Source organism: Parvularcula bermudensis HTCC2503, from assembly GCF_000152825.2.
Classification (GTDB): domain Bacteria; phylum Pseudomonadota; class Alphaproteobacteria; order Caulobacterales; family Parvularculaceae; genus Parvularcula; species Parvularcula bermudensis.
Window position 1 is genome coordinate 2582501 of the sequence record NC_014414.1, and the last position, 56089, is coordinate 2638589.

Here is a 56089-nt window from a genome sequence, read left to right on the forward strand (position 1 = left end):
CACCACGGGGGGAATCGACAGGATCGGCTCCCGGGATGAAATACGCGGTCCGGCCATAAACGCCCCCTCTCATACTTATTGATATGGCGGCTGGGGGGGCGAAGGACAATCGGCCCGCCAGCCGCCCCTCCAGACGTATGACCCGCGCCCCACAACCTCAGGAAAGATTTACCCTCTTTCGGTAAGCTAAACCGATGTGTGACCAGAAGATCTCGTCCCCTCGCCCCCCTCGGCATGCCCTGCCGACCCCAAAGGCGTGTGGTGGGGCGAGGCGCGTCTTGCATTGCGACACCCCCGCCGCGCGCCGTCGGCACGTTGATTGCATAGTGGATCGACGAGGAGCCTAGGACGTGAACATGTTCGCTACTGAGAACTGGTGCATCAAGGTCGACGAAAAAACGTACGGCCCTTACAGCAATGATCAGATGACCGAATTCGCGAAGCAAGGTCGGCTGTCCTCGCGCTCCTTGGTCGCCCCCGCCGGCGGCAAGAACTGGCGCGAAGCCCGTCACTATCCCATGCTCGCGACGATTCTCGCCAGCGATCCCCAAGACCGTCGCCAGTTCGGCAAGGCCGCCGCCGGCATGCGGCAGGCCAAGCAACCGGCCGACGGGGAAGCAGCCAATTTCGTCGTTATTTTCGACGTAACGCCGGGCACGGCGGGGCGCCTGTCTCACATTGTCAAAGGGCTGGGTGAGACTATCCGCCTGACCGACAATGTCTGGCATCTTCAGACGACGCTCTCCGCCACGGGCATCAAAAATGCGATCATGCCCCACCTACAGATCCGGGAGATTGTCTATATCGCCGACACGAGCCGAGGTCGGACGACATGGCACAATATGACCCCTGAACTCCATTCCCGCCTGACCAAATCGATCGTCACGACCAAACACCACTGATCGGCATAGGGAGGTGACGTCTCGCACCGGGGCTGATAGGCCAACCCTGTGTCGAGCGATGGAACCCCCTCCCACATTCTCGTTGTCGATGATGACGACAGGCTAAGGTCGTTGACGGCCCGATATCTGCGGGAAAATGCCTTTCTCACCTCCTCCGCGGCTTCGGCTGAGGCCGCTGATCGATTGATGACGTTATTTCACGTCGATGCCCTGGTTCTCGATGTCATGATGCCCGGCGAAGATGGGATCGCGATGACCACGCGCCTGCGTCGTCACACCAACACGCCCATATTGCTGCTGACCGCCCGCGGTCAGCCCGAGGATCGCATTGCCGGGCTCGAAGCCGGCGCGGACGATTACCTCCCCAAGCCCTTCGAGCCGCGGGAATTGGTGTTGCGACTGCGGCGTCTGGTCGACCGAAAGGATGCCCCGCCAAAGGATCAACCGCTACGATTCGGCGATCATGAATTTCACCCTCGGCGGGGGGAACTCAAACGCGGAAACGAGACAATCAAGCTCACCGGGGCGGAACTATCCTTACTTCGGGTGCTCGCCAATCGTCCGGGGGCGCCCTTTGACCGGCAAACCCTGGCTGAGCAAACGGGGAGCGGCGTGGATCGCTCCATCGACGTTCAGGTCAACCGCCTCCGTCGCAAAATCGAAGATGACCCACGGACCCCCTTTTATCTTCAGACCGTCCGCGGGGTCGGCTATATGTTGGTGGTGGACTGACTGACCCATGCTCAAGCGCTTCACGCCGAAGAGCCTTTACGGCCGGACAATTCTGATCGTCGTTCTCCCAATCTTCATGATGCAGACCATCGTGACTTGGGTATTTTTCAATCGCCATTGGGAAGAAGTCACATCGAGCCTGGCAAAGGGAACAGCGAGTGATTTCGGCTTTTTGACCGGCGAATGGCAGCGCAGGACGACGGATGAGGAACGCGCAACCCTCATCGAAACGGCCGGTCGTGTCCTCGAAATTGAGATGCGATTTGTTCCCGGTGGGGAGATCCCCAGCGAAGATCAACGCTCGATCTTCAACGCGCTTAATCGCACATTGGACAGGGAGCTCGATTGGTCCCTCGACCGTCCCTACTGGTATAATACGACCGGCTTCGACGATGAGGTGGAGACCCGGGTCCAGCTCGACGACGGCTATCTCGTTTATCGTGTTGAACGCAGCCGGGTCGTCGCGCGAAATGGGCATTTTTTCGTCTTGTGGCTGATCGGGGCAACGGTCCTGCTTGGATATATCGCCCTTGTCTTCCTGCGGAACCAGGTTCGCTCGATCACCCGTTTGGCAGAAGCCGCCGAAGCCTTTGGGCGCGGACACGATCAGGTGGCGTTCAAACCCACAGGAGCGCGGGAGGTCCGCCAGGCGGGGCACGCCTTTTTGGCCATGCGGGCCAGGATCAAACGGTTTCTCGAGCAGCGAACCGAAATGCTCGCCGGGGTCAGTCATGATCTGAAGACCCCCCTCACCCGCTTACGGCTCAATCTCGCCCTCCAGCGCGAGCTTGAGGGCGCAGAAGAGATGACGGCCGATATCGCCGAGATGGAGCGCCTCTTAGAGGACTACCTGACATTCGCGCGGGAAGATGCGGCGGGCACCCCCGAACCCACCGACATCGGCGATCTGATTAAGGAAATTGAGCAGGACACCGGGCGGTTAGGCCATCGAATAGCGACAAAGGTCGAGGACGATCTGTGGGCGCTGGCCCAACGCGGCAATCTGAAACGCGCGATCGCCAATCTCATCGACAATGCCCTGAAATTCGGCACACAGGTTCATTTGGGGGCGGAAAAAGATCGAGATTGGGTCCGAATTTCGGTCGAGGATGATGGGCCGGGCATTCCTGCCGACCAGAGGGAGGATGCTGTGCGGGCCTTTACGCGCCTCGATTCTGCGCGTTCCGCGACGGCCGGCTCGGGGCTCGGCCTCGCGATCGTCCTGGATGTTGCCCGGGCCCATGGGGGGAGCCTGAAGCTCGACACCTCATCCCTCGGCGGGTTGAAAGCGACCATCGCCGTCCCGACCGCCGATGGGCATGCCCCCTACCTCCAGGCTGACACCGCGCCTTTGGACCCAAGGACGTAGACGACCCGATCCGCGACCACTGGCGGCACGGTGGCGCCGTCTCGCATTTCATAGCGGCCGACAACGGCCCCGTCCTCGGGATCGACCTGGACGAGATCCCCGACGGAGGAGGCAAGGACGAGGCTGCCCCCGGCCAGGATCGGCCCCGCCCAAACGATCGCGCTATTCTTCCGGCCCCGCCCTTCATACGCCGTCAGGTCTTCGCGCCAAGCGACCGCGCCATCGCTGCGATGAACCGCCACGAGGAGACCGTCAGTGGTCACCACATAAATGAAATTGCCCGATACCCACGGCATATTCCGGCTCGCGATCGGCTGCTCCCAGACAACGCGTCCGGTCCGCGCATCGATCGCGGAGAGCTGGCCTGAATGACTGATCGCATAGACGGCCCCGCGATCGATCACGGGGCTGCCGGCGATATCGTTGAGGCTGGAATAGGCCGTCAGCCGCGAATTCCGCGCCACAAAGGCCGACCATAATTGCCGACCCGAGGAAGCGCTGACCGCAACGACCTCCCCCGAGGAGAACGGCGCGACCAACAGATCGCCATCGACGGCGGGAGACCCGGAGGAAATGACTCGCGCGGTCTCCTCATAGCTTTGGTAGGTCCACAAGGTCTCGCCATCTTCCTGGCTGAGAGCGATCAATTCATTCGTGGCCGTCACAAAATAGAGGCGATTATTGGCGGCGGTGGGGGGATTACGCACCGGCGCGGGGAGCGCCACTTCCCAGTAGACATCGCCGGTGGCCGCATCGAGGGAGGCCGCTCGCCCGAAGCCATTGACGACGAAAATGCGTCCCGCTTCGTAAGCCAGTCCGCCACCAAAGCCGAGTTCCGCCGGATCGACGCGGCCGAATTGCCAAATGCGCTTTGCCTCCTCCCGCAGATCGGGGGTGAGTGACCGCGACCAGACTTGCTGGCCGGTCGCCGCATCAAAGGCCGTAATGCGGCTTTCAGGGTCCACCGTGAAGATGCGCCCCTCCGCGACGATAGGCGGCGCCGTCAGGGGGGCCTTTCGGGCGGCATTCCCCGGCAGGGCACTGCGCCAATCAGGCGTCAGGGCAGAGGGGCCGCTTAAATGGTGCATGGCGTGATCCGCCTCTCCCCCCGGCTGCGACCATGACGCATTCGAGAAGGGGGGCGGGATCACGATCCGTTCGGTCAGAAAACGCGGATCGACCTCAAGCGGCTCATCCAGGGCGAGGACGGGTTTGCGCTCAAAGGATTCCTTGACGCCATAGATTTCCAAGGTGGTGTCGACGTCTTCTTCCTCCCCTCCACGACCGAAGGTTTCGCATCCGGTCGTCAGGCTCAAGAGACCGACACAGGAACCAAGCAGGAGAATCGAGCGGCGTATCGATAGGGTCAAAACAGTCTTTCTCACGATTGATGATCCTTCATAGCCGCCACCTCGCGGGAAGCGACTTAGGGGAGCGTAATGTTTGGCCGATCACTCGGCCCTATCGGCCGCATCGGGGCCGACACCGCCCTCGGGATCGGCGGAAGCGGGAAGGCTCGGCAGGGAGAGTTGATCGAGAAGGCTTTGCTCCGGCGACGCCGCTAAGGACAAGGATACCCCCTGTCGGCCCGCATCGGCCACGGGCGCAAGAAGCCTCGCTCGCGCCGCCAGTCCCGCTGTCACCCCAGCGCCCTGTCCCTCAGCCAGGTCCGTTAGGGCCGCATAGGCGTCACCGTATTTTTCCTGCTCAAGGAGGATCAGCGCTTCGAGTTCTCTCGCCAATCCCTTCATCGCAGGGGTTTCCACATCCGCTGCCAGACGGGCGGCAACGTCCTGATCGAGGTCCGCCATGATGTATCCGGCCTTGAGGCGCGCAACATCGCGCAACCGCATGGGCAAGCTGCCATCGGCGGCAATCGCCTGTAATTCGGTCGCGGCCTCAGCCCCGAGCCCTTCGCGGGCCAGATAGGCGGCCGCCTGCATCTCAGCCATCCGTTGATAAAGGCCATCGAGACGATCAGCGGCGGCCAACATGATGGCAGCCCCGGCGCTTTCGTCCTGTTCCGCCGCCGCCACGGCCTCGGAAAAGAGCGTGGCGCGCTCAACCGCCGCCCGGTCGCCTCGGCTCTGCGTGATAGAGAAGGCCCCCACAGCCACGGTCACAATCGCCGCCGCGCCGAGCGCGAGGGGACCATAGCGTCGCGCGGTCGCCATCACCTTATCCTGGAGAAGGTCGTCGTCGACCTCGCGTAAAAGTGCGTCTTCTTGCGCCATGATCTTTCGCCTTCCGAACGAGGCCCCGTCCCTAACGAAAGCCGGTCGGATTGAGAAGCCATCGCTCTGCGGCACCAGGCTTTGCAGCACCGGGCTCAGCAGCCCCGGGGTCCGGCCTCTCCCCCCCAAAGCGCCGTACAGTCAAGTTATCACGGGGGTGGCAGCGCGACGCTGCAGTGCACAACAAAAAAACCTACACTCTTGCCCCAAAGATGCGTAATGGAGGGACAACAAAAAGAATAATAATAGGGAGGGGGAAGCGATGGCGTTATTCGACCATGGCGACCTTACGGGTGACGAAGCCGTCAACGAGGTGCTGTTAGCTTATCACCTCGGCAACGCGGCGGAGTACAATGCTACTTTACCGGTCATTGACCCCTTCCCCTTGCCAACAGGCTGGCGCTCCTTGTCCGACACAGAAGTTGCCGATCATTTCGACACGCGTTTTACGGTGAGCCGCGCTTTTGCCCTGGAAAGCCCCCTTTTGGGGGTTAAGGATCGAGGTCTTGAGGTCGTGCTCTACATTGAAGAGGATGACCAGGGTCTCCCCACCCGTCTTTCCGTGACTTGGGTCGGCACAAACGCCATCGTCGACATCTTCGATTATTTGGTCCTCAATGAAGGGAGCAAACTCGCGGCGAGTATGGAGCCCTTTTTGGTCGAGGTGATGGCGTTCGCCGATCATCTTGGACTGACGAATGAAGACATTCTCGTCACCGGCTACAGTCTTGGTGCCGCCATGACGAATATCATGGCCCGTTACAAGGATACGTTGGCTGACGGATTTTTTGTCGATGCGGACTATATCGGCCACGCCGTCCCCTTCGTACACGATGATCCGGACGTCTACAATTTCGGCTATGAGAACGATTTGGTCCATCGCATTGCCGGACAGGAACTCGGTCTCCTGCGCCTGCTTAAAGAGGTGGGCGTGAAGGTACAAGGACGAGACCTTGATTACGACAACACCACCGACAACGTTGTCATGTTTAATGAACGGTATGCTGACGATAGCTTTGCAGCACCGACATTCGGCCTCTTTAATCTAAGGGCATGGAGCGCCCACATCAGTGGACTGAATTTTTCGCATCTCCCCACGATTGCAGGGTCGGCTTTCTACGATCTGACCAATCGCGACAGCCTGGTGATTGTCAGCAATCTGAATAGAGGGAAAAGCGAGACCTACTGGGTTGAGGACAAAGCGAGCGCCGCCACTCGTGCTGATGATTATTCGGGGTTTGTGATTGGCACGGGGCTGGCCAATAAGCTTGCCGATGGCAAGGGGAACGATTTCCTCGATGCCGGGGAAGGCAAGGACCATATCCGCCTTACCCTCGGCTATGACGAAGTCGAAGGCGGAAAAGGGATCGACACGGTCCATCTCAGCGATAGCGACATCACCGCCTATCGGCTCAGCGATGGCGACCTCATGATCCATGGCGACAGCGGCCTGAAACGACTCCATGATGTCGAATTCATCAGCCTCGGCAGCAATGGCGATAATTTGACCGAAAACCGTCAAGCCGTCTTTGCCCTGAAGACAGAGCGGGCCAAAGAAGGCACCGACGGCGACGACACCCTCAAAGGCGCCGTCCTCTTCGGCGGCGATGGCAATGATATCCTCAAAGCCGGGGCAAAAGGTGCCCTCCTCCATGGTGGCGACGGGCAGGACCGGCTCGAAGACGGACGCGGCGACGACCAGCTCTACGGCGCCGCCCATGATGACATCCTCATCCATTCCCGCGGCAATGACCTCCTCAATGGCGGCCATGGCAACGACATCTTCGCCTTCGCCGCCAATGCCAGTGGCGAGGTCAGAATCGAGGATTTCGGCCGCGCTTTCGGAGAAACCGACTTCCTGCTCTTCGCACCGGACATCTTCTCAAGCTTGGGGAACGTCCTCGATAATACCAGCATGACCGAGGATGGCCTGCTCATCCAATCACAAGACCTCACCATCATCCTCGACCACGCCGATATCGACGCCATCAACGCACAAACAATCCTCTTCGGTGAAGCGTAAGGTGTATGATGCCAATTAAGATCCGTAGGCTTTCTTTCAACTCGTAAAGATTTAACCTTTGCGGCCAAAGCGCTCTCTTGGTCACGTCCAAGTGAACCAGCTCAATAGTTTCTCTATTGTTTGTGCAACGCACAAATACACTGAAAATTTTCCTCATATGTACTGACATATATGTAGATCTTTCCCCAAAACGTCGCTAAAATTCCATCAATAACGATAAAATATCGGGAGGAACTCATGACGATTAATGATCGGTTGGGCCTGCATGGAGAGGCCAATCTTCTTCTCTTTTCTCTTCCTCAACTCGTCATGGACGCAGGACATCCTGACCGGTCACAGCCCAGCGGCGGAACCGGATGTGAGGGGCGCGACGCTCAGCAGCAGCCTAATGGCGACCGCAAGGCTGACTGACGCCGTCTTGGGGATCGGTCTCTCTTTACACTGATCCCCTTCCCATCATTTAATCAGATAACGGATATTATTCCTCTATGGGGGGGTCACCATATCCTGCTTCAGGAAGATCCGCCTCCCCTCACCAGAATTCGTCCGTTCAGCGGCGCCCAAAAAGGCGCCGAACAATAAAACATGCAATAATCATGACTATTTATTCTATCTATTTAAGCTAACAACAGTAGAGGCCTGATAATTTTTGCGCTTTTAATTGACATATTTGTAGAGTAGGAAGATAAAGAAATAATAGGCTCTAGAAAAACAAAAATATGGGAGGGTCCTATGGCATTGTTTGATCATAATGGTCTCGTCGGAGAGGAAGCAGTTAACGAAGTCATTCTGGCCCATGCCTTAGGTGTTGCGAGTGTTCTCAATTCACGCGCGCCATGGGCTAGCCCGCTAACTCTTCCCGAAGGTTGGCGAGAACTTACGACCGAGGAGGTGGATGATTATTTCCTTACGGAGTTTACCCGCCTAGGAATGTTCAATCTCGAGAGTCCTTTTCGTGGCGTGCACGAGAAAGCTTTTGAGGTTGCGGTCTATGTTGAAGAAGACGACAATGGACAGCCGATAAGGTTATCTGTTTCATTTTCCGCCACCAATAGCTTCATCGACATTCCCGACTTTCTCTTCCTCAATGACGGTCATCACCTCGCGGCGTCGATGGAGCCGTTTTTGACAGAAGTGGCAGGCCTTGCCGAAAGCTATGGTCTGTCTGGGGAGGATGTGCTCGTCACCGGCTATAGTCTCGGGGCGGGCATGGCCAATGTGATGGCGCGATTCAAAGGTGAGCTCGCTGACGGATTTTTTGTCGATTCTGACTATATCGGCCATGCAACGCCATTGGTATTTGACGATAGCGATATCTATAATTTCGGCTATGAGAATGATATTGTCCATAGAATCGCGGGCGCGGAGCAAGGCGTCATCCGTTTAGTGAATGAAGTTGGCCTGAAAATTCGAGGTCGAGACCTTTATTACGAGAATTCTTCAGACAACGTCGTGATTTTCGACGACAAATATGGAAACAATTCCTTTGCTTCCCCTGAATTCGCGCTCCTCAACTTAAAAGGGTTGAGTGCCCATCTGAGTGGTGTCAAATGGAACCATATCCCAAATATCGCCAACTCACCGTTTTATGACCTGACCAATCGCGACAGCCTGGTGATTGTCAGCAATCTGAATAGAGGGAAAAGCGAGACCTACTGGGTTGAGGACAAAGCGAGCGCCGCCACTCGTGCTGATGATTATTCGGGGTTTGTGATTGGCACGGGGCTGGCCAATAAGCTTGCCGATGGCAAGGGGAACGATTTCCTCGATGCCGGGGAGGGCAAGGACCATATCCGCCTTACCCTCGGCTATGACGAAGTCGAAGGCGGAAAAGGAATCGACACGGTCCATCTCAGCGATAGCGACATCACCGCCTATCGGCTCAGCGATGGCGACCTCATGATCCATGGCGACAGCGGCCTGAAACGACTCCATGATGTCGAATTCATCAGCCTCGGCAGCAATGGCGATAATTTGACCGAAAACCGTCAAGCCGTCTTTGCCCTGAAGACAGAGCGGGCCAAAGAAGGCACCGACGGCGACGACACCCTCAAAGGCGCCGTCCTCTTCGGCGGCGATGGCAATGATATCCTCAAAGCCGGGGCAAAAGGTGCCCTCCTCCATGGTGGCGACGGGCAGGACCGGCTCGAAGACGGACGCGGCGACGACCAGCTCTACGGCGCCGCCCATGATGACATCCTCATCCATTCCCGCGGCAATGACCTCCTCAATGGCGGCCATGGCAACGACATCTTCGCCTTCGCCGCCAATGCCAGTGGCGAGGTCAGAATCGAGGATTTCGGCCGCGCTTTCGGAGAAACCGACTTCCTGCTCTTCGCACCGGACATCTTCTCAAGCTTGGGGGACGTCCTCGACAATACCAGCGTGACCGAGGATGGCCTCCTCATCCAATCACAAGACCTCACCATCATCCTCGACCACGCCGATATCGACGCCATCAACGCACAAACAATCCTCTTCGGTGAAGCGTGAGATCTCGGCGCTCCCTCAATAGGGGGATGGCGAAAAACGGCATGGCAGGGGCAGCAGGATTCGAACCCGCGACCCTCGGTTTTGGAGACCGATGCTCTACCAGCTGAGCTATACCCCTAGGGCCGAAATGCGGTCCTAGGGGATCCCTCCTTCCCAATCAATAAAGAAGACAGGAGAGGAGATGAGACGGCCCGCCCTCCGGCGCTGACCTCACGAGCGATCTGGCGTAAGGGATGTCGACCCCGCCCGGATCGCTGACAGGAGGCAACGATGTCCGATGCATTCTACTCTGAGGTCGATGCGACCCTCGCAACCCTCAAGGAAGAGGGCCTCTTTAAGAACGAACGGGAGATTCAAGGGCCGCAGGCAGGGCAAATTCGCGTTGCCGGACGCCCTGTCCTGAATTTCTGTGCCAACAATTATCTAGGGCTCGCCAATCATCCAGCCCTCGCCGAGGCGGCGAAAGAGGCCATGGAAAGCCACGGCTTCGGCCTGGCCTCGGTCCGCTTCATCTGCGGAACGCAGGATCTGCACCGCCACCTCGAGCGTCGCTTGGCCGACTGGCTCGGCTATGACGACGCCATCACCTTCGCGGCCTGCTTCGATGCCAATGGCGGGGTGTTCGAGCCCCTTTTTGGGCCGGAGGATGCCATTATTTCCGACGCCCTCAACCACGCTTCGATTATCGACGGAATCCGTCTGTGTAAGGCGCAGCGCTATCGCTATGCCAATAACGATATCGAAGATCTCGAACGCCAGCTCCAGGCGGCCGATCAGGCTGGCGCCCGGACCAAATTGGTGGTCACCGACGGTGTGTTCTCAATGGACGGCGTGATCTGCGCCCTCGACCGTCTTTGCGAGACGGCCAAGCGCTATGATGCGCTCGTAATGGTCGATGACTGCCATGCGACAGGGGTCCTTGGGAAAGAAGGCCGGGGGACACCAGCCCATCATGGGGTCGCCGATCACGTCGATATCCTGACCGGTACGCTGGGAAAGGCCCTTGGCGGCGGCATGGGCGGCTATATTTGTGCCCGGCAGAATGTCGTCGATTTGCTCCGCCAGCGTGCCCGCCCCTATCTATTCTCTAATGCCCTGACCCCCGCCCTTGTCGGGGCGAGCCTGAAAGCGGTGGATCTCGTCAGCAAGGGAGACGACCTCAGGGCACAACTTCGGGACAATGCCTCATTATTCCGAGAGCGGATGACGTCAGCGGGTTTCGATCTATTGCCCGGTGAGCATCCAATCATACCTGTCATGCTATATGATGCACCAACCGCACAGGAAATGGCCACGCGCCTGATGGAAGAAGGGGTCTATGTCACAGGCTTTTTCTATCCAGTCGTTCCGAAAGGAAAAGCCAGAATCCGTACACAGATGAATGCAGCCCACTCGACGACCGAAGTAGAGAGCGCCGTCGAGGCCTTTATCCGTGTCGGAAAGGCAATGGGGGTTATTTGAGTCCATGACCGACATTGCTCCGTTGACACCGGCCCATCTCTCTACTGTCCTTGATCTGAATAATCGTTATTCGGTCGAAATGTCATCGCTCGATGAGGCGGCGCTGCAATCGCTTGTGGCGCAGTCATGGCTTGCGCTCCAAGCGGATGAGGGGCGGGCGGGGTTCCTGATCACCCTCGATCACCAAGCTTCCTATGACAGTCCAAATTTTGCCTGGTTCGCCGAACGCTATGACAATTTCGCCTATATCGACCGGATCGCCATCGCCCCAGGGGCGCAAGGACAGGGCCTTGCCCGCCGTTTCTATGGAATAGCGGAGGCAAAGGCGCGCGCCGCACAATTGCCCGTATTGGTCTGCGAAGTGAATATCGTGCCCCCCAACATTGACTCTCAGGCGTTTCATAAAGCGCTTGGATTTACCGAAATCGGGCAAGGGCTTCTGGCCGGTCGTGGGAAGACAGTCCAATATCTGTCCAAATCCCTCGCCTGACGCCGGAGAGATCTTTTTCCGACCGCAATTTTGTCAGCATTCCTTCACGACAACGCGCTATAGGCCCCAATCATACGCAAGGGTCTGCCCATGAAAGCATTGGTCAAAGCGCACGCAGAGCCGGGAATTTGGCTGCAAACCGTTCCCGAGCCTGAGATCGGCGCGACCGATGTGCTGATCAAGGTCAAAAAGACCGCCATTTGCGGCACTGACATCCACATCTACGAATGGGATGACTGGGCTCAGTCGACAATCCCCGTGCCGTTGACCATCGGCCATGAATTTATGGGGGAGGTGGTCGCCGTCGGATCAGATGTGACGAATGTCGCCCTTGGCGACCGGGTCTCGGCCGAGGGGCACATCACCTGCGGTGTCTGCCGCAACTGTCGGGCGGGAAAGCGCCATTTATGCCGCAACGCGCTTGGCCTTGGGGTCAGTCGAGCCGGTGCCTTTGCCGAGTTCGTCGCCGTCCCGGCGTTCAATATCTATCACCTGCCCGATGCGGTGTCGGACGAATTAGGGGCGATTTTCGACCCGTTCGGCAACGCCGTACACACCGCCCTGTCATACGATCTTGTCGGCGAAGATGTCCTCATCACCGGCGCCGGGCCGATCGGCGCAATGGCCGCCGCGATCGCGCGGTTCGTTGGTGCCCGTCATATTGTTGTAACGGATATCAACGACTTCCGACTGGATCTGGCTGCGCAAATGGGGGCAACACGAACGGTTAATATCGGCCGCGAGGCACTGCCCGACGTGATGGCCGAGCTTGGCATGACAGAAGGGTTCGATGTGGGGCTTGAGATGTCAGGCGCCGCAGCAGGCTTTCGCGACATGCTGGACACCATGAACCATGGGGGCAAGATCGCCCTATTGGGTCTTTTGCCGAAGGGCACGGGGATCGACTGGTCAAAGGTCATCTTCAAGGGGCTCGACCTCAAGGGGATCTATGGCCGCCGCCTATTCGAGACCTGGTACAAGATGGGGGCGCTCACCCAATCCGGCCTCGATCTCTCCCCCATCATCACCCATCGCCTGCCGATTGAGGATTTCGAGAATGGCTTTGAGATTATGCGCTCTGGCCGCTCGGGGAAAATCGTCCTCGAATGGCCATGAGGGTCAGCGCCGCTTAAGGCGCTGAGGCCAGGGCTCAATCAGCCGGCCCTTCGGGGCGCTCATAGAAGAACTCTTCCCGCACCACCTGGCCATCGGCGATCGTATAGATCCCGATCTCGCGCAGTTGACTGCGCGTCCCCCCCTCGCCGAAGGTCACGTCCATGGCATAGATCACGGCGATTTTGTCATCGCCGCAATGAAACGGCCCTTCGACCAACAGATCGTGCACCACAGCCATTTGCTCCCATTGATCATGTTTGGCAAGAATGGCCGCCTTTCCAGCGGTCTCGCGCCCCTTGCCATTGGGATCTGCGGCTTCGATGGAGAGACAATCGTCAGCATAGATCTCTTCGACAAGCTGCCGTGCCCACCCCTCCCGGTTGGCGCGAACCACTTTGTCAGCGAGGGAGGCGATCTGGGGGTCGAACATGGGATGTCTCCTCTAGGGTTGCGATCACTATGCCCCGAAGAGGTATCAATAGACCAGCAGCCCCTACAGTCGGTCGTCACGGACCAAACGATCCCGCGCCGCATTGATCTTCGCGGCAAGGTAACTCGATCCCCCCCGGTCAGGGTGCGCCGCTGCGATCAACCGCCGATGCGCCGCGAGAATGTCGCCCCGATCGGCACCGGGGCTGAGCCCGAGTATTGAAAGGGCCTCTCCCTCGCTCAGCTCGCCGGCCCGAGGCGCTGGTGGACGTGCGCGCGCGCCAGGGGCCCTGCCCTCGTCGAGATCCTGAAACCCCTCGCGGGTCATCCGGTCCTTCAGCCACCCAATACCAAAGAGAACCACGCCAACGGCCAACGCACCGACCCCCAGGGGCTTAAGACCGATGGCAGCCAGCGCAGCGCCAGCGGCCACGATTGCGATCAACTGAGAAAGACGACGGTCCGCCCCGCTACGGCGACCACCGGGAAGAGCGAAGACGGCTGCAATCATCGCCATGAGGAGAAAAAGGAACGCCATCTTGGCGTCCTAGCGCATTTTGTCGGCGGGGAGGAACCGGCCAAAGCCGCGTCTCCGAAGGCTTCAGGCGGCTTCCTGTTGGGCCACGTTCATCGGCAAATTGAGGGCCGCCAAGACGGTCCTGATCTCCGACTTCGCAGCCAAATGGCTCATTGAGCCGAATTTCCGTGGAGCCCCGCGTTTGCCGAGATCGAAAAGGGTCATCCCGTGCGTGAACAATTCCCGATAGATCACGCGTTCACCGAACCCTTTGACCGTCCTGAATTGCAGGCGCTCGGCCAATTCACCCAGGCGCTCGCCCACGGCAATTTTGTTCAGGGCACGGGTCGATGACAACCGGTTACGCATCACCACCCAATCAATCGAGCCCTGGATACCGGCCTGCGCGCGATGCTGGCGGGCGGACCAGACAAGTTCCGCATAGAGGCTGGGGGCCAGAATGGTGCCACTTTCCGGGTCGATCTGCGCCAGCATGTCAAAATCGACGAAGCTATCATTGAGAGGCGTCAGGATCGTATCGGCATGGGTATGGGCCAGCCGGGAGAGATGGGTGTCCGCCCCCGGCGTATCGATTACCAGAAAGTCGCAATCCGTGAATTCGAGGAGGGTCCGGGTCAGCTCATCGCCCTCAAGGTTGCGGGCGGTCATCCGGCTATCGTGCTGACTGCCCATCACCGGAAGGAATTTCGGCATGGGCAGTTCTTCTGTGGAAAGATCGTGGGCGACCCCCCACTTTGCGCGGTTCTCAAGGTACCGCCACAGGCTTTTTTGTCGAAGGTCGAGGTCGATGCAGCCGACCTTGCACCCTGCTCTCATCAGCATAACGACGAGATGCATGGCGACGGTTGTTTTTCCTGACCCACCTTTTTCGTTACCGACAACGATAACGTGGGTGCCCGGATCATGCGAGGTCATCAAGGACATCCTTTTGCCAGGGACGAGCGGCTACGACAGAGAGGATCGCGGAGTTTGCATGACGCGGCAATAGGTGTTTCGCGCCTCGAACTGGGAACACAGAGAATCGGCGGCCGCCTTATCGGCAAAGGGGCCCACGAACAGGCGAATATAGTCGCCCTTCTCCGGCAGCGTGACCCGCGCCAGAAACGGCGATACCTGCCCCAGAATGTCGCCATGCGCAGTCCGGAGTGTATCCCACCCGGCGACGGCGTTCGCCTGCTGACGATAGGAGGCCAGATGGACGGCATAGGCGCCGCCACGCGGGGAGGGGCGTGACGGTGCGGCGCTTTGCGGCGCAGAGGGCCCCGGCGGGGTCGCCTCGGCCATACGCGCGGGCGCGGACCGAACGCCCTGCCGCCCCGGCGAATAGGGAGAGACTTGGGGATCTTCATCGGCGGGATCTTCATCGGCGCGCGGCGCCGACTGTTGAGCAGAAGCCGTCCGGGGCGTCGCCTTCGCCATGACGGAGGTGGTGGCCCGACGATCGGGCGCGGGACGCGACACGATGTCGCCCGGAAGAACGGCGGTGGAAAGAGGCGCCTCGTCCTTCGTCGTCACCGCATCATTCATCCCCGTCTCGGGGGCCCCGCGCCTGGGCGGCGTCGTGGTCGTTGAGGGGCTGACAGCGGCGGATGTTGGGGGGGGAGAAGACGATAGGGTCGGCAGCGTCCGGACATTCGCCGCCGCCGTCCGCTCCAGACCGGCGAGGCGATTAACCGGCTGCCGGGGAATGGCGCTGCCGGGTTTGGGAATTCGCAACGCCCCGGCCTCACCGCTGGACGCCGCATAAAGCTCGGTGGGCAGCTCTCCTTCGGCGCCGCGATCATCGGCGATCGCCCGCGCGGGCGGCGCGGCGGGAGGCGCCGAGCAGGCGGTCATCAACAGCGCAGAAAGGGCAGCGCCCGAAAAGACTTTCATGGACACAGTCGTTAACCTTTTTGGTTAGCAAAATGTTAACTCGACCCATCGGAGGGCGGACTATGCCATCAAATCAGGACCTTGCCGTCGCCAACGATTGCGTAGAACTTGAGGCGATTCTCCGCCCATGTCGGCAGGGGAATCGTAAAGTCGCCCTGGTGCCGACCATGGGCGCCCTCCATGAGGGCCACTTATCCCTCGTGAGGTTAGCGAAAGAGCATGCCGACACTGTCGTTGTGAGCATCTTCGTCAATCCCAAACAATTCGGCCCGAACGAGGATCTCGGTCGTTACCCCCGTTCCCTCGAAAGCGACCTTGAGGCGTTGAGATCCGTGGACGCCGATATCGCCTATGTGCCCGCCGCCGAGGAGATCTATCCACCGGGATTCGCGACCGCCGTCACCGTTGACCACCTCACCGACTGCCTCGATGGCGCCTCACGCGGGCCCGGCTATTTCACCGGCATCGCGACCGTGGTCCTCAAACTCCTGAACCGTGTACGTCCGACCATCGCGATCTTCGGCGAGAAGGACTATCAGCAGCTTCTCGTCATCAGCCGGATGGTCGAGGATCTCGACTTGGGCATCGATATTCTGGGAGCTCCCATCGCCCGGGCATCGGATGGCCTCGCCCTCTCATCGCGCAATCGCTACCTATCGCCCCAAGAGCGCGACCTGGCGGCCCTCTTGCCGCAGGTCATGCAGGAGACGATCGTCGCCCTTTGCCAAGGCGCCGACGCCGAGACTGCGCTCAGCGCCGCGATCGAGCGCTTGACCGCGGCGGGGCTGGCCCCGGTGGACTATCTTGAATGCCGCCATGTCCCCGACCTTGCGCCCCTCACGGGCCCGATCGAGCAATTCCCCCCGGGCAAGGTGCGCCTGTTCGCCGCCGTCATGCTATCGGGCACCCGGCTTATCGATAATATGCCCGTGATTCTCCGCTGATCTCGTCTCGAATTGCCGCCCCCACGCGCAGCTGATGCGGTCAGTAGCCGAGCGCGTGCCAAAAATCACAGCGGTGCCGGAGCGCGAATTGCTGGGCGTCGCCCGTCACCTCCGGGGAAAGCCATTGCGGATCGCCGCCGTCAAATGCCGGCCATTCCGTCCCCGGCGCCCCCGTATAGGCGAACCGGCCCCAATGGGCCTGCATCCGATCCGCCAACGCCCATTGCTCATCCGTAAAGGAGGCAGGAGAGGCCAACGCCCAGGGACGTTGGAACACATAGGCAATCTCCGCGGCGTGATAGCTGCCGATGGGCGGGGCAAACGGGGCCCGCGGAATGCGCGAGGGCGCATTGGGGTCGTTGAATTCGTAGGCATAAAATGCGGCCTGCGCCCCGATCAATCGGTGGAGGGTCAACACCGGGCAGGCAAAATGGGAGTCGGTCAAAATCGCCGCATAGGCTTCGGCATAGGAGCGCTCGGCCAGATCTTCATAGGCGGCCAAGACCTGATCGCCGAATTGCGAGGGCATCATCCGTCGCACACGGCGCTCATATCCGCCACGGGTTTTGAGCGCCCAGCTATAGCTGAGAATGTTCGAGAACAGACGCCCTTCGTTCAAATTGTTGCCCATCAGGATCGGGAGATCGGGCTTCTGCTCGGCAAAAAGCACCTCGGGCGGCGCGGGCAGGACATCTCCCCCCGTCATTGGCGCATATGCATCCTGGCCTACATGGCCGCGGCGCCAGCTTTGGGCGCGAACCAGGCGCCCGGGCGATAACGCGCGCAGACAATCGGCGGCCGTTGCCGGCGCCCCGCAGCCTAGATCCGCCGCCATTTGGAGGCCCCCTGCCTCCGCATCGGCCTGGGGCACGGTCGTATCGGGATGGGTGCAACTGCCGCTTTGGATAATCGCCGCATCGAACAGGGCACGGCTTTCCGGCACCGCCACATGGCTGCACACGCTGAGGGCCCCTGCTGACTCACCGAATAATGTCACCCGCCCGGGATCACCGCCGAAAGCGGCAATATTTTCCTGCACCCACGCCAGCGCCGCCTGCTGATCGAGGAGACCATACGCCCCCTCCCCCGGGCCGCGCAGAGCGGGATGCGCCAGGAACCCAAGGGCCCCAAGGCGATAATTCGGCGCCACGACCACGACATTCTGCTCCCGCGCCAAGTCGCTAGGATCATATTGGCTGGCCGTCCCCCGCAAGAGCCCGCCGCCATGAATCCACACCATGACCGGCAGGGAGGTGCCCGCAACGGCGCCGTTCGGCGCATAGACGTTGAGATTGAGGCAATCTTCCGATGTCGGCCCCGGGCTTGGCATATTGGAGAAACAGGCGGGGCCGATCGCCGTCGCATCCCGCACGCCCTCCCATGGCGGGGGCGGCTGCGGTGGGCGGAACCGCGCATCGCCCACAGGAGGCGCCGCATAGGGGATGCCCAGAAACGCGATGGAGTCGGGGGTCTTTAGCCCCCGCAGGCGCCCGTCCTTTATCGTAACCAGGATCGGTTCCGCCGACTTCGCGGTGACCAGATGCGGCACCCGTCCCGGCAGGGTGTCACAGCCTGCTCCGATGAGGCCCATCAAGGCCAAGAGAGCACCGGCCCCCCAATTCCGTACACCCATTACTCAACTCCACTCGGATCGTCGCCGTCCCGCCACCCGGCCTCCAGTCATCATTCAGATCGCCCCCCGCGCCAGCGACGGTCCGCCCCACCCGTTAGATGCCAAAGCCCGATTGCCGCGCCGGGCAGGATGGCTTACCACAACCGGGTGGGTTGGGAAATTGTGAATGGTGGGTCGACGTCAACATCTGTGGGTCGCTTCGCTGATCGCGGGCATAGTCTCTTTGTTGCTCGGCATCGCGGTCGATGCGGTCGGCCAGCCCCCCTCTCGTCAAGCGACCTTGCTGACCTTGAAGGGGCCTGTGACCCCCGCCGTCGCCGGGTATTTGGTGCGGGAAATGGAAGAAGCGTCCGACCGCGCCGACCCGCTGACCATCATCGAAATCGACACCCCTGGCGGGTTGGTGACGTCGATGAAATCAATCATCAAAGGGATCCTTGCCTCGGAAACCCCGGTCGTGACCTTCGTGTCGCCTCAAGGGGCCCAGTCGGCGAGTGCAGGCCTCTACATTATGTATGCGGCGCATCTCTCCGCCATGGCCCCGGCCACCAATACAGGATCCGCCACCCCCATCGACTTTGGCGGGGGCAGTCCCCTCGATCCCGGCATGGAGGATCCGGCCGCCCCGCTGCCCGGCTCAGGTGACGAGACTGCCGAAGGGGCGGATCCGGCCAAGGACACAGCCCCCCCCGATCTCTCCAATGAGGCCTCCTTGCGCGGCAAAATCATCGAGGACTCCGTGGCGTATATCCGCTCGCTTGCCGAGCTGCGGGGCCGCAATGCCGACTGGGCGGAGAAAGCCGTTCGCCCCCCCTCGACCAGTGCCACCGCCCAGGAGGCTCTGGCCCTTGGCGTTATCGATCTTGTGGCGGACGATCTCGACGATCTACTGCGTCAGCTTGATGGGCGCACGGTCGAGACGGTGGCGGGACCGACCACACTCGACACCGGCACCCTGGCCCTTAGCCGTAAGGAGCCGACGGTCTTTGAACGTATTCTCTCCTTTGTCGCCGACCCGAATGTTGCCGCCATTTTACTGAGTATCGGGACGGCGGGGATAATCGCCGAGATATGGAATCCCGGCGCAATCTTCCCCGGAACGCTCGGCTTTTTGTCCCTTTTGCTCGCCCTCTATGCGTTTCAGATCCTGCCCTATAACGAACTCTTCGCGGTGATCATGGCCCTGGGGGCGTTCCTCGTCGTCGTGGAAATGTTCACCCCCACCTTTGGCTTGGCGGGGGCTGCCGGTATCACCCTCTTTGCGGTGGGTCTGTGGTTCCTTTTCCCCGAAGAGCTTCGGATCGCCCCCGGCATTTTGGTCGGCGCCGTAGGGGGCGTCGTACTCATCCTCGGCGCTGCCTTTTTCGCGATCACCGCGTCCCGCAGCCATGGCCCGCTCATCGGGGGTGAAGCCATCCGAAAGCGGTCTGGCCGAGTCGACGAATGGGACATCGAAAGCGGTGAGGGCTTCGTCATCGTCGACGGCGAGCGTTGGCGCGCCCGATCAAAGGATCCTCTCGCCGAAGGCGATGCCATCAAAGTGGCTGAAATCGATGGGATCGTTCTGGTCGTCCGTCGCGCCGTGAGCCCGAAGGATCGCCAAACCAGCCGGCTCGGTGGGCGACGCCGTCGCGGGTCCCCCCCCTCCTCCCCCCCGTCGCCCTCTGATCTTGTCCAAAGGTAAGTCTATGGCCTCTCTCTCTTTTATCATTCCGATCATTGTCGTGGCCTTTATCGTTCTTCAGGCCACGATCAAAATCCTGCAGGAATATGAGCGGGGGGTGGTCTTCACCCTCGGCCGGGTCAGCCGAAAAGGCGCGGGTCCTGGCCTGATCTTCCTGATCCCCGGCATCCAAACCCTGCGCAAAGTCGATATGCGGACCCTAGTTGCCGATGTGCCGCCCCAGGACGTGATCTCCCGTGACAACGTCTCCGTGAATGTGAACGCCGTGATCTATTATCGGGTGATCGATGCCGTTCGCGCGATGGTCCAGGTCGAGAACTTTAAGGAAGCCACGAGCCAGTTGGCGCAAACGACCCTCCGCTCCGTTCTCGGGAAGCACGATCTCGACGAGATGCTGCAGGAGCGCGACCAGCTCAACAAAGACATTCAGAAGATTCTGGATGAGCAAACCGAAGCCTGGGGCATCAAGGTCGCGAATGTTGAGATCAAGCGCGTGGATGTCGACGGCTCGATGATCCGCGCGATTGCGCGCCAGGCCGAGGCCGAACGGGAACGGCGTGCCAAGGTCATCCTTGCCGAAGGGGAATTGCAAGCCGCGGCCAAATTACGAGAAGCCGCCGCCGTGCTGTCGGCCGAGCCGCAATCCATGCAGCTTCGCTACCTCAATACGCTCCAGGAAATCGCCTCGGACAAAACCAATACGATCGTCTTCCCCTTCTCCCCCGAAGACATCGGCAAAATGCTCGGAAAGAGCTAGAGCCGGTTCCCGCTTCGCGTCAAAAAGGCTCTAGGCCTCCTCCTGCAGGGGGAGGCTAGGCTGCTGGGGTCGGCATCAGCGCCTTCTCCCCCTTCAGCGTTTGACAGGCAGGACAACGCCTTGGGTTACAGCCCACTCACGCAGGGCCGTGCGCAGATCGCCGTCCTGCTCTTCGGCGAGGAGCCTTTGCATCTCTGCTTGGAGCGCGGCGAATTCGACCGACCGGATTGTTGCGCGCAAAGGGCCGATCGCCGTTGCCGCAACGGAAAGCCGTGCCACACCGATCGCGATCAGCGCCAATGCCATCAGGGGATCCGTGGCCTGCTCCCCGCAAAATCCGACGGTTTTCCCGGCCCGCTTCGCCTCGTCGATAGTCCGGGCCAGGAATGAAATAAATCCGTGGGACAAGGGGTCGTAGCGCAGGCTGACGCGATCATTCTCCCGATCCGCGGCGAAGAAGAATTGCGCAAGATCGTTCCCGCCAATCGATAGAAAATCGCACACCTCGGCCAAACTGCGGATGTTCCACGCCGCCGATGGGATCTCGATCATCGCCCCAACGGCGATCGGCGGGGGGGGACCGACATGTTTCCGGTGACGATCGACTTCTTTCTCGATCAACCCCTTAGCCTCGAGGAATTCTTCCTTGGTGGTGACCAGGGGCAACAGCATATTGAGCTTCCGCCCCCGCGCCGCCGCGAGGAGAGCTCTGATCTGCGTTCTGAGGAACCCGTTCCGATCAAGGGCAACCCTCAGACCGCGCCACCCCATAGCGGGGTTCGGCTCCCGCGGGCCCGACATATAGCCCGCCCGCTTATCCGACCCGATATCGGCGGTACGGAAGATCACTTCCCGCTTTCCGACCGTCTCCAGAACCTGACGGTAAAAGGCTTCCTGGGCCGCCGCGGTGGGCAAGGCCCCGCCCAGGAGGAACTGAAATTCGGTTCTGAACAACCCCACGGCCGAGGCGCCGGTTTGGGAAAGATGCCCAAGGTCGAACAACAGTCCCGCATTCATTTGCAGTTCGACCGTCACACCATCCTTGGTGACAACCGGCGCATCGCGATCTTCCCAATACTGAGCCAATGTTCGGCTACGTAATTGGTCTTTTTCCGCAAACGCATCGAGAACATCCTCCCCCGGACGAAGATGAACCTCTCCTGACTCACCATCGATAAGGACAAGATCCCCCGACACCGCCTGGTCGACGAGATCGGGCACCGACGACACCATGGGCACTTGGAGAGATCGGGCGATGATCGCAGCATGGCTCGATGTCGCACCGTCCGCCAGGACCACCCCCCTCAGATGGGGAGAGTTCAGTTCAAGCAGTTCCGCCGGACCGAGAGAAGTCGCGACCAGGATCGAATCGACTTCGAGCTTTTGCGGCCCTTTCTCCCCGGACAATTGACGCAAAAGACGTCGGGCCAGGTCATCAAGGTCGTGAACCCGTTCCCGCAAATAGGGGTCGGACAATTGCCGCAGTCTTTGACCGTTTTCGGCCCGCACCTGCTCGACGGCAGACTCGGCAGTGATGCCGGCCGTCACTTTTTCCATCATCTTCTGTACCCAGCCTTTATCATAGGCAAGAAGACGAAAGACTTCGAGGATTTCTCTAGAACTGGTGGCAAGATCCCCACCGCCGTCACGAACCATATCGTCGACGGTCTTTCGCACCGCCGCGATCGCATCTTCTAAACGCTCGGTTTCCGAAGCGACGTCGACCGCAAAGGTCGCATGGGGAGCGATCTCCGGCTCTTGCCGGAAAACAACCCCCTTGCCGATCCCCGGTACAATGGGATGACCGATTTCATGCGCCGGGCGGGTCAGAACCGCTTCGACATCCTCGCGATCCTGCTCATCCAGCAATTCCCCCGTCGCCACCACTTCGGCAAGGATGGTCGCCACGGTCTGGGCCACCTCAAGCTCCTCTTCCGCAAAGACTCGCTTCGAGCGGTTCTGAATAACCAGAACCCCCAATACCTGACCGGAGCGGGTAATCGGCACACCGAGAAAGGCGTTGAGGCCGTCCTCACCGGTCTCCGCCCGATAGGCAAAGGCGTGGTGAGAACGGGCGTCGCTGGTCTGCACGGGGGTCTTGCTGTTGGCGACATAGCCGACAAGCCCCTCGTCCACGGCCAGACGGGTATGGTGGATTGCGTCGGATCGCAGCCCCTCGGTGGCGAATAATTCAAGGGTATCGTCACTACGCCGGACATAGATGGAGCAGACATCCCCCACCATATTCGCCGCGATCGCCGTCGCCAGCCTATCAAGCCTGGCTTGGGCGGATGTCTCCGTCGCCATGATATCCCGAATACGCCGCAGTAAGGCGCGCGGGGCCGAGCGCGGTCGCGGAATATATCCGGTTTCTGGCGGTGATCCGCTCACATTACATCCTTAGGCGCTAGATTGTCTCAGTCCGAATGAATCGTGGAGCGCCCGAACGGCCAGCTCCGTATATTCAGAAGAGACCAAGACGCTGATCTTGATCTCGGAGGTTGAGATGTTGAGGATATTGATCCCTCGCGAACTCAAGGTCTCGAACATCTGGGCGGCAACGCCCGATCGATCGTTCATCCCGACACCAATGATCGACACTTTTGCCACATTCTGGTCGGCCAGGATCTCCGTATATCCAATATCGCTCTTTCGTTCTGCGAGAACGGATTGCGCAATGGAGAGGTCTTGCTCCTTCAGGGTGAAGGACAAGTTGACCGAGGCGCTGTCGCGCGACTGGCTCTGGATGATCATGTCGATATTGACCTTCGCCGCCGCAAGCGCGGTAAAGATCATCGCGGACACGCCCGGCTTATCGGGAACGCCAAGAAGGTCGACACGGGCTTCGGAGCGGCTCGGGACCACGGCGGAGACGACCCGCCGTTCCATAATTTCCTGTTCAGACATAATCTGTGTAAAAACCTTACTTTCTCCGGGTTCACCCAGACTCGACAAGACGCGAAGGGGGACCCCGTACCGCATGGCCAAGCCGACACTGCGCGTTTGCAGCACCTTTGCGCCAAGGGACGCCATTTCGAGCATTTCCTCATACGAAATTTGATCGAGACGGCGTGCGGAAGGGACGATCCGAGGATCGGAGGTGTAGACCCCATCGACATCGGTATAGATGTCGCACCTGCCGGCATTCAGTGCAATGGCAAGGGCCACTGCGCTGGTATCCGATCCCCCGCGGCCGAGGGTCGTAATCCGCCCCTCCTCATCGATCCCTTGAAACCCCGCGACGACGGCCACCTCCCCCGCCTCCAGGCTGTCGCCAAGGCTGGACGTGTCGATCTCGTGGATCGTCGCCGCGCCGTGACGGGCATCTGTTTGGAAGGGAAGTTGCCACCCCAGCCAACTGCGGGCCGCAATGCCGTGGCGCTGGAGCACGAGCGAGAGGAGCCCGGCGGTCACCTGCTCCCCCGTCGACACCACGGTATCGTACTCGGCCATTCGGGCGGCCTTGTTCCCAAAGGCACTCGTCGCAAGATCGACAAGTCGGTCGGTCTCCCCCGCCATGGCCGAGACATTGACGCAGACCTTATACCCCGCAGCGCGGCCCGCCATCACGTGACGGGCCACCCGCTCGATCCGGTCGATCGACTTCACGGATGTTCCCCCGAACTTCATGACAAGCCGGTCGTCCCGGCGGGTGGTCAGGGCCGCAGCAGCGGAGGCCTCCTCGCGCAAATCGTCGCTCCCATCCTCGGTTGGCGTTGAATCGAAGCGCTAAACCATGGATCACAAGGGCCGTAAATGGCCGACCCGGCCAGGATGCCATAAGAGACAGAGTCCGAAACGATTTTTATTCGCCGTGTCAGGCAGTTAGACCCAATACCAACGATTTTGCCTCGGCCTTGGGGCGGTCGACCTTTGGATGGAGAGCACGATGACCCAATCCCGTACGATCGACGATCAAGAAGTCGAAAAATTCGCGGCGATGGCCGAGGAGTGGTGGGACCCGTTCGGCAAATTCAAACCGCTACACAAATTCAACCCCGTGCGCCTCGCCGCCTTGAGGGATCGCCTATGCGCTCATTTCGGCCGTGACCGCTTCCAAAAGCGTCCCCTTGAGGGCCTTCGTCTCCTCGATATTGGGTGTGGTGGCGGTCTGGTCTCCGAACCAATGGCCCGTCTGGGCGCCGAGGTCGTAGGGATCGATCCGGCGGACCGAAATATCAAGATCGCCGAAGCCCACCGCCGGGAAAGCGGTGTGAATGTCGACTATCGCACGGTGACGGTTGAAAGGTTGGTCGCGGAGAAGGAGCCACCTTTTGATATCGTGCTCAGCCTTGAGGCTGTCGAGCATGTCGCCGACCCCGCCTATTTCCTCTCGCAAGGGGCCGCGCTTGTGCGGCCAGGGGGGCTGATGGCCGTGGCAACGCTCAATCGGACGCTCAAATCGCTTTTGACCGCGAAGATCGCCGCGGAGTATATTTTGCGGTGGCTGCCGGCCGGGACGCATGACCCCCGTAAGTTTCTCAAACCCGCTGAAATCGCCGGTCCCCTTCGCCAAGCCGGGCTGACGGTCACGGAAGAAGTGGGGTTCAGCTACAATCCGCTCTTCGACTCATGGCGGGAAAGTGACGACCTTGAGGTCAATTATTTGGTCGTCGCTCATCGGCCGGAGGCCGCCGATCCCCCCGCCTCGCGTTCCTAGGACACCCAGGGCCTAGGGCACCCAGGGGCGATCCCCCCGAACCGCCTTAACGCTGGTCATCCGCCAGCCTTGGGGCCCGCCGACGGATGACCCTGACCGGGCAGGCAGGAGGGCGACAGGTCCCAGCGCCTCAAGGCGGGCCGCCGTCAGCAAGACGGCGTCGCACCCATCGGTGATCCGTTCGGTCCGCCAAAGGGGAAGGATGACAATATCGTCGGTCCGGCAGGCCTGACCTGCGGCCTCCAACGACCGGACAAGGCTGATCCGCGGGCCGGCCGTACGGAGGACGCAAATAGGGGCCGCCGGAGGGCAGTCGAGCCGCCGCAGCGCCGTGCCCTTTGGCAGGCCATAGACCGCCCGCCATTGATCGAGACTGAACCGGGCTCGACGACGGCTGAGCACGGCCACCTCGCCATCCTCGTCCCGGATCGCCAGGTTCCCGGCCCCATCGGCGATCATGGCAATCGGGGGCACGGCCGAGGCCGCCCCGGCCAGCCCCAAAGCGATCAGCCCAAGACCGCCCCAGCGCCACGCCGCGCGCAACAGGCAAAGGGCAAGTCCCCCGGCGAGCACCGTGGCGAAGGCCCATGGCGGCCATTGGGCCACCGCGATAACCGCCCCCTCCCACCCTGCGATCCAGGTCGCAATCGACAGGATCGCCTCAAGGCCGAAGCCGGTGATCGGCCAAACGAGGCCATCGGCGCCGAAGGGCATCAGCGCAAGCCCCAGGACCAGACCCGGCATAATCAATAGGCTGAATATTGGCATAACGATAAGGTTGGCCAATAGTCCGTATGCCGCAACTTGATTGAAGTGATAGATCGCCATGGGGGCGGTCGCGAGCCCCGCGACCAGACTGGTCACCATAAGGCCAAGGACGAAACGGCGGACCCGTCCAGCTATCGTCACTGCCGGGCGCAATCGGCCTTCCAGCGCGGTATAGGTGGCGACGAGCGCCGTCACCGCCGCAAAGGACATCTGAAATCCGGCCCCAAGGATCATGTCCGGCCGCCACGCCACAATGACGATGGCTGCAACGGCAACCGTTCTGAGCGATACGGCTCGCCGATCGAGGAGGACAGCCAGAAACCCAATACTGGCCATGATGAAGGCGCGCTGCGCGGAGATCGGTCCGCCAGATAGCGCAAGATAGATAATGCCCGCCCCGCAGGCGGCGAGGGCGGCAGGCTTTTTCATCGGCCACCGCGCGGCAAGGGGCGGGATCGCCGCCAAGGCCGTCCGTAGGACAACGAACACGGTCCCGCAGACGAGCCCCATATGCAGGCCTGAAATCGCGAGGAGATGCGCCAATCCCGTATGGCGCAACGCATCGACAATCGGCGGCGGAAGAGCGGACCGGTCCCCGGTGACAAGGGCGATCGTCACCGCCCCGGCGGGTCCGGGCAGGGCGTCGGCAATCCGCTCGGCAATCCGTTGTCGCAATCCCTGAAGCCAAGCGGCCGATCCCAGCGTCGGGGTCGCCTCGGTGACAAGGCGGGGCTCGGCCATCAAAAAACCGACGCCCCCGATCCCCTCGAAATAGAGGTGGCGGCCGTAATCATACCCGCCTGGGACCGCGGGGCCCGGCGGCGGCATCAATTGGCCGAACAGGGACAGGGTCGCCCCGGGACTTGCCGCGATGGGGTCCCCCCGCCAGGTGACGCGGACCAGCCGCGGCAAGCTGTCAGACGGCAGGACACCGATGGCGGTCGGTGCGATGGTAAGGCGTTGGTCGCTCGGCCGGTTTTCGAGGGCGACAAGCGCCCCCGTGAGGGGCCCAGGCCCCCAGGGGCGCGCCAGAAGAGGCGTTTCGGCACGATCGGTCCGCCAGTCGGCAAGGGCACTTCCCAAGGCCATGAGGGTCGCCGCCCAGGCCAGCCACGCCAGGCGATCACGACCGCCGCGCCTCACCATGACCGCGCCGACAGCCCCCAGGCCTGCGATCAGCAGGGGGAGGACCGAGGGGGGCTCTTGGGGTCGCGTGAAATAGATTGCCGCCCCCGCCATGAGGAAGAGCGGGGCGAAGATCAACAACCGGCCGCTTTCCGCCGCAGCCCATTCGCCAAGTCGCCGACGGACCGAAAGAAGATCCGCGGCGAGACGGTCCGTCGCCTTGGGCAAAGGCCCAAGGACCCCGCCTCGCCCATAGCGTTTATCGAGGGTCAATGACATCAGGCCCGATCTTGGCGGATCTCATGGCCGACTGCACCCGTCCCGGTGTCGTCCTCAGCGGATCGCGCCTTTTGCCGAGTCTCGTCCCCCCTCCCTTGGCAGCGTCGCTCTGGCCCTCTATCCCCGCCCGACACGTCCGCAAAAGCTTCCCGAAGGAACGCGAATGGCTTCACCTCAGAAGATCGTGACGAGATTTGCGCCCTCCCCCACGGGGTACCTCCATATTGGCGGGGCGCGGACCGCGCTCTTCAACTGGCTGTTCGCCAAGGGGGCTCACGCCGCCGCGGGGTCGCAATTTTTGCTACGGATCGAGGATACCGACAGAGCGCGTCACAATGAGGCAGCGGTCGCGGCGATCACCGAGGGGCTGTCCTGGCTAGGCCTTGACTGGGACGGTGAGGTGATCAGTCAATTCGCCCGCGCCGACCGTCATGCGGCGATTGCCCATCGCCTTCTCGACGAAGGGAAAGCCTATAAATGCTGGTTGGCCGGTGAGGCGCTCGATCAGGCCAGAGCAGCGGCGCGGGCGCAGAATGCCCGCTTCACCAGCCCTTGGCGCGACCGCGATGACGAGGGCGAGGGGCCCTATTCGGTGCGGCTGAAGCTCCCCCTTGAGGGCGATACCGTCATCGACGATGCCGTCCAGGGGGAGGTCCGGTTTCCCAACACGGCCCTTGATGACATGGTCATTCTGCGATCCGACGGGACACCGACCTATATGCTCGCCGTGGTGGTCGATGACCATGATATGGACGTCACCCACATCATCCGGGGCGATGATCACCTCATCAATGCCGCACGGCAATTCCACCTTTATGAAGCGGCGGGGTGGCCGGTGCCGGTCTTCGCCCATATCCCGCTGATCCACGGGCTCGACGGCAAAAAATTGTCAAAGCGCCATGGGGCGCTCGGAATCGAGAGCTATCGTGAAGATGGCTTTTTGCCCGAAGGATTGCGCAACGCGCTATTGCGCCTCGGCTGGTCCCACGGCGATGCGGAGATCATTTCGACCGAAGAAGCGCTGAAATGGTTCGGCCTTGAGGGGATCGGCAAGGCGCCGGCGCGCCTCGATCCCGATCGTTTTCGATCAATCAACGGCGCCCATCTTCAAAAAATGGCGCCCGATGCCTTTCTGGCGGCAGCCCTGCCCTTTCTGCCCGTACAGCCCAGCCCAGGCCAAAAAGCCCGGCTCACGCGCGGGGCCGCCGCCCTGCAAGAGCGTTGTCAGCTCCTCACCGATATCGCCGAAGCGGCGGCCTATCTATTGATCGAGCGACCGATTACCCCCTCGGGGAAAGCGGCAAAGCCCCTCAAGCAGGAGACGGCCCCCGACGTGCTCAAGGCCGCCCACCATCGCCTCAATGGCCTTGAGGCGTGGACGGCCGCCGCCTTGGACACGACGCTGAAGGCCCTCGCCGAGGATTTATCATTGTCGTTCGGAAAAGTAGGCCCGCCCCTCCGAGTCGCGGTAGCAGGGGGGCTTCCCTCCCCCGATCTTGGCCTCACCCTTGAGGCCATCGGTCGGGAAGAGACCTTGGCCCGCCTTGCCGACCGTCTATGAAGGTTTATTGTTGCACTGCCCCTAGTCATAGCGGGTCATACTGCGTTTTTTCGCCCTTTGGGTACCGACCGTGGGACAATGGCCGCAGGGCCCCCCTGCCTCTAACCGGAGTGATGATATGAAAAGCACACTTAACCAGACGGGAACAGCGACGCTCGACGGCAAAGAGTTCCCCGTCTACTCCCCCACCCACGGCAATGATGTCATCGACATCCGGGCCCTGGGCAAGGAAACCGGCAAGTTCACCTTCGACCCCGGTTATACGTCCACCGCCTCCTGCGAGAGCAAGATCACCTTTATCGATGGTGATGAAGGGATCCTCCTTTACCGCGGATTTCCCATCGACGAGCTGGCCGAGCAGTCGGATTTCATCGAAACCGCCTATTTGCTTTTGCACGGCGAATTGCCGTCCATGTCGGAGCTGAAAAACTTTCGGAGCAACATCACCTATCACACGATGGTGCATGAGCACTTCAAGGGCTTCATGGACGGGTTCCGCCGTGACGCCCACCCCATGGCCGTGATGTGCGGGGCCGTCGGTGCCCTCTCCGCTTTCTATCACGACTCAACCGATATATCGAACCCGGACCATCGGGAGATTTCCACCCACCGGATGATCGCCAAGATGCCGACCATCGCGGCGATGGCCTATAAGTACAATATCGGCCAACCGTTCATTCATCCTCTGAACGATCTTCACTATACAGAAAATTTCCTGCGCATGTGCTTTGCCGTGCCCGCGGAAGAATGGAAGATCAATAAGGTCTGTGCCGGAGCGCTCGATAAGATCTTCATCCTGCACATGGATCACGAGCAGAATGCCTCGACCTCGACGGTGCGCCTGGCCGGCAGCTCGGGGGCGAACCCCTTCGCCGCTATCGCGGCCGGGATCGCCTGCCTTTGGGGGCCGGCCCATGGCGGCGCCAACGAGGCCGCCCTCCGTATGCTGATGCAAATCGGGACTGTCGATAAGATCCCCGAATATATCGCGCGGGCGAAAGACAAGTCCGACCCCTTCCGGCTTATGGGCTTCGGCCACCGCGTCTATAAAAATTTCGACCCCCGCGCGAAGGTCATGAAAAAGGCCTGCCATGAGGTTCTCGAGGCCCTCGACATCAAGGACCCCCTGTTCGACGTGGCGAAAGAACTTGAGCGGATTGCCCTTGAGGACGAATATTTCGTCGAGAAGAAGCTTTATCCGAATATCGACTTCTATTCCGGCATCACCCTCCGGGCTCTTGGGTTCCCGACGGAGATGTTCACCGCCCTCTTCGCCCTTGCCCGCACGGTGGGCTGGATCGCGCAATGGTCGGAGATGCTTGAAGATCCGAACCAGAAAATCGGCCGCCCCCGGCAGATCTATACCGGTGCGGCAAAACGAAGCTTCGTTCCCCTCGCCCAGCGCTAAGCGATCATGCCAACGGCTCGCCCCCAAAGCTGAGGGCGAGCCGGAACACGAAAGACGTCTCGGGGTTCCCTCTCTACGCTAGAGGAAATCCCGATATGTCCACCGACACCATTCAAACGATCAATCCCGCCACGGGAATGTCCCTTGAGACATATCCGATGATGACGGATGAAGAGGCCCGTTCCGTGGTCGACAAATGCCATCGGGCTTTCGTCGAATGGCGGGAGACCTCCTTCAACCATCGCGGCCGGATCCTGCGATCGATCGGCCAAGCCTTACAGGACCATAAAGACGAGCTCGCTGAGTTGATGAGCCGTGAGATGGGCAAATGCCTCGCCCATTCCCATGCCGAAATCGATCTTTGTACGGGCATTTGTGAATACACCGCCGAACACGGCGCCTCCTTCCTGAGGGAGGAGCGCCGCGACCTTGAGGTGGGCGCCGAGGGATATGTCGTCCATGCCCCGATCGGCGTGGTCTATGGCATCCAGCCGTGGAATTTTCCGGCCTATCAGGTCGTCCGTTATTCCATCGCCAATTTGATGACCGGCAATGGCGTCCTTCTCAAACATGCTGAAATCGTGACCGGGTCGGCCTTGTTGCTTGAGAAAATTTATCGCGAGGGCGGCTTGCCCGATAATCTCTTCCGGGTCCTCCTTATTTCTCACGACCAGTCGGATGACATCATCGCAAACGATCAGGTCCGCGGTGTCACCTTTACGGGCAGTCCCAATGGCGGACGCCATGTGGCGGGGGAAGCGGCAAAGCACCTGAAGAAATCCGTGATGGAACTGGGGTCCAACGATGCGTTCATCGTTCTGGCCGATGCCGATCTCGACTTGGCGGTCAGGGCCTCTGTGACCGGACGGACCTTCAATAATGGCGAGACCTGCGTGGCCGCCAAACGCTTCATCGTCGTCGACGAGCTCTATGACGAATTCGAGGCGCGGTTCATCGAGGCCATGTCGGCGTTGACGCTTGGGGATCCGATGGCGGAGGAAACGGACATCGGCCCAATGGCGCGGGAAGACCTCCGGGACACCCTCCATCAGCAGGTCGAGAAAAGTGTGGCGAACGGCGCCCGTCTCGCCCTTGGCGGCCAGATGCCCGAAGGCGACGGATTTTTCTATCCGGCAACGGTCCTGGCCGATGTGGTCCCCGGCCAACCCGCCTATGGAGAGGAATTCTTCGGCCCCGTGGCGTCGCTCATCAGGGCGAAGGATACAGACGATGCCATGCGCATTGCGAATGACAGCCGTTTCGGCCTGGGGGGCGGGATCTTCAGCACCGATACGGACGAAGCAAAGCGCCTCGCCGCCGAGCATTTCGATACCGGCATGGTCTTCATCAACGGCTATGGCGTGGCCCAACCGAACATGCCCTTCGGCGGCGTGAAGGATTCTGGCTATGGCCGGGAGCATGGGGGCACCGGCGTGAGGGAATTCGCCAACGAGAAAGCCATCTTTGTGATGAATGGCGCGATCCTCGGCTGAGATCGCGGCGAGGAAGGCGCGCGTGTGCCTCCCCTACTGTGGCTCTCCAAAAAAACCCCGCGCGCCCAAAGGGCGGCGGGGCATGACAGTCAAGAGCGAACCCGTCAGCGCTTAGAGAATTGGAAGCTCCGGCGGGCTTTCGCCTTACCATATTTCTTCCGTTCCACTGCCCGACTATCACGGGTCAGGAAGCCGCCTTTTTTCAACACAGGTCTGAGGCCCGGCTCGTAATAGGTCAGCGCCTTGGCCAGGCCGTGGCGAACCGCCCCGGCTTGCCCGGAGGGGCCTGACCCCTTGACGGTGCAGATCACGTCAAACTGGTCCATCCGCTCCGCCGCTTCGAGGGGCTGTTTAAGGACCATTTGCAGCACAGGCCGTCCGAAATAATCGGCGATGTCACGATTATTGACCGTGATCTTACCGCTGCCCGGCTTGATCCACACCCGCGCAATCGCCGTTTTCCGCCGACCGGTCGCATAGGAGCGACCATATTGGTCGATCTTCGGCGCCACCGGGGCGAAGGCATCCTCGCCGGAATCCGTCGTCGCCTCGGTCTCTGCAGCGGTGCCTTGGAGGTCCTTGAGGGCGTCGAGTCCTTGGGAAGTGTCGCTCATCTTTATCCTGCCTTAACCGCGGGGGGTATTTTTGGAGTTGAGGGCCGCCACATCGAGGGGCGTCGGCTGTTGGGCGTCATGGGGATGATCGGGCCCGGCATAGACATGAAGGTGGGTCATCTGACGGCGCGCCAGGGGGGAGTCCTTCGGCATCATCCGCTCCACCGCCTTATACAGCACCCGCTCGGGGAAACGTCCTTCAAGGACCTTGTCCGCCGTGCGGGACTTGATCCCGCCGGGATAGCCGGTGTGCCAATAATAGGTCTGCTGCGTGCGCTTGCGGCCGGTGAACGCCACCTTTTCGGCATTGACGACGATCACATGGTCGCCGTCATCGACATGGGGGGTGTAGGTGGGCAAGTGCTTGCCGCGCAGGCGCATGGCGATCAGGGATGCCAGCCGACCGACAACGAGATTTTCCGCATCGATCACCACCCACTTCTTATCCACATCCGCGGGCTTGGTCTGATATGTCTTCGAGGCCTCGGTCTGCATGGCCGCCTCTTCTCCTTCTGCGGGGCCGGCCCCGCCTAATCATGAAAATCGAGCGAAGCGTCACTCCGCAAGGCGCTGCGTATTTGCCACCCTCGCGATAATGTCAAGCATGCCTAAAATCGACGAGACAAAACAGCGACTTAAAACTGTGGTATCAATATACCACATAACGCGCGTCTCACCTCTAGCTCCCTGATTTCGCTTTGCTAAAGACCGTTGCAGTGGGACAGCAAAAGGGACTCACCATGCTCAAAAAAATGACCCTCCTGAGCCTTTTTGTGGGACTTTGCGCCTGTGGCGGGCAGAAAGAGGACCAGAGCGCCGAGGCCCCTGCTGCCCCGGCGACGGAAGACAGCGCCCCCGCCGCGGCTGCGGGGGACGGCCCCCTCCCCCTTTCGGCAACCGACGTCCTTGGCGGGTTCGAGGGCACGGTCACAGGCCTCGCCCTGTCCCGGAACCCCGATAGCGTTCTCGACAGCGCCGTGATCGTGGGCAATGGGGCGGCCGGCCTTGCCCTGGTGCCGACATCGCAAACACGCAATGCGACCATGATCGATTTCGGCGGCGCCGTGGCGGCGGCGACGGCAACGCAGAGCGAGGGGGGCCCGCTGATCGTCGTCGAGCGCGCCGACGGTCGGGTAAGTTTCCGAACTTTCGGCGCCAACCGCGACAGTCTGCAAGAGATCGCCGCCCTTGAACCCGGCGCCCTGGCTGGGCGCCCGCGCGCCCTGTGCGCCCTTGAGGATCATGTCTTCAGGATCGATGCCGATGGTGGGGTCACCGTTATTTCCGCCCGAACGGGCGCCGAAGGCCCAAGCTTTGAGACGACCGTCATCAGGACCGATCCGGCGCTCGATTGCACGGCGGCCGGGGATCGGATCTACGTTTTGAAACGCGACGGCCGGATCGCCGCGTTTAATCCCGATGGCACGGTGCTGATCGCGAATGTCGCCGATCTGCCCGGCACCAACCGAATCGCCGCCATGCCCCTGACCGAGGGGGCGCCCGTCATCTTCGCCGTGCTCGACGATGGGACCGTCAGAACGGGCGAGACGGTCTTTCGCCTCAAGGTGGCAGGTCAGCCGGTGGCGGTCGACCGCCTAGCCTTCGGTCGCGGCAATTTCGGCGCGGTCTATCGCAATGGGGTTGCCGCCATCGTGACCTCGTCCCAGGGGCTCGTGGTTCTCTCCTGGCTTGCGCTCGCCGACCAGCTGTCCCTCGCCGAAGACACGCGCCCTATGCCGCCGTCGACATCGTCGGAGATGTCGGCACCGGTGACGATTGAGGTGCCCGATCTCGCCCTGCCCACGCAGGATTAACCCGGTACCACGCCGTAAGGACGAGGCCGAAGAGGCAGAGAGCGGCCAATTGGTGCAACAGCCCAAGGGCCATGGGGACCGCCATGACCACCGTCCAAATCCCCAGGCCCATCTGGAGGACAATGCCCGCCAGGATCAGCGCGCTCCAGCGACGCAAGGACGAGTGTTCTCGCCAAACCGCCACGAGGAGCCAAATCGCAACTCCCGTTAGCACATAGGCCAATAAGCGGTGATTGAATTGGACGGCGGCAATGGAGTTCACCGTATCCCCAAAATCCGGCGATCCGACAAAATAGCCACGGGGAAAAACCTCACCATCCATGAGGGGCCAAGTATTATAGGTCTTCCCCGCCCGCAGCCCCGCGACGAAAGCGCCGAAGATGATCTGTAAAAAGACTCCGCCCATCAGGACGGAGAGCCCCACCCGGACAGGACGCGGCGCCGCGATCGGCTGAAGCGCCCCCCAAAGGGAGAGGGCCTGCAACAATGTCAGGCCGAAAAGGAGGAAAGCGGTGGCAAGATGCAAGGCCAACCGAAAATGGCTGACATCGACCCGATCCGAAAGGCCGCTCGCCACCATGAACCACCCGATGGCGCCTTGAAGGCCGACAAGGGCGAAAAGGCCCCAAAGACGCCACCGCAGCGGACCTGACACCGTCCCCCGCAGTGACCACCAAAGGAGCGGCAGGGCCACATAAAGCCCGATGAAGCGCCCCAAATTCCGGTGTCCCCATTCCCACCAGAAAATTTCTTCGAACTGGGCCAGGGTCATCCCCGCATTGACCAGCGTATATTCGGGGATCTGCTTGTATTTTTCGAATAGGTCCTGCCAACCGGCCTCGGAGAGGGGCGGCAGCGCCCCCATAATTGGATCCCATTCGGTAATCGACAGCCCCGAATCCGTGAGGCGCGTGGCACCGCCCACCGTGACCATCAGGGCGATGAGGGCGCACAGGCCGAACAGCCATCCAGCGATCAGCCGAGGGCGAGGCGTTTGGGGGGACAAGCTCTCAGTCATGGAGGGGTCTATAAGCCTCTGGGCCAAACTTGCCAGCGCGACCCCACGCCGCGTTGGCGACATTGTGCCCGTCGGCATGTCTTTCTAGACATCTGGATAGGAGACCTCCCCTCGCATGACCCCCAGCACCAAGAAATTGATCCTGATCCTGTCCTTCCCGGTTTTTCTCGTCCTTTATATCGGGATTGTCTTGGCCATCGCCGATCGCCTGCCAGATCATTGGGCGATCGATCTTGTCTATTATATTCTCGTTGGGACGGTCTGGGCCTTCCCGCTGAAGCCGGTTCTCCTTTGGGCCAATCGCCCCGTCCCCGACCCGGAGCGATCCTGAGATTGAGGTTCTGTACATCGCGGCTTTCGGCGCTGACGGCTTGTGCCTTAATTTTGCCCTATTGCGCGCCCCGGCGATCTGGTTAACTGACCACGATCGAAATCGGGGGGGGCCTGATGTTTTTCGAAATCGTCAATGATCTGGTGACCGCTGTCCGAGGCGTTGTCGAACCACCGGTGTCGCTGACCCTCTTGGCGCTGATGTCAGCCGTTGCCCTTATCCAGGGGCTGACCATGAACAGCCTCTTCGCCCTTTGGGGGAAAGCCGGTCAGGGTCTGATATTTCTCGCTCTTTCTTGGTTTGCGATCATGGGTCTTGCTTCATCGGCGCGATTCTCCGTCGATCATTGGAATGAGTTGGGCATCACCGCCTGGAACACCCTCTTGGCGCAATCGATAGAAGACATGCTGGGACTTTATCTTGTCCTTGCGATCCTTATTCTGGCGGTTTGGGGCGTGAAGGCCTTGGTTAACCGCTGACCTATAGGCTACACGCATTCGCACGTGCACACGGAAAGAGATTGTTCAATTTGTGTCGGTCGGTTAACACTTGCCTGCGTGCACCGTGAGCGCCGAAGGGGAGAGCATTTCTGCGTATCCGCCTTCACTGCTCGATAGGGGATCTTGCGAATGATCGCTTACGATACGACTTTTTTCTCGAGTACGGTCGATCGGCATTGGCGTCGTCAGGTTCTCCTGCAGCTCACGCGTATCCGCTATCAATTGCTCGGCGGCGCGATCTTCGGGCTGCTCGTGCCCTTCCTGGTGGCTGCTAATCTCTATATCGACGACATCGACAAACTGCCGGCCTATCTGGCGAGCCCCGTGACAAAGACCTCGATCAGCGCGGGCGTCGCGGCGCTGCTGATGGGATTTTTGATCCTCCGCAAAACGGCCTCCCTCCCCGGCTCTGAGGCGATCATCAATGTGGTCCCCTCTTTCGTGATGTCATTTTGCGCCGGTTTCCTGGTGCTGTTTGCCCTGCGCCTGGAATACAGCCAGCCCTTTCTCGCCTCGAGCGCGGTGGGGACAACGGTGTGGTTTCTTGTGTCCAATATCCTGATCGAGCGCGCCCATCACATGACCTTTGGGGTGATCCCAGGGGGCAGGGCCGATGATCTTTCGGAAATCACCTCCGTCACGGCATTGCCTCTACGATCCATCAAGGAAGCGGAAGCCAAGCCGAGCATCCCGCTGGTGGCGGATTTTCGGTCCGATACCCTGTCAGAGGATTGGGAGCGGTACATCGCCGAACAGGCGATCCAGGGGCGCGCGGTCTATAATGCCAAGCAATTGGTCGAATCGCTCGAGGGGCGCGTCCAGATTGATCACCTCTCGGAGAACAGTTTCGGCCAGATCGGTCTCGACCTCATCTATCGTCGGTCGAAACGCGGGTTGGACGGGCTTGTCTCTCTGGCGCTGCTGATCGGCCTGTCACCGCTTCTTCTCATTGTGGCGATGTTGATCCGCCTCGACAGTCCCGGCCCCGCCATTTTCAAGCAGACCCGGATGGGATTTCGCGGCAAGCCCTTCACCGTCTACAAGTTTCGATCGATGCATGTTCAGTCGACCGCCGACCGCCTGTCGGACATGACCCAATCCGACGATGACCGAATCACGCGCATCGGCCATATCCTACGGCGCCTGCGAATCGACGAGCTGCCGCAAATGGTCAATGTCCTTCGAGGGGAGATGAGCTGGATCGGTCCGCGGCCTGAGACCCTCAATCTCTCTGAATGGTACGAATCAGAAATTCCTTTCTACCGTATTCGGCACGCGGTTCGGCCCGGCATTACCGGCTGGGCCCAGGTGCAACAGGGGCACGTTACAAGCGTCGAGGACGTGCGGCGGAAGCTTGAGTTCGATCTCTTCTACGTCAAGCATTTCTCACTATGGCTCGATATTGTGATTGTGATTCATACAATTGGAGTCATTTTGACTCGCAAGGGCGCCCGCTAACGGCGCCCAAGCCCTTCATCGCCCATTCGGCCAAAAAATGCTGCATCGCCCCGGGAACCGGTTTCGCCGTTGACTCATTAGGCATGACAAGGAATGCTCAATCTCACTTGATCGCTAGAGTGGGTGTTGTGTTCGGAAAGATCGCCAGTTTTAGGATTGGCACGGTTTACAACTCGGGCGTTCTTGAGTATGTCTCAATTCGGTCTTACGGGGTTCCATTATGATGACTAAAAAACTGATTTCCGCTTCCATCGCGGGTGCTACTCTCTTCGCTACGGCTGTTGCTGCTCCGGTTGGCACGGCTGTCGTCGAAGGTGACGCGCTCGTCCTCCGCGCGAACGAAACCGTCGCGCTTTCCAACGGCGCCGACGTGTTCGCTAACGATCGCGTGATCGCGCAAAACGGTTCTGCTTCCATCTCTGCGTTCGGCTGCACCGCCGTCCTCGAGCAAGGCATGTCCGTCACCGTTTCCGCTGATATGTGCGACGCACAGCCGGTCAGCCTCGGTGCCGCTCAAATGGAAGCTCCTGGTCTTCCGACGATTGCCGTCGCGACCCTGATGCTCGCCACTCCGGCGATCGTTGCCGCGGCCGTCGATGACGACGACGACGACGATGAAGAAGTTAGCCCTGAGTAAGGGAAACTCCTTGTGAGTTGAAAGGCCGCTCTCTGAGCGGCCTTTTTTCGTTGAGGCGGGGATCCCTTTTGGGTCTAGGGTGGTTGATGGTGCCCTGCCCCGTACGTGCCCCCTGCCGCCGCTTAGCTGCGCTGTCATCGCCGCGGATCTTCATCGCTGGGCCTTAACGGCGCGAGGGCTTTGGGCGCCGCAAAGCCTGCCCTGAGCGCTTGGCCATGGACTGCGGGCCGGGGGGACAGGACAGGGGCCGCCCGTATTAAGGCTCCCCCCCTCCGGGCCGGGGGCCTCGTTTTTTGACCAGCGCGTCGCCTCAAGCTCTCCTTTATCCGCGACGCCTGCGATCGCCTCAGCTATCGTGACCTATGCGCGCTGTTCTTGCCCTTCTCTCGCGCCCTTTTGCCATTCTGGCCCAGCTCTTCATGGCAGTCGTGATTGCCCGCGCTCCCCTGACAGAGCAGCTGGTTTCCGAAGCGTTGCACCAGCGCGGCCTCACTGACCTTGAGCTTGACATCCATCGCCTCGCGCTCACGGGGGCTGATTTCGTCGTGGATGCCCCGCCTGGCAGCGGCATCCCACGGGGAACATTATCAGTGGTGTACGATCCCGCCGACGTCCTTTTCTCACGCCGGGTCGACCGCGTGCACCTCGACAAGGCAGCCGTCACCCTCTCGTTGGACAGCCGCGGACGACCACAGCTTCCTTCCATAAAGAGGGGTGAAGGCAGTCAGCGTTTTACCTTGGCGGCGCTGCCCTTTGAGGAATTCGTCATCAGCGACTCGACCTTCCTCGTGGAGACGCCAGAGGGCCTGCTTCGAACCCAACTCGACGCACGCTTCACACAGCAGGCGGGGCTCACCCTTGACGCCAATATCGTGAGCGAGGGCGCAGGGCTTACCCCTCGAATTACCAGTGACGGCAGTCTAACACTCAGTGTTGAAGCCCCAAGAGAAGCGCCCTTGAGGGCCGTCTATTCCTTCGCGGGCGATGTCGCGGTCGCCGACCATGCCCTCTCTTCGCTCATCGCCGAGGGGGAGGTGACCCTTTCCGCCTGGGAGGAGACCTTGCTGCTCCCCACAGAGGCGGACCTGAGCGGCACGGTGGAAATTGTCTCCGGGGTCCTTCACCTCGGCGAGCGTTTCGGCGTGGGGGCGGGTGCCCCTCTCTTGATGGGCGAGGCCGCGGCGAGCGCCCCCTTGGCGGTGAGCGGCACCCTTGACGCGCGCTATGAGGACGGACGGGTGACCCTCTCGACCGTTGCCCCCCCTGCCCTGCGTCTTGCGGGGATAGAGGGCGCATCGGTTACGGTCCTGCCGCGGGGGGAGGCCATCCCCCTCGCCCAGTTCGGCCCCAACGGAATGGCGGTTTCGGTGCGCATGGCGGTGGCCTCCCCCACCGGCGAAGGAGAATTCACTCTTGCGACGCGCCCCGAGGTGCCGGACGACATCGCCTTCACGGCCGACCTGGCCGATCTCCACCTCGCCGGCCTTTCCGCCGCCGCCTTGCGGGCTGAGGGCCATTTCACGCCGAAGGACCGTCGAGGGGTCGTCAATCTCATCACCAGCGGCGCCGGCACCCGGCTTGGCCCCCTTCACCTCGATGACCTGACGCTCACCGGCTCATTGGCCGCCCTCCTGCCCGAGGAGGGCGGCTATGAAGTGGCGATCCCCGAAGCGGCACAATTGAGGGTTGAGCAGGGGCGCCTCTCCACCGACCAAACGACCTTTACCCTCAACGGCGGAACGATCCTTCCCGCCGCTTCGGCCTTGGTGAAGACGACGGGAGGCAAAGCGCCGCTGAGAGTGGCAGCCCGCGCACGGTCATGGTCCCTCACGGCCCAAGCGGGCCAAACAAAAATGGCGGTCAACTCACTCGACACGGATCTTTCTGTGATCCGGGAGCTGAGCGGGACAACAATCGACGCCGAGATTGGCGGAGGAGCCGGGACCGTCAACCGTGCGCTGACCTTCGATCGCCTCAAAGGAGCTGTGGCCCTCACCTTGCCCGCAAGCGGCGCGGCAAAAGGAACCGCGCGCCTTGATCGGCTTATTCTGGGGGAAGCGCGCCAGATCAGGCGGGTGAATGACATTGCCGGCCGCGGCCATCTTCGTCTGGCCCACGATCAGGTGCGCTTCGATATCGATGTCACCACCCCGGCCGGGCAACCGCTCGGCACGCTCGAAGGCCACCATCGCCTCGCCGGTAACCAGGGCCGCGCGGATTTTAGCAGCGGCCCTCTCCGCTTTGAGCCCAGTGGATTGCAACCGGCCGGTCTTGTGCCTGCGCTGTCGGGGATTATCGGCCCCACCACGGGGACCGCCACCGTCACGGCAGGGGCCGCCTGGGGAGATGGCCTTCGGACGAACGCCGAAGTCAGTCTTGATCGGCTGACCTTTCAAGGGCCGGGGGTCGCGGTGAAATCAACCCGTGACGTCAATGGCGTCCTTGTGTTCGATCAACTCTTCCCCCCACGGACCCCGGAGACCCAGACCCTTAAGATCGGGATGTTAGACATCTACGCCCTCGATCTGGAGGAGGGCGAGGTCAGCTTCCGCCTGCCCGGCGATCAGTCGGTGATTGTCGAGCGCGCCGTCTTTCCGTGGTTCGGCGGCGCCGTGTCCGTTGAAGAGAGCAGATTGGCCTTTGACGGGTCCGCCCGAGCGGTTTTGAAAGCCAGCGACCTCGATCTTGGACTGATATTGGCCTTTGCAGATATCGAGGGATTGACGGGGACAGGACGGTTGAGCGGGACCCTCCCCCTCGATATCGAGCGCCTCAATGTGCGGCTCGATGACGGGGTCTTGAGGTCGACCGAGCCCGGCACCATTCGCTATAGCGGGCCCGCTCAATCCTTAGGGGACACGAATCGTAGCGCCCGGCTCGCCTTCGATGTGCTTGAGAATTTGCGCTATGACGCCCTTAGCGTTCGTCTCAACGGCCCCCTCGACGGCGATGTCGATTTCAATTTCTCCTTCGAAGGGTTGGGCGATATCCGCATTGATGACCCGCGCGTGCGCGAAGAAGTGACGACCCCCGTAAAGCTCAATGCCGCCATCGAAGTGCCGCTTCTGTCGCTGATCGAGCAAGCGCGCTTGTCCGTCACCCCCGAGCTTCAGATCCAGCGGTTCCGCACTGAAAGCGCCGCGCCGCCCGAATAGAACGACAGATGTTTCCCCGCTGCCTCAATCCTGTCATGGTAGGGGTCTAACGAGTGGTGATGTCGCGCATGATTCCTTCTCCCTACCGCCCTCTGGCCCTGGCAGCCGCTCTCATCAGCGCGCTTTCCGCGTGCGCCACCGTCAGAGTGGAGGCACCGGACGAGCCCATTGAGATCAACCTCAATATTAAGATCGAGCAGGAGGTTCGCGTTCGCCTGGAACGCGATGTCGAAGAGCTGATCGCGCAAAACCCCGACCTGTTCTGACGGAGTAGTCCATATGACTTTTTCCCGCCGCCTATTCGGCGCCTGTGCCGCGATCCTGGTCACCCTCGGGGCCGCCCATGCCGCGCCGCCCATTATCGAGGAGGCGAAGGCGAACTGCGTCGTTGGGGAGCGGATCGACGGCTATCTTGGCATTGTCGACGGCGCCGCCGCCAACGATGCCCTGCGCCGAGAGGTGCGTGTCATCAATCAACAGCGCAGCGCGGCCTATGATAATCTGGCCTCAAAGAACGGCGTGACGGTTGCGGTTGCCGCCAAGGCCACCGCCGAGCGCGTGATCAACGGGGCGCCTTCTGGACATTGTGTCCAGAACGAAAGCGGTGAATGGATCCGCGTCCCCTGAGACAGCCCGGCCCTTTTTGGGGGAGGTAGGGAGCAACCCCAATTTTCGCTTTTGGGTCCCCTTTGCGCGCAGTGACATGTGCTCACCGGGGGGCATCCCCCAGACCATCGGGATCGGCATCGGGGGCACCTGAGGGATCCGCCGCCGATTGCGGTTGAGCCAGGGGAGACCGACGGGGGAGCCCCGCCTCCTCAACTGTCGCTGACGAGGCCGTCGACGACGACCCGGCAAGACCCGATCGGATATGCAGATCCCGTTGTGGAAAGGGAATTTCGATTCCCGCCTCCTTGAACGCCCGCCAGATCGACACGCGCAGACGGGTTCTTATGCCCAAGGAGAGGCCAATATCCCGCACATAGGCCCGCAATTGGAGATTTTGCGAGTTATCGCCGAAATCGTCGAAATAGACGTAATATGGCGGATAACTCAGGACATCGGGATCGTCCTTCGCCACTTTCATCAACACATCGATCGCAACTTGCGGGTCGAGATCATAGGAAATCCCGACCGGCAGGACGATTCGCCCTAATTTGTTCTTATGCGTCCAGTTCGTGACCGCCGAGGAAATCAACTCCGCATTCGGTACGATGACTGAAGACTTATCAAAGGTCTCGATGATGGTGGAGCGGACCGAAATCCGCTGAACGATCCCTTCACCAGAGGAGGTCACGATCCAGTCACCGACCTTGATCGGCCGCTCGAAAAGCAAAATCAGTCCAGAAACGAAATTATTGACGATCGATTGGAGGCCAAAGCCGATCCCCACCGACAGGGCCCCGGCGATGATGGCAAGGCTGGAGAGGTTAAACCCGAGCGTGCCGACCCCCACCATCACGGCAATCAATAAGCCGACATATCCGATCAGAGTCTTGAGAGAATTCTGTACCCCCGGGTCGATCCCCGCCTTGGGAAAGATCTGACGGTCGACCACCCGTTGCGCGGTACGGGTCACGATCATGACGAAGGCCGTCAGAGTGATCGCAAGAAGTATCTTGGCGAAGCTGATCCGTATTGGCCCGACCTGGAACCCTAAAAAGGCATCGGTCACCCCTCCCCGGACATCGGACCATGCCGCCCCCAAAATCAACAACGCCGGAGGGATGAAGATCAGGAGGCACAGCACATCGATCGCAACCCCGATCCAATAGGTGGTCAGCGGAGAGGACGCCGTCTCCCCGTCTTTCTCCCTAAGCTCTTCAGCCTGCTGACTACGGAAATTCGCATCGACCAGGCGGACCCCCTCCCTGAACAGGGCACGGAGGAACCAGATAATGCTCCCAAGGCCGAGAAGGTAGAACAGCCGTGTCATCAGGTAATGGCCGAGCGACACATTACCGACCAACGCAGCCAACACCGCGATGCAGGCAAGGACCCGTCCTGAAAACCGTATCCGTCCCCAAGGGAAGCGATTGCTGTCCTGTGTTGGATCCGTCGGGACGGGGACGCCTTCTGCGGCAGCCTCCCCCTTGGTCGTCCACAAGGATTTGAAGGACAATCCGGCGAGAACCAACGCCAGTAGCAGCGTCGTCAGCGCCTTGATCTGGATGATCAGGGCCGATGAAGTGGCGAACAGATCGGCGCCGCGCAACACCACTTGATCGAGACCGAGGAAAAGAACGGCAAGGATCAGGAGCAGCCTGACCGCCCTTGCCTGACTGGTGGCCAAGGGAACAATCCGCCATTTCGGCGCGAGGGGGGCGAACACGCCGACAGCGGCCCCCTCGACGAACAGGACACCGAGAAAGGTGAACCAAATCGCCTGGGCGAGGGGATAGCTCTGTGTCGAGACGGCCCCATTGGCCCGCAAGGTTTCGAGTAAGATGACCCCCCCTAACAGACCGGGCAATAAGCGAACCACGGTCCGCGCCGCCGCGACCAGCACCTTGCGCGAGGGGAGCGGCTCATAGGGCTCGAGCCGGTGCGCGAGGAAATTGGCCAGCCACCCCCTTACGGGAATCCACAGAGCGACGGCGAGCGCCACAGCGAGAGCCAGGGAAAGGAAAAGACCTGTGGTGGCGTTCTCTGCCTTCTTTTGCTCCCAATAGCTTGCGAGGGCCGCGGCATAGCGGCGAAACCCCAAGGCGGATGTTTCCGCCGCCTCACCGAGAAGTGCGGGTTGCAGCGGGCTTGGTCCACGGGCGGACAGATCCTCAAAGAACTGGCTCCGTCGTAAATTGGCGATCTCAATCGCCAGGCGTTGGGCCTCGGCGATATTGAGGGCAATCTGCGCTTTGACGGCTTCGGCAGAAGTGAGCTCCGTCGTCAGCCGGGACCGTTCCTCAGCGATCGCCGGGGCCTCGGTTTCTCCCTCCTCCGGGCGCGGACCAAGACGATTGAGGTCGCTATTGATCTGCGCGATCTCGGTTTCGATAGGGACTTGCGCCGCCTCCGCTGCCCGGCGCAGGGTGCGAATCTCCTCCCGCAGATCAATGAGATTTACATCTGAGCCGTTTAAGCTGCCGGCGATCTGTTCAAGCCGGCTACGCCGATCCTCGACCGTCTGCTCATCGGTCGATTGAGCCGCTGAGATGGAAGAGAAACCGGCGAAGATCGCCAACAACACGGCGATGAAAACGGGGAGACGCATTGACCTTAGAGCCATTTGAGAGAGCGGAAATAAAGAATGAGGCCCCCGCCTATGGCGACCGAGAGGGCACACACAAGGGGAAACCCAAGAGCACTGTTCGCCAGAGGGATGCCGCCGACATTGATGCCTAAAAGGCCGGTCAGAAAGCCAAGCGGCAGGAAGATTGCCGCGACGATGGAGAGGATCATCATATTGCGGTTCATCTCTTCCGCGCGGCGGTCCGCCAACTGATCGGAAATAACGCCTGCGCGCTCCCGTATCGCGTCGAGTTCCTCCACCATGCGCGTGATCCGCTCAACGCTTTCCCGGATCGAAATACGATTGTCTCTGTCGAGGAAGTCCACATTATCCGCATCAAGACGGAACAAGGCCTCTCGCTGCGGCGCGATATAGCGTCGAAGACCGATTGCCGCCCGGCGGATCTCCGCCACATCCTGGCGAAGGCCGGTGACCTCATCGAGACTGCGATCCTCAAGCTCATCGACCTCGTCGGCCAGGTCGCCGATGACGACATCCATGCGTTCGGTCAGCCCCTCGGCCAGTTTGACCACGAAACTCGCCACATCCGTCGGGCCTCGACCATCCTCGATGGCCTCGCGCAACCCGACAATGGCCATCAAGCGGCGTATGCGGCAGGACAGGACCAATCCGTCTTTGATGAACATGCGGATCGAGACCATGTCCTCGGGATCGCTGCCGGGGTTGAGGTTCACCCCGCGCAAAATCACCAACAACCCGTCGTCATGGGGGGTGACCCGAGGGCGGGTGTCCTCCGCCCTTAACGCCCGCGCCACGGTCAGGTCGGTGAGATCGAGGATCAGCGCCTCGGAGTCGGGGTGCCGGATATCCACATGGATCCAGCGATAAGCAGCCCCCGCCGAAAGGGGCGATTTGACGTCTTTCTCGGCAACGCGGCGGCCCGTCCCATCGGGGAAGACGTCGAAGAGATAGAGACACACCCCTGTGGGCAGAGGGTCGTCCGTGGAAGAGAGCGCAGTGGTCATGATCGCGCGTCTAGCCGATTTTTATCGCCCGGGGAGTCATTGCCTCCCCGACTTTCAGAACAGTATGGTGATGCCGGAAAAGGATCTGCAACCATGGACAATGCCATCGACCTTCAGGGCATTCGGTTCGGGTATCGCCGGGCGCAGACACCGCTCCTTGTCGTTGACTCCTTCGCCGTGAAGGCAGGGGAAAAGGTCCTCCTCGAAGGGCCGAGTGGATCGGGCAAGTCGACGCTTTTGGGGGTGATTGCCGGCACCCTCGTCCCGCAGCAGGGGACGGTCACAGTGCTCGGGCACCCCCTGACGACCATGTCCGGTCGCCAGCGGGATCGGTTGCGGGCCGATCAACTCGGGGTGATCTTTCAGATGTTCAATTTGATCCCCTATCTCTCCGTCATCGATAATGTTCTTCTGCCGACCCGATTTTCACCCCGGCGGCGACAGGCCGTCCTCAAGACTGCCCCCCTCACATCGGCGGCACGGGACCTCCTTGGCCGACTGGGCCTCGATGACCCGGATCTGCTTCGCCGCGCGGTGAGTGAGTTGAGCGTCGGCCAACAGCAGCGCGTGGCGGCGGCCCGGGCCCTGATCGGTCAGCCCGGCTTGATTATCGCCGACGAGCCGACCTCGGCGCTCGATCCCGTCTCCCAGGATCTCTTTCTGTCCTTGCTCACGGCCGAAACGGAACGCTCCGGCGCCGCCCTTCTCTTCGTGTCCCACGATGATCGGCTGCGGTCCCATTTCGACCGACGGGTTTCCCTCGACAGTCTCTCACCAGCTTCGCATTCGGCGGCTGCGTGATGGCCGGTCTCCTCACGCTCGCGTTTCAAAGCCTGTTGAGCCGCAAGACCGCGGCTCTGTTGTCGGTGATATCGGTTGCGTTGTCCGTGACCCTTTTCCTTGGCGTCGACAAGTTACGCCGCGCCGCGACCGACGGGTTCGAGAGTACAATCAGCGGTACCGATCTGATCGTCGGGCCAAGAGCCGGCGGGGTCAACCTTCTTCTCTATACGGTCTTTCGCGTGGGCGAGCCGACGGGCAGTGTCTCGTGGGAGAGCTATGAGATGTTGCGTGACCAGCCGGGCGTCGCCTGGACGATTCCGCTTTCCCTGGGGGACAGCCATCAGGGGTTTCGGGTCGTCGGCACGGACAGGTCCTATCTCGACCACTACCAATATGGCGCGGGCAGGCACCTTAGTCTTGCGGCCGGCGAATGGTTCGACGGCCCCAAAGGGGCCGTCCTCGGGGCAAAGGTCGCCGATCGTCTCGATTACGATCTGGGGACAGAACTCACCGTCTCCCACGGCCTCGTTTCGGCGGGCTTCGCCGAGCATGAGGGACATAAATTTCGGGTGGTGGGGAGTCTCGCTCCCACCGGCACCCCCGTAGACCGCTCGATCCATGTCTCCTTGGCCGGGATTGAGGCGCTGCATGGCGATCCTGGCGCCTCGATCGGAGCGGGGAACACGCATGAGCATGAGCATGAGCATGAGCATGACGGTGTCGCCTCGCCCGGTGATCAAGGCGAGGCCCATCCAGAAGCCCTTTCGGCCTTTCTGGTCGGGCTTGAAAACAGGACCCGCGCCCTCGTCTTACAGCGACAGATCACGACCTATGAAGGTGAGCCCCTCACGGCGGTCCTGCCGGGGCTCGCCCTTAGCCAACTTTGGTCGGTGGTCGGAACGGTGGAGACCGTCTTGTTCGCGATCTCGCTGTTCGTTGTCGGCACCGGCTTTGTCAGCATGATGATTGCCCTACTGACGAGCCTGGCGACGCGGCAACGGGAACTTGCCGTATTGCGCGCGGCGGGGGCAGGCCCCGGCCATATTTTCGGCCTCTTGATCGCTGAAACGGCAACGCTTGCCACCCTCGGCACGCTCATCGGCGCGGGACTGACGGCAACCCTGATCGCGACATTTGGCGAAGGCCTGGCCGCAAGAAACGGTATTCCCCTTGCGGGCCTTGGCGCCTCCCCCACCGATCTTGGCATCGCGCTGGCCGTGATCGGCGTCGGCACGGCCCTTGGCACCATTCCGGCGATGGCCGCCTATCGGCGATCTTTGGCCGATGGGCTGAGCCCCCGGCTTTGATCTTCCCCCGCTGAAAGGCTTGCGGTCCGGCACGCTCCTTCGCTACGGCGCAAGGCCCCTTGCGGGGGAAGAAAGAGAAAGAGACGCCGATGCAGATCCTGCTGGTCGGAAAGGGGGGGCGAGAGCACGCCCTCGCCTGGAAAATCGCGCAAAGCCCCCAGCTGACACGCTTGATCTGCGTGCCCGGCAATCCTGGAATGACGCCCCTCGGGGCGCATCTCGACCTTGCCACCCCGGACATCCCCGCCTTTGCGGCCAAGGAAGGAATTGACCTCGTGGTGGTCGGTCCAGAGGCCCCCCTGGCCGAGGGGTTGGCTGACGCCCTTTCCGACCTCAACATCCCCTGCTTCGGCCCCAACCGGGCCGGCGCGCAGCTTGAGACCTCGAAGTCCTTCGTGAAAGCCTTGGCCGCAGAACAAGGCATTCCCACCGCCCGCGCCGAAACCTTTACCGATGCCGCCGCCGCCCGCGCGGCCCTCGACCGATTTGCCGCGCCTTACGTCATCAAGGCCGATGGCCTCGCGGCGGGCAAGGGCGTGACGATTGCCCCTAATCGTCAGGGGGCGGAGGATGCCATCGACATGGCCTTCGCCGGTCGCTTCGGAGACGCAGGCAAAACCTTGCTGATCGAGGATTTCATGGCGGGGACGGAGATGAGTGTCTTCGCGCTCACCGATGGCGAACGCCTGATGCGCTTTGGTACGGCGCAGGACTGGAAGCGGGCCTATGACGGCGACCGTGGCCCCAATACCGGGGGCATGGGATGCATCTCGCCCTCCCCCCTCGAAACCCCCGCCCTGATGGACCGAATCGAGGACACCATCTTGAGGCCAACCCTTTCGGCCCTCCAACAGCGAGGCATCACCTATCGCGGGGTCCTTTATGCCGGGCTGATGATCACCGAGAACGGCCCGAAATTGATCGAATATAATTGCCGCTTCGGCGACCCCGAATGTCAGCTGCTGATGCGGCGCTTCTCCGGCGATCTGGTCTCCGTCCTTTATGCCGCGGCGACGGGCACGTTGGGGGAGGTGCCGGGGACGTTCTCCCCCGAAGGCGCGGCCAATGTCGTCTATGCGGCCAAGGGCTACCCCGAAACCTATGAGCGGGGGACAGAGATCAAGTCAGTCGACGCTGCCGACCATGTCACCGGCGCCCTCGTCTTTCACGCGGGTACCCGCACCGAGGGCGACCGCCTGCTTGCCGATGGAGGGCGCGTCCTGAATGTGACGGCTACCGGGCAAACCGTCGCCGATGCCGTGGAACGGGCCTATGAGGCCATTGGCCGGATTGACTGGCCCGAAGGCTTTTATCGCCGGGACATCGGCTGCTAGGCCCCCGCCTCACGGATAAAGGCGCGACGTCTCCCACCCCTCCCCCTCGCGGCGGAAGACGAGACGATCATGCAACCGATAGGGGCGATTGACCCAAAACTCGATATCCTGGGGAAGGACCCGATAGCCGCTCCAATGGGGCGGCCGGGGGATGTCCTCCCCCGAGAAGCGTTCGGTCAGATCCGCGATCCGGGAGGTCAAATCGCCCTCCCCGTCCATGATCTGGGATTGCGTCGACGCCCAGGCCCCAATTTGCGATCCCCGGCTGCGCTCAGCGAAATAGGCATCGGCCTCCCCCACCGACACCGGCGCCACAGGACCGCGCACCCGCACCTGGCGGCGGATCGATTTCCAGTGAAAACAGAGCGCCGCCTGGGGCCTGTCGGCTAATTGCACCCCCTTGCTCGACTGGAGGTTCGAATAGAAGACAAAGCCGTGATCGACCTCCTTGAGGAGAACGATTCGGACATCTGGGGCGCCGTCGGCCCCGGTGGTGGCGAGGGCCATCGCATTGGGGTCGTTGAGTTCATGCTTGCCTGCCAAGGCCATCCACTCTGCAAAGAGGGCAAAGGGGTCGTCCTGATCGAAGACGGCCCCCTGGTCGGCCTCTTCACCGAAGGCGTCTTGCGCCGCCCGCTCCCGTGCATAATCTTCGTCAGAGGGCGTAGCGGGGATGATGTCGTCTTTGTCCATGGCGGGAAGTATGCCACATGCCCCGCTTCGAAGAGAAGCGAGAGACCATGTCGCATAACAGCTTCGGCCATCTGTTCCGGGTCACCACCTGGGGCGAGAGCCACGGCCCGGCCATTGGCTGTGTCATCGATGGATGTCCCCCCGGCCTGCCCCTGACCGTTGAACGGATCCAAGCCCGCCTCGATCAGCGTCGCCCGGGGACGTCTCGCTTTGTGACCCAACGCCGAGAGCCCGATAAGGTGCAAATCCTCTCCGGCGTGTTCGAGGACGACCGGAGTGACGGCCCCAGGACCACCGGGACCCCCATCTCCCTGATGATCGAAAATGTCGATCAGCGTTCCAAGGATTATTCGTCGATCCGAGACCGCTATCGGCCGGGCCACGCCGACTATACCTATGAGGCGAAATACGGCATTCGGGATTATCGCGGGGGCGGACGGTCGAGTGCGCGGGAAACCGCCTCCCGTGTCGCCGCCGGCGCCGTCGCCTTCACCCTGCTCGAAGCGATGTGTCCGCAGCTGACGATCGAGGCGGCCCTCATCGGCCTTGGGCCCCATAGGATCGACCCCGCGCGGACGAACTGGTCGACCCGTCACGACAATCCCTTTTGGTGTCCCGACCCCGTCGCAGCGCAGGAATGGGAAGGGGTCTTGGATACCATCCGTAAGGAAGGCGATTCGGTCGGGGCCCTGATCGAAGTCAGGGCGAGCGGCGTCCCTGTGGGTCTTGGCGCCCCGATTTACGGAAAAATGGATGCCGACCTCGCGGCGGCGCTAATGTCGATCAATGCGGCCAAAGGGGTTGAGATCGGCGCCGGCTTCGCCATGGCCGACGGACGGGGCAGTGACATGGTCGACACCATGCACCCCGGCCCCGACGGCCCCACCTTCGCGCCGTCAGGGCCCGACAATATCAATGGCGGTGTCCTGGGCGGCATCACCACGGGGCAGGATCTCGTGGCACGGTTGGCGATCAAGCCCACCTCTTCGATCCTCAAGGAAGTCCCCTCCGTCACCAAGGACGGTGACGCCGTTAAGGTCCAAACCAAAGGCCGACACGACCCTTGCGTCGGCATTCGCGGGGTCCCCGTGGCCGAAGCGATGATGGCCCTTGTCCTTGCCGATCATCTCTTGCGGCATCGCGGACAGATTGGCGAAGGCGGCCTCTGACGTCCTCGCGGACGACGGGTGACGACCCGGGAAGCGTTGGCGAAAATCAGACCGCCTTCCGGGCATGGCTTTCGAGGCCGAGGCTTACCTGCAAGAGAGGCTTTCAGCTCCGCGCGTTTCCTCTATCCTGGTTACCAGACGGGGAGAAGAGGCCATGACCTATTATGATTTCGCGGTGACTGCCGTGCCTGCCGCCAATCGCGAGGCCTATGTTGAGCATGCCAAAGAATTTGCAACGATCGCTGCGGCGTTTGGTCCGCTCGCCATCAAGGAATGTTGGGGAACGGACGTGCCGGAGGGGAAGATCACGTCCTTCCCTTTAGCGGTTCAATGCAAGGAAGACGAGATTGTCTGTGTATCGATGATCGCTTGGGAATCGAAGGCGGCGCGGGACGCGGCTTGGGGGAAAATGATGGAGGACCCGCGGATGCAATCCATGGCGCCCCCCTTCGACGGGTCACGAATGATCTTTGGGGGCTTTGAGGAGATTTTCTCGGCTCAATAATCAGATCGTCAGCGCGGTCTGGTCCCGTTTCTTCCTCGGCACAGATGGGCGCGAAGGCCCCCTCCCAAGGGACGCTTTCCTTAGAGGACACTCCCACCAGAACAGCCGCCCTCTGGCGTAGCAAACCGGTCTTAGTTGAGCTTCTTCTTTGCCGTTTCGGCGGGAGGATCAGGGGCAGGCAGCGGCGCGATATTGACCCCCTCCTCCGTCAGCTCCTTGACCTCATCGGGGGTCGCCACGCCGTAAATGCCGCGCTCCTCTGACTCGCCATAATGAATTTTGCGCGCTTCTTCGGGAAAGCGCTTGCCCACATTGTCGAAGTTCTTTTCGACATAGGCCCGCGCCTTCCGGGCCGCCTCCCGCATGGCGGAAATGGCCTCGACGGTCCGCGCCGCCTCCTTCCGGCGGCCCGTGGCAATGGCGGGGGCCATGATGTCTTTCGAAATGCCCGACGTGTCGCAAACAGGACAGGTCAGCGCGCCCGCAGCAGCCTGGGCATCGTAATCGGCGGAATTCGAGAACCAGCCCTCAAACCGATGGCCGTTCTGACATTTGAGGGCGTATTTAATCATAGATCTGAGATGCGCACAGGAATGTCGTGTTCAAGGGTCAAGCTCGGGATCCGCATTCGGGTCTCATTGACGAGATCAAGGTCGAGATCGGCGACCACCACCCCCGGCTCATCATGGTCGAGGGTGGCAAGAACCTCCCCCGTTGGCGCGACAACGGTCGAATGGCCCCAGGTTGCCCGGCCATCTTCGTGCCGCCCCCCCTGGGCCGGGGCGAGGACATAGGCGGCATTTTCGATGGCACGGGCGCGCAGCAACACCTCCCAATGGGCCTTTCCGGTGGGGACGGTGAACGCGGCGGGGACCGTCAGGATCTCCGCCCCCGCCCGCGCCAAGGCCCGATATAGATGAGGAAAACGGAGATCGTAGCAGATCGACAAACCGATCCGCGTGCCCGCCGCTTCGACCAGGCCCGCCGTCTGGCCCGCCACCATGGTGCGGCTCTCCCGCCAGCTTTCCCCCGTGGGCAGATCGACGTCGAAGAGGTGGATTTTGTCATAGGTAACCCACCGACCGCCGGCCCCAAAAACATAGGCGCGATTGGCAATCTTTGGGGGATCACCGGGCAGCAGCACCGCCATGGAGCCGATCGCGAGGGTCACGCCGAGATCCGTTGCGAGGTCGTGAAAGCGACCGATTTCCTCAAGTGCCGCCTCTTCATCGAGATGGGCGAACAGCCGGGCTTTGTCCCGGTCGAGAACATTGGTCATTTCCGGGGTGACGATCAGGCGCGCACCACGAGATGCCGCCTGCCGAATGAGATGGATCGCTTCATCCACCGACCGGCGACGATCGATCCCCGTGCGCATTTGGACGAGGCCGACGGTGAGGCGGCGTTTATCGGTCACCAGCCAGCTGCCGGTCGAGCTTCCCCTCCTCATTGAGGGCCATTAGATCATCGCATCCCCCCACATGGGTGTCGCCGATAAAGATCTGAGGGAAAGTTCGCGCCCCCCCCGATTTCTCGATCATCTCATTCTTCAGATCGACATTCAGGCCCGCCCGCTTTTCTTCGATCGTCGCCCCTTTTTCTTCGAGGAGACGGCGCGCCCGGGCGCAATAGGGGCACATCGGGGTGGTATACATGATAACACTTTGCATATCGGACATTTACACGGCCCCACCTGGATCGCCTAGCCCCTGCCGGCCAGGGAGCACGCGGGCAAGGGTGACGGCACTGACCGATAGTGCCCCGGCCTGGCGCAGAGGACGCGCACAACTAAGGAGCGTGGCGCCGGTCGTCAGGACATCGTCGACCAGGACGAAGGAACGCCCCCTGATGATGTCGTCATTTTCCCGAACGGCGAAGGCGCCGGACACATGGCGCCGACGTTGATCGGCGCTGGCCGCCTTCTGGCTGGGGGTCGCCTTTATGCGGCGGAGCAGACGATGACGCACCGGACGTCCCGTCACGGCCGCGAGGGCGTCGGCCAGCCGCCCAGCCTGATTATAGCCCCGCTGCCTTAGGCGCCGATGATGAAGCGGAACCGGGATCAAAATGGCTTCGTCAAAGGCAGGAAGAGCCTGAGCGACCCGCGCGAGAAGGCGCCCCGCGACGCGCAGAGAGTCGCTACGGTCGGCATATTTGATGGCGAGGATCAGATCCGCACTCACCTCGTCATAGGCAAGGGGCGCGCGGAAGGCGTCCAATCGATCCTTGCCGACCAGTCGCGGGGCGAGGCCCCCCTCCCCCGTGCAAGGGAGGCATAAAGGCCCGTCACCGACAAGGGTGAAAGGAAAGCCGCATTGTCGGCACCAGGGGGCGGTGAGGTGATCAAGAGACGCCCACCCCGCCGGGGACAGGGTGCCAGGGGACGACACTAAGGTCCCGGTAACGGGACAGGTCGAGGGGAACACCACTTCCCCGACCCTCGCCGCAAGCGCCCGTCCGGGATAGGTCTCCGCCATGCCCCCCCGTTGGTCCCAACGGCTGAGAAAGGATGTGATCTGATGGAGCCCCCTCATCGGCCTATCTTCAACGAAGCGGCACGACGTCGCAAACGGCAACGCGCCGCCGCGGGATTTATCCAGCACGCCTTTCTCCACGATCGGGCGGTGGACGAGGTGGTGGACCGGCTCGAAGCCATTCTGCGACGCTTCGAGGTCGCGGCGATCTGCGGCCCCCATGCAAAGGCGTGCCGGTCCGCCCTCCCCCCCGCCGCCAATGTCGGCCGGGCCGTCACAATCGACGACATTGAGGGGGCTGATCTCCTCGCCGCCCCCGACAAACTCCCCTTGGCTGACGGCAGCGTTGAGCTTGTCGTGTCCTTGATGACCCTCCACGCGGTGAATGATGTCCCCGGTGTGCTGAGAGAAGCCCACCGGGTTCTGGCGCCCGATGGATTGTTCCTCGCGGTCTTCCCCGGTGAGCGGTCCTTGTCGGAATTACGAGAGGCATTGCGGCGCGGTGAAGCCGCCATAACGGGCAGTGTCGCGCCGAGGATCGCCCCCTTCATCGCGGTCAGGGATGGCGGGCGTCTTCTCCAGCAGGCCGGATTTGCTCTGCCCGTGGCCGATGTCGACCATGTACAAGTGGAATATGCACAGTCAGGGCGTCTCTTCGCCGATCTTCGCGGCACCGGGGAAACCAGCGTGCTGCGCGCCGGGCCGAAGGGCGCCTTGCGCCGAGATGTGCTCGCGGCGGCCCTCGCCGCCTATCAAGACATTGCCCCCGCGCCGGACGGGCGAGAGGGCATCGTGGCGACAGCGGATCTTGTCATTTTGACGGGATGGAAACCTCATCCCCGGCAGCAAAAGCCCCTCAAGCCGGGAAGTGCAAAGACGTCCCTCGCCAAATTATTCCCGCAAGAATAAGGACGGGCGCTCAGGTCGTCCCGTCAAATCCCGAGGCGGCGTCATTGAACGCCTTTTGGAGCCGGGTGCCGGTCTCCCCCTGAACGGCGACCACCAGGGCAACGGCAATGATCGCCACGATGAGGCCGTACTCCATCGCTGTGGCCCCCTCCTCATCGCTGAGGAACCATTTCATATATGTGCGTAGTCGTCTCAAACTGCCCCCTTAGCCCTTTGTGATCAGGGGAGGAGGTAGTCCCTCACCTGCGCCGCCAAGGGTCGATCGAGTGGCGGCATATCGAGATCGAGGACATCTTTGGGAAGAACCCATTTTATTTTCTGCCCCTCCTGCGGAGTGGGCGTCCCCGACCATTTTCGACAAAGAAACAACAAGAGAATTAAGGATTGATTGGGATCGAGGGAGAATGAGAAGGGGGCTAGGCAGGTATCGACCGTTTCGACACCGAGTTCTTCCTTCAATTCCCTGACAAGGGCGTCCGCCGGGCGCTCCCCGGCTTCCACCTTGCCCCCCGGAAATTCCCACATCCCCGCCCAGTCCTTGGGCGCCGGGCGGGTACACATCAGGAGGCGCCCATCGCGATCGATCAGCCCCGCCGCCGAGACCAAAATCGGCAGTCCGCTACCAGGTGACAGTGCTCGTCTCCGCTAACGCCAACATGCCGCTGGGGGCAGAAAAATCAGCTTCGACCGTCCGGATCGGCCAGCGGTTGCGGGCCTTGGCAACGGTTTGCGCGAGGGTTTTGCGTTGCAGCTCCGCCATCAAGCGCGGGCGAAGCTCCTCATAGGGCGGGATCTTGACCTCGTTCCGGCTCTCCACAATCAGCAAATACCAGCCCTCCTCGGTTGCGACCGGGGCACTGACCGTGCCGAGGGGGAGCGCTGCCACAGTCTCGCCAATAGGCGTCGGCAATTGGCTGACCCGCGTGGGCGGCAGAAGCCCTGCCGAGGATCGCGTCTCGAAATCGAGGGAGACTCGCCGTGCCATGTCACCGAAGGGAATACCCGTCTGGATCCGCCGCGCCACCGACAGGGCCTCTTTCTCGCTTGAGACGAGGAGCCGCCGCATCACGACGCGACGATCGGCGGCGGCGGCGCGTTGTTCCGCGGCATAGGCGGCCTTGAGGTGAGTTTCGGAGACTTCGCGTTTGATCGCTTGATCGAGATAGGCGCTGGACAGGATACGGCGCCGCGCGAGG

The 56089-nt window shown here is 61.4% G+C and carries 54 protein-coding genes and 1 tRNA gene (2 of these 55 cut by a window edge); 30 read left to right on the forward strand and 25 right to left on the reverse strand.

Annotated features, from left to right (window positions below):
• Window positions 1-57, reverse strand: partial view of a rhomboid family intramembrane serine protease gene (locus PB2503_RS12115; RefSeq protein ID WP_013301543.1) — the 5' end (the start) only. The gene continues 666 nt to the left of window position 1, outside the view; the window shows 57 of its 723 coding nt (coding positions 1-57); its start codon is at window positions 55-57; the stop codon falls past the left edge of the window.
• 299 nt (window positions 58-356) lie between these two features.
• Here PB2503_RS12115 and PB2503_RS12120 point away from each other — a divergent pair, with 299 nt between their 5' ends.
• The 3 genes from PB2503_RS12120 to PB2503_RS12130 are packed head-to-tail and all read left to right on the forward strand — an operon-like array spanning window position 357 to window position 3003.
• Window positions 357-902 (forward strand): DUF4339 domain-containing protein, encoded by a 546-nt coding sequence (locus PB2503_RS12120; protein WP_041535004.1) that lies wholly within the window; start codon window positions 357-359, stop codon window positions 900-902.
• 48 nt (window positions 903-950) lie between these two features.
• A complete protein-coding gene (locus PB2503_RS12125; RefSeq protein ID WP_013301545.1) occupies window positions 951-1634 on the forward strand; it encodes a response regulator in 684 nt (227 codons plus the stop codon).
• A gap of 7 nt (window positions 1635-1641) precedes the next feature.
• Window positions 1642-3003, forward strand: a complete 1362-nt coding sequence (locus PB2503_RS12130; protein ID WP_013301546.1) for an ATP-binding protein — start codon at window positions 1642-1644, stop codon at window positions 3001-3003.
• Here PB2503_RS12130 and PB2503_RS12135 read toward each other — a convergent pair.
• On the reverse strand, window positions 2961-4388 hold the full coding sequence (locus PB2503_RS12135; protein WP_013301547.1) for a PQQ-like beta-propeller repeat protein: 1428 nt from the start codon (window positions 4386-4388) through the stop codon (window positions 2961-2963). The two genes, PB2503_RS12130 and PB2503_RS12135, sit on opposite strands and share 43 nt — an antisense overlap.
• A 66-nt stretch (window positions 4389-4454) precedes the next feature.
• Window positions 4455-5237 (reverse strand): tetratricopeptide repeat protein, encoded by a 783-nt coding sequence (locus PB2503_RS12140; RefSeq protein ID WP_013301548.1) that lies wholly within the window; start codon window positions 5235-5237, stop codon window positions 4455-4457.
• A 262-nt stretch (window positions 5238-5499) separates the two neighbouring features.
• Here PB2503_RS12140 and PB2503_RS12145 point away from each other — a divergent pair, with 262 nt between their 5' ends.
• The 3 genes from PB2503_RS12145 (at window position 5500) to PB2503_RS12155 (ending at window position 9753) form a co-directional block, all read left to right on the forward strand.
• Window positions 5500-7260 (forward strand): calcium-binding protein, encoded by a 1761-nt coding sequence (locus PB2503_RS12145; protein WP_013301549.1) that lies wholly within the window; start codon window positions 5500-5502, stop codon window positions 7258-7260.
• A 237-nt stretch (window positions 7261-7497) separates the two neighbouring features.
• Window positions 7498-7671, forward strand: coding sequence for a hypothetical protein (locus PB2503_RS14750; RefSeq protein ID WP_158305853.1), 174 nt, complete (start codon window positions 7498-7500; stop codon window positions 7669-7671).
• Window positions 7672-7992: 321 nt separating this feature from the next.
• The gene (locus PB2503_RS12155; protein ID WP_013301551.1) at window positions 7993-9753 is read left to right on the forward strand and encodes a calcium-binding protein; all 1761 of its coding nucleotides are present in this window, start codon (window positions 7993-7995) and stop codon (window positions 9751-9753) included.
• Window positions 9754-9795: 42 nt separating this feature from the next.
• Here the strand turns inward: PB2503_RS12155 and PB2503_RS12160 are convergent.
• A tRNA-Trp gene (locus PB2503_RS12160) sits at window positions 9796-9871 on the reverse strand.
• A gap of 152 nt (window positions 9872-10023) precedes the next feature.
• On the opposite strand from PB2503_RS12160, the gene PB2503_RS12165 reads away from it, so the two are divergent.
• The 3 genes from PB2503_RS12165 to tdh all read left to right on the forward strand — a co-directional run bounded on the left by PB2503_RS12165 (window position 10024) and on the right by tdh (window position 12820).
• A complete protein-coding gene (locus PB2503_RS12165) occupies window positions 10024-11214 on the forward strand; it encodes a glycine C-acetyltransferase (RefSeq protein WP_013301552.1) in 1191 nt (396 codons plus the stop codon).
• Between the two features lie 4 nt (window positions 11215-11218).
• Window positions 11219-11704: a GNAT family N-acetyltransferase gene (locus PB2503_RS12170; protein ID WP_013301553.1), complete on the forward strand. Its 486-nt coding sequence runs from the start codon at window positions 11219-11221 to the stop codon at window positions 11702-11704.
• 90 nt (window positions 11705-11794) lie between these two features.
• Window positions 11795-12820 (forward strand): L-threonine 3-dehydrogenase, encoded by a 1026-nt coding sequence (gene tdh / locus PB2503_RS12175; protein WP_013301554.1) that lies wholly within the window; start codon window positions 11795-11797, stop codon window positions 12818-12820.
• Window positions 12821-12854: 34 nt separating this feature from the next.
• Here the strand turns inward: tdh and PB2503_RS12180 are convergent, their stop codons facing one another.
• The 4 genes from PB2503_RS12180 to PB2503_RS12195 form a co-directional block, all read right to left on the reverse strand.
• A complete protein-coding gene (locus PB2503_RS12180; RefSeq protein WP_013301555.1) occupies window positions 12855-13250 on the reverse strand; it encodes a nuclear transport factor 2 family protein in 396 nt (131 codons plus the stop codon).
• A gap of 63 nt (window positions 13251-13313) precedes the next feature.
• Window positions 13314-13787 (reverse strand): J domain-containing protein, encoded by a 474-nt coding sequence (locus tag PB2503_RS12185; RefSeq protein WP_013301556.1) that lies wholly within the window; start codon window positions 13785-13787, stop codon window positions 13314-13316.
• 63 nt (window positions 13788-13850) lie between these two features.
• Window positions 13851-14702 (reverse strand): division plane positioning ATPase MipZ, encoded by an 852-nt coding sequence (locus tag PB2503_RS12190; RefSeq protein WP_013301557.1) that lies wholly within the window; start codon window positions 14700-14702, stop codon window positions 13851-13853.
• Between the two features lie 30 nt (window positions 14703-14732).
• Window positions 14733-15662 carry an SPOR domain-containing protein gene (locus PB2503_RS12195; protein ID WP_013301558.1) on the reverse strand — a complete coding sequence of 310 codons (930 nt, stop codon included), beginning with the start codon at window positions 15660-15662 and terminating at the stop codon, window positions 14733-14735.
• 62 nt (window positions 15663-15724) lie between these two features.
• Here PB2503_RS12195 and panC point away from each other — a divergent pair, with 62 nt between their 5' ends.
• Window positions 15725-16606 carry a pantoate--beta-alanine ligase gene (gene panC / locus PB2503_RS12200; RefSeq protein ID WP_013301559.1) on the forward strand — a complete coding sequence of 294 codons (882 nt, stop codon included), beginning with the start codon at window positions 15725-15727 and terminating at the stop codon, window positions 16604-16606.
• A 40-nt stretch (window positions 16607-16646) separates the two neighbouring features.
• Here the strand turns inward: panC and PB2503_RS12205 are convergent, their stop codons facing one another.
• Window positions 16647-18239 (reverse strand): carboxylesterase/lipase family protein, encoded by a 1593-nt coding sequence (locus tag PB2503_RS12205; protein ID WP_013301560.1) that lies wholly within the window; start codon window positions 18237-18239, stop codon window positions 16647-16649.
• 166 nt (window positions 18240-18405) lie between these two features.
• Between PB2503_RS12205 and PB2503_RS12210 the strand changes: the two genes are divergently transcribed.
• Window positions 18406-19923, forward strand: a complete 1518-nt coding sequence (locus PB2503_RS12210) for an NfeD family protein (protein WP_013301561.1) — start codon at window positions 18406-18408, stop codon at window positions 19921-19923.
• A 4-nt stretch (window positions 19924-19927) separates the two neighbouring features.
• On the forward strand, window positions 19928-20680 hold the full coding sequence (locus PB2503_RS12215) for a slipin family protein (RefSeq protein ID WP_013301562.1): 753 nt from the start codon (window positions 19928-19930) through the stop codon (window positions 20678-20680).
• Window positions 20681-20773: 93 nt separating this feature from the next.
• Here the strand turns inward: PB2503_RS12215 and ptsP are convergent, their stop codons facing one another.
• Together ptsP and PB2503_RS12225 are read right to left on the reverse strand one after the other, a co-directional pair.
• Window positions 20774-23071, reverse strand: coding sequence for a phosphoenolpyruvate--protein phosphotransferase (ptsP, locus tag PB2503_RS12220; protein WP_013301563.1), 2298 nt, complete (start codon window positions 23069-23071; stop codon window positions 20774-20776).
• A gap of 9 nt (window positions 23072-23080) precedes the next feature.
• Window positions 23081-24310, reverse strand: coding sequence for an aspartate kinase (locus PB2503_RS12225; protein WP_041535689.1), 1230 nt, complete (start codon window positions 24308-24310; stop codon window positions 23081-23083).
• A gap of 259 nt (window positions 24311-24569) precedes the next feature.
• Between PB2503_RS12225 and ubiG the strand changes: the two genes are divergently transcribed.
• The gene (ubiG, locus tag PB2503_RS12230) at window positions 24570-25340 is read left to right on the forward strand and encodes a bifunctional 2-polyprenyl-6-hydroxyphenol methylase/3-demethylubiquinol 3-O-methyltransferase UbiG (RefSeq protein ID WP_013301565.1); all 771 of its coding nucleotides are present in this window, start codon (window positions 24570-24572) and stop codon (window positions 25338-25340) included.
• Window positions 25341-25352: 12 nt separating this feature from the next.
• On the opposite strand, the gene PB2503_RS12235 is transcribed toward ubiG, so the two are convergent.
• Window positions 25353-27512, reverse strand: coding sequence for a ComEC/Rec2 family competence protein (locus tag PB2503_RS12235; protein WP_013301566.1), 2160 nt, complete (start codon window positions 27510-27512; stop codon window positions 25353-25355).
• 163 nt (window positions 27513-27675) lie between these two features.
• On the opposite strand from PB2503_RS12235, the gene gltX reads away from it, so the two are divergent.
• The 3 genes from gltX to PB2503_RS12255 all read left to right on the forward strand — a co-directional run bounded on the left by gltX (window position 27676) and on the right by PB2503_RS12255 (window position 31974).
• A complete protein-coding gene (gltX, locus tag PB2503_RS12245; RefSeq protein WP_013301567.1) occupies window positions 27676-29073 on the forward strand; it encodes a glutamate--tRNA ligase in 1398 nt (465 codons plus the stop codon).
• Window positions 29074-29191: 118 nt separating this feature from the next.
• Window positions 29192-30481, forward strand: coding sequence for a citrate synthase (locus tag PB2503_RS12250; RefSeq protein ID WP_013301568.1), 1290 nt, complete (start codon window positions 29192-29194; stop codon window positions 30479-30481).
• Between the two features lie 95 nt (window positions 30482-30576).
• Entirely contained in the window at window positions 30577-31974 is a 1398-nt protein-coding gene (locus PB2503_RS12255; protein ID WP_013301569.1) for an NAD-dependent succinate-semialdehyde dehydrogenase, read from the forward strand.
• A gap of 104 nt (window positions 31975-32078) precedes the next feature.
• Here the strand turns inward: PB2503_RS12255 and rpsI are convergent, their stop codons facing one another.
• Both rpsI and rplM read right to left on the reverse strand, forming a co-directional pair.
• A complete protein-coding gene (gene rpsI / locus PB2503_RS12260) occupies window positions 32079-32588 on the reverse strand; it encodes a 30S ribosomal protein S9 (protein ID WP_013301570.1) in 510 nt (169 codons plus the stop codon).
• A 12-nt stretch (window positions 32589-32600) separates the two neighbouring features.
• Window positions 32601-33083, reverse strand: coding sequence for a 50S ribosomal protein L13 (rplM, locus tag PB2503_RS12265; RefSeq protein WP_013301571.1), 483 nt, complete (start codon window positions 33081-33083; stop codon window positions 32601-32603).
• Window positions 33084-33328: 245 nt separating this feature from the next.
• Here rplM and PB2503_RS12270 point away from each other — a divergent pair, with 245 nt between their 5' ends.
• Window positions 33329-34402, forward strand: a complete 1074-nt coding sequence (locus PB2503_RS12270; RefSeq protein WP_013301572.1) for a PQQ-binding-like beta-propeller repeat protein — start codon at window positions 33329-33331, stop codon at window positions 34400-34402.
• On the opposite strand, the gene PB2503_RS12275 is transcribed toward PB2503_RS12270, so the two are convergent.
• Entirely contained in the window at window positions 34320-35420 is a 1101-nt protein-coding gene (locus PB2503_RS12275) for a COX15/CtaA family protein (RefSeq protein ID WP_041535008.1), read from the reverse strand. The genes PB2503_RS12270 and PB2503_RS12275 overlap by 83 nt on opposite strands.
• Before the next feature lie 115 nt (window positions 35421-35535).
• Here PB2503_RS12275 and PB2503_RS12280 point away from each other — a divergent pair, with 115 nt between their 5' ends.
• From PB2503_RS12280 to PB2503_RS12310, 7 genes are all read left to right on the forward strand, one after another.
• Complete coding sequence (locus PB2503_RS12280; RefSeq protein WP_013301574.1) at window positions 35536-35751, forward strand: DUF2842 domain-containing protein; 216 nt, start codon at window positions 35536-35538, stop codon at window positions 35749-35751.
• A 116-nt stretch (window positions 35752-35867) separates the two neighbouring features.
• On the forward strand, window positions 35868-36230 hold the full coding sequence (locus PB2503_RS12285) for a hypothetical protein (RefSeq protein ID WP_013301575.1): 363 nt from the start codon (window positions 35868-35870) through the stop codon (window positions 36228-36230).
• A gap of 150 nt (window positions 36231-36380) precedes the next feature.
• The gene (locus tag PB2503_RS12290; protein ID WP_013301576.1) at window positions 36381-37709 is read left to right on the forward strand and encodes a sugar transferase; all 1329 of its coding nucleotides are present in this window, start codon (window positions 36381-36383) and stop codon (window positions 37707-37709) included.
• 220 nt (window positions 37710-37929) lie between these two features.
• Window positions 37930-38346, forward strand: a complete 417-nt coding sequence (locus PB2503_RS12295) for a hypothetical protein (protein ID WP_013301577.1) — start codon at window positions 37930-37932, stop codon at window positions 38344-38346.
• 362 nt (window positions 38347-38708) lie between these two features.
• On the forward strand, window positions 38709-41501 hold the full coding sequence (locus PB2503_RS12300) for an intermembrane phospholipid transport YdbH family protein (RefSeq protein ID WP_013301578.1): 2793 nt from the start codon (window positions 38709-38711) through the stop codon (window positions 41499-41501).
• A gap of 59 nt (window positions 41502-41560) precedes the next feature.
• Complete coding sequence (locus PB2503_RS12305) at window positions 41561-41767, forward strand: YnbE family lipoprotein (RefSeq protein WP_013301579.1); 207 nt, start codon at window positions 41561-41563, stop codon at window positions 41765-41767.
• Window positions 41768-41780: 13 nt separating this feature from the next.
• Window positions 41781-42128 (forward strand): YdbL family probable chaperone protein, encoded by a 348-nt coding sequence (locus tag PB2503_RS12310; protein WP_013301580.1) that lies wholly within the window; start codon window positions 41781-41783, stop codon window positions 42126-42128.
• 82 nt (window positions 42129-42210) lie between these two features.
• Here PB2503_RS12310 and PB2503_RS12315 read toward each other — a convergent pair whose 3' ends face one another.
• Entirely contained in the window at window positions 42211-44715 is a 2505-nt protein-coding gene (locus PB2503_RS12315) for a DUF3772 domain-containing protein (RefSeq protein WP_013301581.1), read from the reverse strand.
• A 5-nt stretch (window positions 44716-44720) separates the two neighbouring features.
• Complete coding sequence (locus tag PB2503_RS12320) at window positions 44721-45719, reverse strand: zinc transporter ZntB (protein ID WP_013301582.1); 999 nt, start codon at window positions 45717-45719, stop codon at window positions 44721-44723.
• Between the two features lie 93 nt (window positions 45720-45812).
• On the opposite strand from PB2503_RS12320, the gene PB2503_RS12325 reads away from it, so the two are divergent.
• The 3 genes from PB2503_RS12325 to purD all read left to right on the forward strand — a co-directional run bounded on the left by PB2503_RS12325 (window position 45813) and on the right by purD (window position 49143).
• The gene (locus PB2503_RS12325; RefSeq protein ID WP_013301583.1) at window positions 45813-46520 is read left to right on the forward strand and encodes an ABC transporter ATP-binding protein; all 708 of its coding nucleotides are present in this window, start codon (window positions 45813-45815) and stop codon (window positions 46518-46520) included.
• Window positions 46520-47809: an ABC transporter permease gene (locus PB2503_RS12330; protein WP_013301584.1), complete on the forward strand. Its 1290-nt coding sequence runs from the start codon at window positions 46520-46522 to the stop codon at window positions 47807-47809. Before PB2503_RS12325 ends, PB2503_RS12330 begins: the two co-directional genes overlap by 1 nt.
• Before the next feature lie 89 nt (window positions 47810-47898).
• A complete protein-coding gene (purD, locus tag PB2503_RS12335; protein ID WP_013301585.1) occupies window positions 47899-49143 on the forward strand; it encodes a phosphoribosylamine--glycine ligase in 1245 nt (414 codons plus the stop codon).
• A gap of 9 nt (window positions 49144-49152) precedes the next feature.
• Here purD and pdxH read toward each other — a convergent pair whose 3' ends face one another.
• Window positions 49153-49836, reverse strand: coding sequence for a pyridoxamine 5'-phosphate oxidase (gene pdxH / locus PB2503_RS12340; protein WP_013301586.1), 684 nt, complete (start codon window positions 49834-49836; stop codon window positions 49153-49155).
• A gap of 47 nt (window positions 49837-49883) precedes the next feature.
• Here pdxH and aroC point away from each other — a divergent pair, with 47 nt between their 5' ends.
• On the forward strand, window positions 49884-51005 hold the full coding sequence (gene aroC / locus PB2503_RS12345; protein ID WP_041535691.1) for a chorismate synthase: 1122 nt from the start codon (window positions 49884-49886) through the stop codon (window positions 51003-51005).
• Between the two features lie 154 nt (window positions 51006-51159).
• Window positions 51160-51510: a DUF1428 domain-containing protein gene (locus PB2503_RS12350; protein ID WP_013301588.1), complete on the forward strand. Its 351-nt coding sequence runs from the start codon at window positions 51160-51162 to the stop codon at window positions 51508-51510.
• A gap of 131 nt (window positions 51511-51641) precedes the next feature.
• Here PB2503_RS12350 and PB2503_RS12355 read toward each other — a convergent pair whose 3' ends face one another.
• The 4 genes from PB2503_RS12355 to PB2503_RS12370 are packed head-to-tail and all read right to left on the reverse strand — an operon-like array spanning window position 51642 to window position 54044.
• Window positions 51642-52082 (reverse strand): DUF1178 family protein, encoded by a 441-nt coding sequence (locus tag PB2503_RS12355; RefSeq protein WP_013301589.1) that lies wholly within the window; start codon window positions 52080-52082, stop codon window positions 51642-51644.
• Window positions 52079-52927 carry a carbon-nitrogen hydrolase family protein gene (locus PB2503_RS12360; protein ID WP_013301590.1) on the reverse strand — a complete coding sequence of 283 codons (849 nt, stop codon included), beginning with the start codon at window positions 52925-52927 and terminating at the stop codon, window positions 52079-52081. Before PB2503_RS12360 ends, PB2503_RS12355 begins: the two co-directional genes overlap by 4 nt.
• Entirely contained in the window at window positions 52917-53180 is a 264-nt protein-coding gene (gene grxC, locus PB2503_RS12365) for a glutaredoxin 3 (protein WP_041535692.1), read from the reverse strand. Before grxC ends, PB2503_RS12360 begins: the two co-directional genes overlap by 11 nt.
• A gap of 9 nt (window positions 53181-53189) precedes the next feature.
• On the reverse strand, window positions 53190-54044 hold the full coding sequence (locus PB2503_RS12370) for a ComF family protein (protein WP_013301592.1): 855 nt from the start codon (window positions 54042-54044) through the stop codon (window positions 53190-53192).
• Here PB2503_RS12370 and PB2503_RS12375 point away from each other — a divergent pair.
• Complete coding sequence (locus tag PB2503_RS12375) at window positions 54030-54893, forward strand: class I SAM-dependent methyltransferase (protein ID WP_013301593.1); 864 nt, start codon at window positions 54030-54032, stop codon at window positions 54891-54893. The two genes, PB2503_RS12370 and PB2503_RS12375, sit on opposite strands and share 15 nt — an antisense overlap.
• A gap of 10 nt (window positions 54894-54903) precedes the next feature.
• Here the strand turns inward: PB2503_RS12375 and PB2503_RS14420 are convergent, their stop codons facing one another.
• The 3 genes in view from PB2503_RS14420 to PB2503_RS12385 are tightly spaced (at most 23 nt apart) and all read right to left on the reverse strand, a layout consistent with a single transcriptional unit that may run on beyond the window.
• On the reverse strand, window positions 54904-55089 hold the full coding sequence (locus PB2503_RS14420) for a Flp family type IVb pilin (protein WP_238525778.1): 186 nt from the start codon (window positions 55087-55089) through the stop codon (window positions 54904-54906).
• Between the two features lie 23 nt (window positions 55090-55112).
• Entirely contained in the window at window positions 55113-55499 is a 387-nt protein-coding gene (locus PB2503_RS12380; protein ID WP_013301595.1) for a (deoxy)nucleoside triphosphate pyrophosphohydrolase, read from the reverse strand.
• Between the two features lie 13 nt (window positions 55500-55512).
• Window positions 55513-56089: the 3' portion of a peptidylprolyl isomerase gene (locus PB2503_RS12385; RefSeq protein ID WP_013301596.1), read on the reverse strand. The gene runs 404 nt beyond the window's last position; 577 of the gene's 981 nt are visible here — the last part of the coding sequence; its start codon lies beyond the right edge, outside the window; its stop codon occupies window positions 55513-55515.

Bases quoted from the DNA above. Each gene is read 5' to 3' on its own strand.
- grxC (WP_041535692.1), bottom strand. From the start codon at position 53,180: ATGCAAAGTGTTATCATGTATACCACCCCGATGTGCCCCTATTGCGCC.
- PB2503_RS12225 (WP_041535689.1), bottom strand. From the start codon at position 24,310: ATGAAGTTCGGGGGAACATCCGTGAAGTCGATCGACCGGATCGAGCGG.
- PB2503_RS12180 (WP_013301555.1), bottom strand. From the start codon at position 13,250: ATGTTCGACCCCCAGATCGCCTCCCTCGCTGACAAAGTGGTTCGCGCC.
- PB2503_RS12140 (WP_013301548.1), bottom strand. From the start codon at position 5,237: ATGGCGCAAGAAGACGCACTTTTACGCGAGGTCGACGACGACCTTCTC.
- PB2503_RS12315 (WP_013301581.1), bottom strand. From the start codon at position 44,715: ATGCGTCTCCCCGTTTTCATCGCCGTGTTGTTGGCGATCTTCGCCGGT.
- PB2503_RS12320 (WP_013301582.1), bottom strand. From the start codon at position 45,719: ATGACCACTGCGCTCTCTTCCACGGACGACCCTCTGCCCACAGGGGTG.
- PB2503_RS12280 (WP_013301574.1), top strand. From the start codon at position 35,536: ATGACCCCCAGCACCAAGAAATTGATCCTGATCCTGTCCTTCCCGGTT.
- PB2503_RS12305 (WP_013301579.1), top strand. From the start codon at position 41,561: ATGTCGCGCATGATTCCTTCTCCCTACCGCCCTCTGGCCCTGGCAGCC.
- PB2503_RS12235 (WP_013301566.1), bottom strand. From the start codon at position 27,512: ATGTCATTGACCCTCGATAAACGCTATGGGCGAGGCGGGGTCCTTGGG.
- PB2503_RS12255 (WP_013301569.1), top strand. From the start codon at position 30,577: ATGTCCACCGACACCATTCAAACGATCAATCCCGCCACGGGAATGTCC.
- PB2503_RS12355 (WP_013301589.1), bottom strand. From the start codon at position 52,082: ATGATTAAATACGCCCTCAAATGTCAGAACGGCCATCGGTTTGAGGGC.
- PB2503_RS12325 (WP_013301583.1), top strand. From the start codon at position 45,813: ATGGACAATGCCATCGACCTTCAGGGCATTCGGTTCGGGTATCGCCGG.
- rpsI (WP_013301570.1), bottom strand. From the start codon at position 32,588: ATGAGCGACACTTCCCAAGGACTCGACGCCCTCAAGGACCTCCAAGGC.
- PB2503_RS12190 (WP_013301557.1), bottom strand. From the start codon at position 14,702: ATGACCTCGCATGATCCGGGCACCCACGTTATCGTTGTCGGTAACGAA.
- PB2503_RS12195 (WP_013301558.1), bottom strand. From the start codon at position 15,662: ATGAAAGTCTTTTCGGGCGCTGCCCTTTCTGCGCTGTTGATGACCGCC.
- PB2503_RS12275 (WP_041535008.1), bottom strand. From the start codon at position 35,420: ATGACTGAGAGCTTGTCCCCCCAAACGCCTCGCCCTCGGCTGATCGCT.
- PB2503_RS12145 (WP_013301549.1), top strand. From the start codon at position 5,500: ATGGCGTTATTCGACCATGGCGACCTTACGGGTGACGAAGCCGTCAAC.
- PB2503_RS12310 (WP_013301580.1), top strand. From the start codon at position 41,781: ATGACTTTTTCCCGCCGCCTATTCGGCGCCTGTGCCGCGATCCTGGTC.
- purD (WP_013301585.1), top strand. From the start codon at position 47,899: ATGCAGATCCTGCTGGTCGGAAAGGGGGGGCGAGAGCACGCCCTCGCC.
- PB2503_RS12350 (WP_013301588.1), top strand. From the start codon at position 51,160: ATGACCTATTATGATTTCGCGGTGACTGCCGTGCCTGCCGCCAATCGC.
- PB2503_RS12285 (WP_013301575.1), top strand. From the start codon at position 35,868: ATGTTTTTCGAAATCGTCAATGATCTGGTGACCGCTGTCCGAGGCGTT.
- PB2503_RS12295 (WP_013301577.1), top strand. From the start codon at position 37,930: ATGATGACTAAAAAACTGATTTCCGCTTCCATCGCGGGTGCTACTCTC.
- PB2503_RS12290 (WP_013301576.1), top strand. From the start codon at position 36,381: ATGATCGCTTACGATACGACTTTTTTCTCGAGTACGGTCGATCGGCAT.
- tdh (WP_013301554.1), top strand. From the start codon at position 11,795: ATGAAAGCATTGGTCAAAGCGCACGCAGAGCCGGGAATTTGGCTGCAA.
- PB2503_RS12330 (WP_013301584.1), top strand. From the start codon at position 46,520: ATGGCCGGTCTCCTCACGCTCGCGTTTCAAAGCCTGTTGAGCCGCAAG.
- PB2503_RS12165 (WP_013301552.1), top strand. From the start codon at position 10,024: ATGTCCGATGCATTCTACTCTGAGGTCGATGCGACCCTCGCAACCCTC.
- panC (WP_013301559.1), top strand. From the start codon at position 15,725: ATGCCATCAAATCAGGACCTTGCCGTCGCCAACGATTGCGTAGAACTT.
- PB2503_RS12370 (WP_013301592.1), bottom strand. From the start codon at position 54,044: ATGAGGGGGCTCCATCAGATCACATCCTTTCTCAGCCGTTGGGACCAA.
- gltX (WP_013301567.1), top strand. From the start codon at position 27,676: ATGGCTTCACCTCAGAAGATCGTGACGAGATTTGCGCCCTCCCCCACG.
- PB2503_RS12210 (WP_013301561.1), top strand. From the start codon at position 18,406: ATGGTGGGTCGACGTCAACATCTGTGGGTCGCTTCGCTGATCGCGGGC.
- PB2503_RS12250 (WP_013301568.1), top strand. From the start codon at position 29,192: ATGAAAAGCACACTTAACCAGACGGGAACAGCGACGCTCGACGGCAAA.
- PB2503_RS12170 (WP_013301553.1), top strand. From the start codon at position 11,219: ATGACCGACATTGCTCCGTTGACACCGGCCCATCTCTCTACTGTCCTT.
- PB2503_RS12130 (WP_013301546.1), top strand. From the start codon at position 1,642: ATGCTCAAGCGCTTCACGCCGAAGAGCCTTTACGGCCGGACAATTCTG.
- PB2503_RS12205 (WP_013301560.1), bottom strand. From the start codon at position 18,239: ATGGGTGTACGGAATTGGGGGGCCGGTGCTCTCTTGGCCTTGATGGGC.
- PB2503_RS12270 (WP_013301572.1), top strand. From the start codon at position 33,329: ATGCTCAAAAAAATGACCCTCCTGAGCCTTTTTGTGGGACTTTGCGCC.
- PB2503_RS12185 (WP_013301556.1), bottom strand. From the start codon at position 13,787: ATGGCGTTCCTTTTTCTCCTCATGGCGATGATTGCAGCCGTCTTCGCT.
- rplM (WP_013301571.1), bottom strand. From the start codon at position 33,083: ATGCAGACCGAGGCCTCGAAGACATATCAGACCAAGCCCGCGGATGTG.
- pdxH (WP_013301586.1), bottom strand. From the start codon at position 49,836: ATGGACAAAGACGACATCATCCCCGCTACGCCCTCTGACGAAGATTAT.
- PB2503_RS12300 (WP_013301578.1), top strand. From the start codon at position 38,709: ATGCGCGCTGTTCTTGCCCTTCTCTCGCGCCCTTTTGCCATTCTGGCC.
- ubiG (WP_013301565.1), top strand. From the start codon at position 24,570: ATGACCCAATCCCGTACGATCGACGATCAAGAAGTCGAAAAATTCGCG.
- aroC (WP_041535691.1), top strand. From the start codon at position 49,884: ATGTCGCATAACAGCTTCGGCCATCTGTTCCGGGTCACCACCTGGGGC.
- PB2503_RS12155 (WP_013301551.1), top strand. From the start codon at position 7,993: ATGGCATTGTTTGATCATAATGGTCTCGTCGGAGAGGAAGCAGTTAAC.
- PB2503_RS14750 (WP_158305853.1), top strand. From the start codon at position 7,498: ATGACGATTAATGATCGGTTGGGCCTGCATGGAGAGGCCAATCTTCTT.
- PB2503_RS12120 (WP_041535004.1), top strand. From the start codon at position 357: ATGTTCGCTACTGAGAACTGGTGCATCAAGGTCGACGAAAAAACGTAC.
- PB2503_RS12375 (WP_013301593.1), top strand. From the start codon at position 54,030: ATGGAGCCCCCTCATCGGCCTATCTTCAACGAAGCGGCACGACGTCGC.
- PB2503_RS12215 (WP_013301562.1), top strand. From the start codon at position 19,928: ATGGCCTCTCTCTCTTTTATCATTCCGATCATTGTCGTGGCCTTTATC.